We start from the raw sequence: 57,671 nt of genomic DNA, 5'->3' as shown, positions 1-57,671 counted from the left end.
TCGGCCTGACGCAGATCATCGCTCTGACGGTGCCGTTCCTGGTTGGCATTTATCCGCTGGTCATCGTATTCGTACTGCTGTCGCTGTTTGACCGCGTCATCGGCTGGCGCCGCAGCATCTACCGCGGGGCGATGAACTGCACGCTGGTCTTCGCCATCATCGATGGACTCAATGCTGCTGGCATCCAGATCCCGGGCCTCAACGAGCTGCTGACGGCTTACCTGCCGTTCTACACGATCACGATGGGCTGGGTAGTACCAGCACTCGTCGGTGCAGCTGCCGGACTGGTGTATTCCTTTTTTCAGGAAGAACCAGCAGAGGATGTTGCGTTAGCTCATAATTAAAGAATAGAAAGGGGCTGTGAAGACTTATTTCACAGCTCCTTTTATATTGCAGTTTGTAATTACCAGGAATTTATTCGTAGAATACCGCGCCGCCGGGCAGGGGAGTACCAACGCTTCACTTAGATGCTTTGCTAAAAATATTTTTTGCCTTTAACTAAGCATTGAAAAAGTTCCCAAACGCGCTGCGCTTGAACGGTGTGAATTTTTCAACGGAATGTGAAGGCAAAAAATATTTTCTTCACGCAAACCATCAATGTTACGCTTATGGTACTCCCCTGCCCGGCGGCTTCGTTTCAGCAATAGCCCGAATGAATCTTCAACCTGCTAATACGTTAGTGCGTATCATTCTGTGCCTAGGACAGTCGCTCCAGACAGAAAGAAGCACTACCCCGTTCGCCCCTATCATCCGTATGAGCAGGTTTGTACGAACCGTTTCTCTCGTAACAAGCACATCGCTGTAATTCGTAGCCTAATGCCGGAACAAAGCAGGCTTATCCAAACGTAGCAGAGGGCGGGGGCGGGTACACTTTCTTCGCAGCGGGAGCGATTTGCCCGAACGAAGTGAGGGATGGCCCGCAGCACGTACTTCCTAGAACGATTCGATGTATTGGCGTGCCGCTGGCCTGCCCGGCACATGTATCTAAGTACGTACTAAAGCAGCCGCGCGGGTCATTTAGCGGGAGCGGAGAAAAAGTGCACCCGCCCCCACCCAAGCTGAGCTGTAACGAGTTTATTTTAACCACGCACGGACAGTCAAACTGCAATTTGCCGATAAAGTGCAGGCCGATTTTGCTGGTTCTTTAGTGGGGGACGCGACATTTTGTGTTTTGTCCTGTATAATGGATAGCAAAGAAAGTAGATAAAGAATAGTCCAAGGAGCGATTCGATGACGGAAGAACTTTGTGCCTGCGGGCATCATCATGCGCATGGCGAAATGCATCATGAGCATCATGCGCATACGCCGGCAGAGCTGGCGGCTCTGCGCCGCAAGAAAGACCAGCTCAGCATGCTGCAGGGGAATATGCGCGAGATCCAGGCTTTGCACGACAAGATCGATGGGGCACTGGCCCGTGTTGACCGTGAGAATGTTGGCTTTATCCTGACACAGAAAAAGACACTCAAGGAGCTGAAGAAACTGGCGGCCACGGTGCTGGGGGGCGGCAAGGAGCCTATCTTCGCCACGCTGTATGCGGCCGAGAAAGACTACATCGACAACATCGAAGACATCATGCACCATGCGCAGATCCTCAAGCGCGCTGGTCAGGGCAATGTGACACCGGAAGTCATGGCCAATATGGAAAAGAGCCTCAAGGCAGCAGCCGAGCTTACGCAATGAACCGTGCCCTGCCATATGGCAAAAAAAGAGCTGAGAACAGGAAGCCTGTTCTCAGCTTTTCTATAGCAAAATTCATTTATAGTCAGGAAACCATCTGGGATAATTCCGTGCTTGGCATCATGTTGTCGGCAACGACCTGGCAGAAATGGCGCAATGCATCGGAATCCATTTCATCGTCATTGCCTGCAAGATAAGTCGAAATCCGCTGGCGGCAACGCTGCAGTGCATTGTCGATGGATTTGCTGTCGTGCCCGAGCTGCTGGCTGATGCGGTCATAGCTGCCGCCGCGCAGGCGGGCGATGAAGACTGCATAGGCATAGGGCGACAAAATCTGGCTGAGCACCTTGCGGCAGCTTTCATATTCCTCTTGGAGTATGAGGTCATGTGAGAGCGGCTGCGTGTTGGGGTCGATCAGAGTGTCGATCCAGCTGGTCTTTTCGTTGTCCTCAAAGACCGAAGCATTCAAGGATAATGCCTGGTTTAAGATGGCGTGCTTATAGCGGTTCGCCTTGTTGATGGCCGAAATGCATTCACAGCGGATGCAGCGGCTGGCAAAGGAGACGAACGATACGCCCCGGTCTGCCTGATAATCCTTGAGTGCCTTGTAGAGACCAATCCGTCCTTCCTGCAACAGGTCATCGTGCTCGGCCCAATTCATATACAGCGGACGGCAGATGTTGGTGACCAGATAGTCATACTCCGCTACTAGTTTGGAGCCTAGCTGCGGATCGCCGGTCTTCTGGTATTCCAGAATCAGATCTATTGCTTTATTCGTGTCCATAAATGATATCCCATTTCCTCCTTGTTGATAAATATTAGTGTAACATTACAGAAACTTAAAAGTCAATAGGACTAAAGACTGTATATTTTGGGGTTTTTGTGTCCGTTTTTCTAATTTACCAATCAATTTTTAATAACATAGCTGGAATATATTTTAGTTTGTTAGTTTATTAATTTATGCTATAATAACTGACGGGGTTTGATTGAGAATAATTGAGAATGATTGATTGGAGGACGAAATATGTTTTCACAATGGGATGATTGTGCAATCCGGACGAAAATCCAGCTGACATTTGCTGTGGTCATGCTGGTAGCGTGTATCATGGGTGGTATGGGGATATACAACTTGAATGCACTCGACAAGAAATCGACGGAGATAACGGAGAACTGGCTTATCATGACGGATGCGTCGCATCGCATGTATGAAGATTCGGCTAATATGCGATTCGATGCCTATAAATATACGCATGTGACTGATCCTGCCGTCATTGAAAAGGCCCGCAAGGATACATTGATGCATCAGGACAACATCCAGAAGGGGATTGCCATCTATGAGGCAGCCCTGGAGCGGGAGATGGCCGTGAATCCGGAGAAGGCCAAGGCCAACAAGGAGAAGTTTGACAAGCTCAAGCAGGAGCTCGACAAGAATTTTGCCATCAACAAGAAAATCCGTGCCGACTTTGAGGGCCAGAACAAAGAGGCAATGATGCAGGGCATCACGGTCGATGGCTTCAAACAGTATGATGTCATCGCCGGTGCGCTCGAAGAGTTCACCAAGCTCAACATCGACAGTGCCAACGAGGCCAATGCCGAGGCGGCAGCACTCTATCAGCGCGGGGCGACGGTCAGCATCATCCTGCTGGTTGTGGCCTTTGCCATGATCATCCTGTCCTCGCTTTATCTGAGCCGCAGCATCAGCCGCGGGGTCAAGGTACTGGAGGATATCTCAAGCAAGATGGGCGATGGCAACCTGCGCGAGCGGGCTCCCATCCTCACAGGGGATGAGCTGGGCAAGTTGGCTGGCCATTATAATTCGGTGATTGATAAGCTGGCCAAGATGGTCCGCAAAATCCAGCAGAGTGCGGATGAATCGGCGAATGCCGCAGAACTCCTGCGCACAGGCTCAGAGCAGTCGGCGCAGGCAGCGACGCAGATTGCTGAGTCGATCACCCGCGTCGCTGAGTCGGCGGCAGAGCAGAACCAGATGGCGGAAGCGACGAAGGCCACGGTCGGTGAGATCCGGCAGGAAATCAATCAGGTCAACGATGGCACCGATGCGGTGCTGGCACATGCTGACCATGCACAACGCAAGGCTGATGAAGGCATGGCGGCCATCAACAAAGCCGTGGAGCAGATGCGCCATATCGGCGTTTCGGTCAATGAATCGGCACAGGTCGTCGCTTCGCTGGGCGAACGCTCGCAGCAGATTGGACAGATTGTCGAGACGATCTCGGCGATTGCCGAGCAGACAAACCTGTTGGCACTCAATGCCGCCATCGAGGCTGCACGGGCTGGCGAGGCAGGCCGTGGGTTCTCGGTCGTGGCTGAGGAAGTGCGCAAGCTGGCCGAAAGCTCCAGTCAGGCCGTAACGGAAATCGCAGATCTCATCCATGGCATCCAGGCGGATACAGAGGAGGCCGTTGCCTCGATGCAGAACGGCACCCAGGAGACAAAATCCGGCGCGACCATCATGGATCAGGCTGGCAAGACCTTTGGGGAGATTGTCGCCCTGATGAAGGAGATGGATGGAGAAATCCGTTCGATGAGCGAGCGCATCCATATGGTAGCGGCTGGGATGGAAGGCATTGTGGCTACGGCTGACCGCCTCAGCGCAGCCAGCAATTCGGTATCGAGCGAGACGCAGACGGTATCGGCGGCCACCGAGGAGCAGTCGGCATCGGTAGAGGAGATTGCGTCGTCGGCACATAATCTGGCGACCGTATCGCAGGCGCTGCAGGAAGAGAGCAAGAGATTCCGCATTTAAATGAGAGCGGTAGATTGCAGGCTGATGAAGTGATAGAGAGGTCCGTTGACTCACGAAAGAGTCAGCGGACTTTTTCAATTGCAGTTTGCCTGTGAGTGCGTGCTTAAAATAAAATTGAAAGAGCTCAGCTTGGGTGGGGGCGGGTGCACTTTTTCTCCGCTCTCGCTAAATGACCCGCGCGGCTGCTTTAGTACGTACTTAGATACATGTGCCGGGCAGGCCAGCGGCACGCCAATACATCGAATCGTTCTAGGAAGTACGTGCTGCGGGCCATCCCTCACTGCGTTCGGGCAAATCGCTCCCGCTGCGAAGAAAGTGTACCCGCCCCCGCCCTCCGTTATGTTGGGATAATCCTGCGCTGTTCCGGCGATAGGTCACGAATTACATCGATGTGCTTGTTACGGGAGAAACGATTCGTACAATCTCAGACTTCCGTTACCAAAGGGGCGAACGGGGTAGTGCTTCTTTCTGTCTGGAGCGACTGTCCTGCGCAGCAGGACTGGGCCGTAAGCGCATAAGCTAGACTCCGATGTGTACGCCGCGACCTGGTGACGGGAGCAAGTAACTAAGTCCGCAGAACTAGGCATGCGGTCCATTTAGCGGAAACAGAAAAAGTACTACCCCGAAAGCCCCAAGCTGCGTACTAACGGGTTTCCTTCCCGTTCGCCCTGACAAACTGCCAGACAAACTGCAATTCATTATATTGTAGGAATCATACCTTGCTGTAATCGTATAATAAACTGAAAATTACTACTTTTATAAAACATATTGCATTATTTACAAAACACGCTATAATAATAGATAAAGAAATCGTTTTCTATTAGTTTGTGCGAAAAGAGCGGTTCCTGATGAAATTATTTTTTTTTGGAAATCCTAGAAAACGTTTACATTAACGGGGAGGAATTTTCTATGAGTGATTATCCAGTCATTACGATCAGCCGCCAATATGGTGCTGGTGGGCGTGAGCTGGCCGGTATCCTGGCAGAAAAGCTCGGGCTCAAGCTTTATGACCGGCAGATTGTCCATATCGCGGCGGCCAAGCTCGGTCTCGACGATCTTAGCGAGGAAGAGCTCTTGGAGATGGAGAACAAGGTCAAGCCGTTGTCGCTGAGCTTCATTCCCTTTCATTCCTTTGGCACGCATATGGGGGAGAGCAGCCAGGGAATGTTCATGTCTGAGTCGGCAGCCATCCGCAAGATTGCGAAGGATGGCCCTTGTATATTCCTGGGCCGCAGTGCGGATTATGCTCTGCGCAAATATGATAACGTTTTCTCTATTTTTGTCTGTGCTGATGATGCGTATCGTGAAGCACGCGGCAAGACGGTTTATGATGGCAAGTCGCTCAAGGAACTTGACCGTGAGGATGCGAAGCGGGCAAGATACTATAATTACTATACGGGACGTACCTGGGGCGAGGGAAAGAATTATGATATCGTTGTGAATACGAGCCATGATTCGCTGGAAGCTATTGCAGATGGCCTTATCGCCTATATCTGCAAGGTTAAGGGGATTCAGCAGTAATCGGTTGTTCGTTTTACTTTTTGTCAGAAAATATCAATGGGGGCTTTTGGTTATGTCAGAGAAAAAAAGCGCTGTATGGTCGCGTATCGCGTATGCCTGCGGTACCTTTGGCCACGATGTATTCTATGCCATGTTGGGCACGTATTTCATGATTTTCGTCACGAGCAATCTGTTCCGCTCCGATGATGCGACGCGTGATGCTTATATGATTGGTATTGTCACGACGATCATTCTCGTACTGCGTATTGCAGAGCTCTTTATCGATCCGTTCATCGGCAATATCATCGATAAGACGAAGACACGTTGGGGCCGCTTCAAGCCTTGGGTCATCGTTGGTGCCTTCGTTGCTGCTATCACGCTGGCCTTGCTGTTTACGGATATGGGTGGTCTGGCTGTCACGAATCCGACGCTCTATCTTGTTCTCTTTGCTATTGTCTATTTCATTATGGATGTATTCTATTCGGCCAAAGATGTCGCAATCTGGTCGATGATTCCGGCGCTGTCGTTTGACTCGCATGAGCGCGAAGTTACGGCGACGATTGCCCGTATCGGTTCGGTTTTCGGTGGCCAGCTCATCACGGTCATTGTTATGCCGGTGGTCCTTTTCTTCTCGTTGAATCAGAATGGCGGCGCGGGCGACCCGACGGGCTGGCTGGCGTTTGCCTGCATCGGTGGCGGCATTGCAACGCTCGGTGCTATTATCCTGGGCTTTGGTACCAAGGAACAGGAGTCGGCGCTGCGTGAGAATAAGACAGATACGTCAGCAAAAGATGTATTTAAGGTTCTGACGCAGAACGATCAGCTGCTTTGGATGGCAATTGCGTATCTCGTCTATGGTCTGGGCTCGAATATCGTCAACAATTTCAATCTGTATTATTTCATCTATGTCATTGGCGATGCTACGAAATTCTCGATCCTTGGTATCATCAATGTTGTCATTGGTCTGCTGGCCGTGGCTTTGTTCCCGGTTCTGACGACGAAGTTCAGCCGCCGCAAACTGTTCTTCTCTTCGATTATCATTATGGTAGCGGCTCTCGCTATTTATTTCATGGCAGGCACGAATGTCACGCTGGCACTCGTAGGTGCTGGTCTCTTCGCTTTGCCGCAGCCGCTTATCTTCCTCGTTGTCCTGATGACGATTACGGATTCGGTCGAGTATGGCCAGCTCAAGCTGGGGCATCGCGATGAAGCGGTCTGCCTCTGCGTGCGTCCGCTTATCGACAAGCTGGCTGGTGCAGTCACGAGCGGCATCATCGGCATGACGGCCATCTGGGTCGGCATGACTGGCAATGCTACGGCTGCTGATATCACAGCGCCGGATCTGCTCAAATTCCAGATCATCATGTTCGCAGCGCCCATCGTATTGCTGATTTTGGCAACGTTCATCTATCGGGCTAAGGTCACGCTGACGGAGAGCGAGCATGCGCGCATCGTCGAGGAACTCGAGGAGCGCTGGGAAGAGATCAATGTTTAAGTTTCCCCTGAGGAATCCCCTTGGATTCTGATTACCTATAACCTAAGTACAGAAAGAGACCCGAAAATGCGTTTGCTGTTTCGGGTCTCTTTCTATATAATGGAAGCAAGGAAGGGGGCAGGGTTATGGACCGGTTGGTCATGCATGTGGATATGGATGCTTTTTTTGCGTCGGTGGAACAGAACGACCATGAAGAGTATCGCGGCAAGCCGTTGATTGTTGGCGGCCTGGCGGGACGTGGCGTGGTATCGACCTGTTCCTATGAGGCGCGGCGGTTTGGCGTTCACTCAGCGATGCCGATGGTGCGTGCGCGGCAGCTATGCCCGCAGGGGATTTTCCTGGCGGGAAATTACCGGCGGTATGCGGAAGTGTCGGCCGCTATCTTTGCAATTTTTGCACGGTATTCGCCAGTCATTGAACCGTTGTCAATCGACGAGGCTTTTTTGGACCTTACAGGTATGGAATATATCATGGGCACACCGATTGCCTATGCGCGCAGGCTTAAAGCAGAAATCAGGGCGGAGACAGGCATTGTGGCTTCGGTTGGCATCGCGCCGAACAAGTTCCTGGCCAAATTAGCTTCAGATCTCGATAAGCCTGACGGACTGGTCATCATCACAGAGGAAAACGTGCGGCAGGTGCTCGATCCGCTGCCGGTCAGCCGCATCTGGGGCGTGGGCCGCAAGATGAATGCACAGCTCATGCAGATGGGCATCCGTACGATCGGGGAGCTTTATGGCACCAGCTATGAAAAACTTTGTCATCATCTTGGGGAGCATATGGCGCGCCATCTCTATGAACTGGCCCGCGGGCAGGACAAGCGCAGTGTTGCCCCGCGTGAGCGGGCTAAGTCTATCGGCAAGGAAGTCACCTTCACTGAGGATCTCCAGTGTGCGGAAGATGCAGAGCGCGTCTTGCTCGACCTTGCCTGCAAGGTGGGCTGGCGCTTGCGCAAGGCTGGCGAAAAGGCGCGGACTGTCCAGCTCAAGCTGCGGCTCTCGCAGGGATTCAAGACGTATACGCGCAGCCGCACGCTGACCGAGGCGACCTGCTACGATGAGGAGATCTACCATACGGCTTGCGCGCTTTTCCGTGAGCTGCGGATCTTCCGCGGTATCCGGCTGCTCGGCGTCAGTACGGCGGGCTTTGATGCGGGGGCCGAGCTCAACCTGTTCCATGATGAGGCCAAGAAGGAGAACCTCTATGCGGCCATAGACAAGATCCGTGCGAAGTTTGGCGAAGAGGGCATCACCAAGGCGCAGCTGCTGCGGAAAGATAAACGAAAATAATGGTTATAAGTATGATGTATAAGGAAGTGACAAAAATCATAAGCATTTTTGCTTGTTTTCGTGTATAATAATAGTAAGTAAAAGAATACCGACTCCGAGCGAAAATATCTAAGGCATGAGCAGATACGCTATGATATTGAGCCGGGGCCCCGGGGGAAACGCCGGGACCTTCCCCATTTTGAAAAGGAGTTCAATGCTGCAGCGCAGGTGGAGACTATCCTTTTCGTAGGGGATAGTCTTTTTTTGTTGGCCGGAACTGTATGTGTAAGGGATAGGAGCGTAAGCCGTATGAAGGAAATGAAAACCGTGGATGCCGTCGGACAGATTCTCTGCCATGATATCACGCAGATCATCAAAGGGGTGACGAAGGATGCCGTGTTCCGCAAGGGGCATGTGATCACCGAGGAGGATATCCCCGTGCTGCTGTCGGTGGGCAAGGACCATATCTATGTCTGGGAAAATGACGATACGGTCCTGCATGAAAACGATGCCGCTGAAATCCTGCGGCAGCTCTGCCAGAACGAATACATGACGGCGTCGGAGCCGAAGGAAGGCAAGATCGAGCTCACAGCGACGGTGGATGGCGTCTTCCAGGTTGACGAGTCAAGATTCGACGATGTCAATGAGCTCGACGATGTGACGATCGCGACCCTGCCCCAGAATATGCCGGTGAAGGCGGGCCAGAAGCTTGCTGGCATGCGCGTGATCCCGCTGGTCATCAAAAAGGACAAGATGGAACAGGTCCAAAAGGTGGCAGGGGATAAGCCTTTGCTGCGCCTGCGGCCGTATCAGAAGGATCTCAAGGTCGGGGTGGTGACGACGGGCACCGAGGTGTTCCTGGGACGCATCGAGGATACCTTCACGCCGGTCATCGCGGGCAAGTTGAAACCCTTTGGCTTAAAGATTGATGAGCACCGCATCACCGATGACGTGACGGAGCATACCCGGGATGCGATCCGTGAGCTGGCGGCGCTGGGCATGGATATGATCATCTGCACGGGCGGCATGAGTGTCGACCCCGATGACCGCACGCCGGCCGCTATCCGTGATGCTGGTGCTGAGATCATCACCTATGGGGCGCCGGTGCTTCCTGGCGCGATGTTCCTGCTGGGTTATCTGGAGCAGGAGGGCCGGACGATTCCGGTCATGGGCCTGCCAGGGTGTGTCATGTATGCCGCGCGCACGGTCTTTGACCTCATCCTGCCGCGTGTCATGACCGGCGAGCGGCTGACGCGCCGTGAAATCCGTCATTTCGGTATCGGCGGTCTCTGCATGAACTGCAAGACCTGTCATTTTCCGGTTTGTGGGTTCCAGCACTGAGGAGGGAGTACGATGCAGGATATTTCTTTGGAAAAAGCGGTTGCTATGCTGCTGGCCCAGGTCAGCAGAGTCCGTGAGGCTGAGGAGGTGCCATTGATGGCGGCGCTGGGACGCCGCTTGGCCGAGGATTACAGCGCCCCCTTTGACAATCCGCCCTTTGACCGGTCACCGCTTGATGGGTACACGTTTGCGTCAGAGGCGACAGCTGGTGTGGATAAAGAGCATCCTGTCAAGCTGACCATCATCGGTGAGGAGTGTGCCGGCCAGTATTTCGACCAGCCAGTGCCATTGGGAGCGGCGGTGCGCATCATGACAGGCGGGGCGATCCCTGCGGGCTGCGACTGCGTCGTGCGGCAGGAAGATGTGACGGCGGCTGGCGATACGCTCTATGTGCCGCAGGAGCTCCAACCGCATGAGAATTACTGCTTTGCTGGTGAGGATATCCGCAAAGGCACACTGCTGGCCAAGGCAGGGACGCGGCTCACGGCGGCGCATCTTGGCGCGCTGGCCAGCATGGGCCTGGCGACGGTCAAGGTCATCCGCAAGGTGCGCATCGCCATCGCCAGCACGGGCGATGAACTTTTGCAGCCGGGGCAGCCCTTGGCACCGGGCAAGATCTACAACAGCAACCTGTACAGTCTCGGCGGGCGGCTGCGTGAGCTGGGCTTTGAGCCGGAGGTGATCGGCATCCTGCCTGATGATGTCACGGCGGCTGCGGCTGAGATTGCCAAGTGGCAGGACAAGGTCGACCTGTTCCTGACAACTGGCGGAGTGTCGGTGGGCAAGAAGGATATCATGCATGGCGTGGTCGCCGAGATCGGGAAGCGGCTTTTCTGGCGTGTTTGCATGAAACCAGGCGGCCCCGCGATTGCCTATACCTTTGGCAAGACGCTCGGCATTGCGCTTTCGGGCAATCCTTTCGCTGCCTATGCGACCTTTGAGCTTCTGGCGCGGCCGGTGCTGGTGGAGCTGAGCGGTGAGGAGAAGCTGGCTGTGCGCCAGGCGCAGGCGGTGCTCACCGATGCCTTCCCCAAGGCCAGCAAGGGACGCCGCTTCATCCGCGCCTATTATGAGAATGGCAAGGTACGGCTGCCCCAGCAGCATGCTTCGGGAAGCCTGTTCTCCGTGGTGGGCTGCAATGCCTTTGTGTCGATCCCTGCGGGCACTGATCCGCTGCCGCCGGGGACGAAGGTCGACATCATTCTGCTGTGAATATGATTTTTGATTTGGGATGAGAGTATGATCGATCAGTATCAACGCAAAATCGAATATGTGCGCATCTCGCTGACAGACCGCTGCAATTTGCGCTGCCGTTATTGCATGCCTGCCGCTGGCATCGAGAAGCTGCGCCATGAGGATATCCTGACCTTTGCGGAAATCCTGCGCATCGTGCAGGCGCTGGCGGCGCTTGGCGTCCGCAAGGTGCGGCTGACAGGAGGCGAGCCGCTGGTGCGTCGCGGGATTGTCGAGCTGGTGCGCGCGATTCGCGCGGTGCCGGGCATTGAGCAGGTCGTGCTGACGACCAATGGGGTGCTGCTGGCGGAACTGGCCGAGCCGCTGGTGGCAGCGGGCTTGTCGGGGGTGAATATCAGCCTCGACACATTGCGCCCCGACGTCTTTGCGTCAATCACGCGGCGGCCGCTCTATCCGCAGGTAGAGGAGGGCATCGCGAAGCTCCGGGCCCTGGGGATGGAGAGTATCAAGTTCAACTGCGTGCCGATTGCGGGAGTCAATGAGGAAGAGATCCCTGCCTTAGTGGCCTTGGCCCGTGAGCAGGCTGTCAAGGTGCGGTTCATCGAGCTCATGCCGATTGGCTGTGCCTATGAGGTCGGCTATCAGGGGGTAGCGATGGCGAAGGTACGCAGCCTGATCGAGTGTGCCTACGGACCGCTGAAACCTGCGGGGCTGAAGGATGGGACTGTGAATGGCCCGGCGGTATACTACCGGCTCGCAGGCTTCAAGGGCGAGGTGGGGTTCATCGATGCGATGGAGCATAAATTCTGTGCTTCGTGCAATCGCGTGCGGCTGACGGCCGAGGGGTTCTTGAAGCTCTGCCTCAATGCGAAGACGGGGCTCGATATCCGCCAGCTGCTGCGCAGCGGCATCAGTGACGACAATCTGCGCCTGGCCGTCCAGCAGGCTATCTATCATAAACCCGAGGAACATTTTTTTGACGATGAACATAACGATGCCCGCGACAGCCGGGCTATGGTACAAGTAGGAGGCTAAAACATGGGAAAGATTCATGCGCTCTGTGTCAGTGAGAAGAAGGGAACGCTCAAGCATCCTGTCGCTGCTGTCCGGTTCGAGACGGAATGGGGCATCAAAGGCGATGCGCATGCGGGCCTCTGGCACCGTCAGGTGAGCTTCCTGGGCCTCAAGGAGATCGAGGATTTCCGCAAGCTCGGTGTCGATGTGAAGCTGGGTTCGTTCGGCGAGAATGTAGTCGCTGAGGGCTTCCGGTTCAAGGAACTGCCAGTTGGCACACGGCTGCGCGCTGGCGATGTGTGGTTTGAAATCACGCAGATCGGCAAGGAATGCCATAAGGGCTGTGCCATCCGCGAGCAGGTCGGCGACTGCATCATGCCGCGTGAAGGCGTTTTTGCGCGGGTGCTGCATGGCGGCGAGGTCAAGGAGGGCATGGAGCTTGAGCTCGTGCCAGCCGGCGAGAAGCTGCCGCTTGATGCGGCTATCATCACGGCCAGTGACAAGGGCAGCCGCGGCGAGCGCGCCGATAAGAGCGGCCCGAAGGTCAGGGAGATGCTGGAAGCCGCTGGCTATGTGGTGGCGGATATGGCGATTCTGCCTGACGAGCAGGCGGCACTCGAAGATAAGATGAAGGAATATGCTGCCCAGGGGATCGGCCTGATCGTCACGACGGGGGGCACGGGCTTTTCGCCGCGCGACATCACACCGGAGGCGACGCTGGCAGTATGTGAGCGGTTGGCACCGGGCATCCCCGAGGCTATGCGGGCTTTGTCCATGAAAGTTACGGCCCGCGCGATGCTGAGCCGTGCGCAGGCGGGGATCTGCCGGCGCAGTCTCATCGTGAATCTGCCGGGCAGCGTCAAAGCTATTGAGGAGTGCCTGGGCTTTATTCTGCCGCAGCTGCAGCATGGCATTGAAATCCTGCGCGGTGATGCGGGCGAATGCGGGCGGAAATGATATGGATATTTCAGAGATGAGTCTCTTGCTCATTGCGGGCGGCAAGAGCTCGCGGATGGGACAGGACAAGCGCTGGCTCGAATACGATGGCGCGTCCATGCTGGAGTGGCTGCTGCGCAAGGCGCAGCGGCAGGACTTTGCCTGCAAGTATCTATGCGTGGAGCGTGAGACAAAGGAGCTCCTGGCTTTGGCGCAGCAGTATGGTTTTCAGCTGCTGGCTGATGAGCAGGCAGGCATGGGGCCGCTGGAAGGTCTGCGCCGCGGGCTGTCAGCAATGCCTACGCAGTATGGGCTGGCGGTTTCCTGCGACATGCCCTTCTTTTCCTTTTCGGCAGTGAAGCCCTTGCTGGCTGGACTGGACGCAGCGTCTGGTTTGCAGGCTGTTCTGGCAGAGACTGATGACCGGCGGCAGCCGCTGGCGGCAATTTACCATCGGGATTGTGCTCCGCACTTTGCCAAGGCGCTTTCCACTGGCGAGCGGAAAATCGGTGCTGTGATTGAGAGGCTTTCCTGCCGTCTGGTTCCCGTGCCGCGCGTGAATTGTTTCTTCAATACCAATACACCGGCAGATATGCGGCTGGTGCGGGGGAGACTAGCCAACAGCCGGCGCGAGACGCCGCTGGTCACGGTCTCGGCTCCCGTGTCGAATACGGGCAAGACGACTTTCATCGAGCGGCTGATCCCGCGGTTGCGTGCGCGCGGCATCCGTGTCGGGGTCGTCAAGGGCGATTGCCATGGCTATCAGGTCGATGTCGCGGGCAAGGACAGCTGGCGCTTTGCGCGGGCTGGTGCCGATGCGGTCGCCGTCGTATCGCCGGCGGGATATTTCATCGAGCGGCGGACGGAAAAGCGGGCGTCGCTGCTCGCGGTGGCTGCAAAGCTTGAGGGAGTGGATCTCGTGCTGATCGAGAGCCGCAATCACGGAGCTATGCCCAAGCTGTCCCTGTGGCGGGGACTGGGAGAGCCTGTCATCGATGCGGAGACGGTGGCGCTGTTTTCTAGTGACCTGGCGGTGCAGGCAGCTGATGGAGCGGTGCATCGCTATGCCATCGACGATATGGCGCAGGCAGAGGAAATCGTATGCTTCCTTATGGGACGCGACTTCTGAGGGATTCGTCAGATAATTTATGCCGCTTGGTTCGGCAGGGAGACAAAGTGGACAGAATTTGTTAATGATAAGATTATTTTTATTTATAACCGGCCTATGGCCGGTTTTTTTGTCGTTTGCCAATGGACAAAAAGTCTGCTACCATGGCTATGGCGGCAGAGGATTTCATCTTGTTGTGACAAAAATCGTCGTCCAAAACAAGATGAAATGATAATCTGTTGCTCGTAGGAGACACAGCACATGGGGAGGCGTTTTTCATGCAGCCAAGAGAACAAGAACTCATCGACTTTCCCGTTGTCCGCTATGATTCGCAGCAGGGCAGGATTGTCGAGGACCACAAGTACACATCCATCGAGCGTTATCTTGATATCTATCTCAATGGCAGCTTGCTGACGACGGCATTCTGCTCGCCTGGCGACCTCCAGGACCTCGTGACGGGGATCTTGGCGCAGGGGGGCCATATCCGTACGGCTGCGGACATCAAGGTTCTCAGCATCGACGAGACGGCGTTTGCTGCCCATGTGGAGACCACGGCGGCTGCACAGGCATGGGCGGCCAAGGCGTCCGAGGACCCGCGCTATTATTCTGCCCGTGAGATCCTTGCCTGTGACCCTGCGCGCATCTTCGCGCGGCCGCGGGCGGTGAAGTTTGCCGCCCAGGACATCCTGGCCTGTGCGGACAAGCTGCTGTCGGAGCTGGCGGCCACCCATGAGAAGACCAATGGCGTGCATAGCGGCATCCTCTACGACCAGAGGCAGCAACGCATCCTCGTCTTCCGCGAAGACATCGGCCGCCACAATGTCTTTGACAAGCTCTATGGCTGGGCCTTGCGAGAGGAGATCGATCTTGCGGACAAGATCATCATCTTCAGCGGCCGCTGCTCGTCGGAGATGATGCTGAAGCTCGGCCGCATGGGCATCGGTGCGGTAGCCGCCAAGTCGGTGCCGACGACGCTGTCGCTGTGGCTGGCGAAGAAATTGGGGATTACGTTGGTGGCGCGGATGCGTCCGGGCAGCTTCTGCATCTATACGAATCCGGAACGGATTGTCGTGGCCGGTGAGCAGCTGGAAAAAGAAGCGTGAAAAAAACGAGATATTATTTTTGCATAGAATCATAAATATCACATATGGAGTTTTCATAGTTTTCTACTATAATGAATAGATTTCTTTTATGAGATATAGATGATTTTATAGATACAAGAAATGGTTTTAGGAGACTAAAGGAGGAAGTTTTGATGAATTTGAGCAGGCGTGACTTCTTGAAAGCCACAGGTCTCAGCGGTATCGGCCTTGCTATGGCCAGTCTGGGACTCGACATGCCGAAGGTCAAGGCTGCCGCGAAAGAATTCAAGCTCAAAGGGGCACGCGAGTTTACCTCGATCTGCCACTTCTGTGCTTGTGGTTGTGGCGTCATCGGCTACGTGAAGGATGATAAGCTCGTCCAACTCGAAGGCGCCGTTGACAGCCCGATCAACCGTGGTGCTCTTTGCAGCAAGGGACTGGGGTATGGACATATCCCGAACTCCCAGGAGCGTGCGAAGACGCCGCTGTACCGTGCACCGGGAAGCGATCACTGGGAGGAAATCAGCTGGGAGGAGGCCATCGACAAGGCCGCCCATGCCATGAAGGATGCGCGTGAGAAGGGCTGGAAGCAGACCGAGGAAATCGATGGCAAGACCTATGAGGTCCGCCGTACCGATGGCCTGTCGTTCATCGGCGGTTCCCAGATCAATAACGAGGAATGCTATCAGAATATCAAGATGGCCCGTGCACTGGGTGTTGTCTACATCGACAACCAGACCCGTGTCTGCCATGCCAATACGCCGCCGGCTCTGGGCGCAGCCTTTGGTCGCGGAGCAATGACGAATCCGTGGGCGGATATCAAGAATACGCACCTCATCTGGATTGAGGGGTCGAACCTGGCCGAGTGTCATCCGATGGGCCTCAAGAATGTCATGGCTGCCCGCGAGAAGAACGGCTCGAAAATCGTCCATGTCGATACGCGTTTCACGCGCACCTCGAAGATTGCTGATGAGTTCTTCCAGGTACGTCCGGGCACGGATATCGTCTTCATGGGCTACATCATCCATGAGATGCTCGAATCCGGCAAGTTCAACAAGGAGTATGTCCTGCAGAACACCAATGGTGCCTGCCTGCTCCGTGATGACTTCAAATTCGACGATGGTCTGTTCTCGGGCTACGACGCCGAGAAGAAAGCCTATACGAATACGGAGACCTGGGGGTACGCCCTCGGTGCCGATGGCAAGCCGCAGAAAGCCAAGAATCTCTTTGCGCCGAATACGGTCATGTCGCGCCTCAAGGAATTCTACAGCCGCTATACGCTTGAGATGGTGGAAAACATCACGGGCATGAAGGCTGAGGATGCCAAGCGCGCTGCTTCCATCTGGATTGAAAATGACAAGCCGGCCATCATCATGTATGCACTCGGCATGACGCAGCATACGGTCGGTGTACAGAATATCCGCTGCTTTACCATCATGCAGCTCTTGAAGGGCAATGTCGGTATCCCAGGCGCTGGCATCATCGCGATGCGCGGGCAGCCAAACGTACAGGCATCGACGGACTTTGGCATCGAGTTCAACATGCAGCCGGGCTATCTCGTACATCCGACGCATAAGACGCCGGACCTCAAGTCCTGGACCGAGGCTTATGGTACGTTCCGCCGCAAATGGTATGTCAATATGACGAAGGCTTGGTTCGGCGAGCATGCTACGCCGGAGAATGGCTATGGCTTCGATTATGGTGCTATCCGCAACGGCAATCATCCGGATTCCATCTATGCTATCTTTGAGGATGCCTGGAAGGGCACGATGCATGCGCTTTATCTCTGCGGCCAGAACCCGCAGATGACGAATGCGAACCTCACGATGGTCCATGACGGCCTCTGCAAGATGGATTCGCTTATCGTGCAGGATATCTTTGTTAACGAGACGGCGGAGTTCTGGAACCGCCCGGGCGACAATCCGAGCGAGATCCAGACGGAAGTCATCTTCCTGCCAGCCTGCTCCTATCTTGAGCGCGAGGGTACGATTACGAATTCGATGCGCCTGATCCAGTGGCGTATGCAGGGACCGAAACCGGTCGGCGATTCCAAGCCGGATTACCTGATCAACGATATGCTTTGGAAGCGTATCCGTGAACTCTACAAGGATTCTACGGAGAAGAAGGATGAACCGATCAAGTACATGTCCTGGAACTACTCGCAGGACAACTACATCGAAGATGTCATGAAGGAAATCAGTGGTTACAACGTAGCTACGGGGGAACTCGTAAACGGCATCGGCGAACTCAAGGACAATGGTGAGACGGCTTCGGGCATGTGGATTTATGCCGGCTACATCAGCCGCGAGGGCAACCGCACGAAACGCCGCGGCCAGGAAGATCCAGGCGATATCGGTATCTTCCCGCAGTTCGGCTGGGTATGGCCGGATAACATCCATATCCTCTACAACCGCGCTTCGTGCAATCCGGACGGCACGCCGAAGGATAAAGAGCATCCGCTTGTCTGGTGGGATGCGGCTGCTGGCAAATGGACGGGCTACGATGTGCCGGATGTCGGTAACCGCACGGCTGGCCCGGATACGCCGGACGGCCAGAAACCGTTCCGCATGAACGGCGAGGGCATTGGCCGTCTCTTTGCTGCCACCTATAAGGACAAGAACCCTGATGGCATGACGCGTGATGCGTCCTCGACGCCAGTCGATGGCCCGCTGCCGGAGTTCTACGAGCCGGTCGAAAGCCCGACACATAATGCACTGCATAAGAATGAGCTGGCGCAGTTCAACCCCTGTGTCAAATATCCGCGCGTTCCGGAAAAACAGCCGCTGGGCACGAAGGATAAATTCCCGTATGTGCTGACGAGTTCGGGCATTGCGGAGCACTGGTGCTCCGGTACGGTTACGCGCAACATCCCGTGGCTCAATGAGCTGGTCAAGGAACCGTTTGTCGAGATCAGCGAGCAGCTGGCCAAGAAACTCAGCATCAAAGAGGGCGACAAGGTAAAAGTAAGCTCGGCCCGTGGTGCTGTCGTGGTCAAAGCCATGGTCACGAAACGCGCGCAGCCGCTCACCGTCAACGGCGAAGAGACGCATATGGTCTGGATGCCGTACAGCTGGGGCTTCAAGGGCCTGGCAAAGGGACCTAGCACCAACTACCTGACCATCGATGCCCTCGATCCGAATACACAGGAGCAGGAATTCAAGGCCTGCCTGGTCAACATCGTGAAAGCATAATCTGTATGATATTAGGAGACTTTTATGAAAACCGCCAAGAAATCACCGATGGATGAATATCTGAAGAAACACCCTTTCCTCGCGGAAACGGCTAACTTGCAGCTTGCTATGGAGAAAATCCTTACAGGTGCAGTCTCGCCGGTTTCCTTTCCTGTAAAGGATGATATTGCAGAACTTGTCAAGGACGGCATGCCGCTTTTGCAGCAGCCGCAGCTGCAGCGTACGATGGTCAAAGTGGCCGCAGTATCGCTGGGCGATTGCCTCGAAGCACTCAAAGAGATAGAAGCGCCAGATATGATGAAAGCCGCCCTCAAGGCTTGGCAGAGCTGGACGGCGGAAGCTGAACTCACGGAGATCCAGCAGTTCTTCGACTATCTGCTGCGGCAGGAAGATGCAGAAATCCAGCAGTTTGCAGCGGACAACAAGCTCAATGAGGTGCTGGTTCGCACGCTGGGCTGGCAGCTGGTCGAAGTCTTGGTTCCCGCCGAGCTCAAAGACCCAGTTTTCTGGCAGGGGATCGGCTGGAAACGTAATTACTGCCCGGTCTGCGGGCGCCAGCCGGTGCTGGCGCAGCTGCGCAAGGAGCAGGAGGGCCGCGCCCGTGTGCTCGTCTGCGATGGCTGCCATACCGTCTGGCCCTATGCCCGCATTGGCTGTGTCTACTGCGGCAATGAGGATCTCAAGGAAATGCATATCTTAGAGCCTGAGGGCGAAGAAGCTATGCGCCTCGATGTCTGCGACAAATGCCATGCTTACCTCAAGACATATAATGAGGAAGGCGAGGAAGAAGTCTATTTGCGGGATTGGGCGACAATCCATCTTGATTTTCTCGGTGAGGAGAAAAGTCTCCAGAAAAAAGGAAGCGTAATGCTCGCCAATGCGTAAAACTGTGTATTTGCGAGTATGAAAGGAGAACTATAATGGCACAAGAAATCGCTATGCTGCATGATGTGGCACGCTGCAGCGCCTGCCGTGCCTGCATGGTCGCCTGCAAGCAGTGGCACGACCTGCCGGCCGATATGTCAACACCCTTTGAAGGGCAGTATCAGTCCCATAAAGAGCTGACGCCGACGACCTGGAACCTCATCCAGATGAACGAGCGCGTGGATTCTGCGGGCAAATTCCACTGGGATTTCTTCAAGCGCCAGTGCATGCACTGTGCGGATCCGGCCTGCGCCAAGGGCTGCCCCGAGGAAGCCATCGACAAGCTGCCCAATGGGGCTGTCGTCATCGATGAAGAAAAATGCGTGGGCTGCGGCTACTGCACCCATAACTGCCCCTTTGATGTACCGAAGGTCAACAAGGAGACCAACAAGTCCACGAAGTGTGACCTCTGCTTTGACCGCATCGCAGAAGGTATGGAGCCGGCCTGCTCAAAGACCTGCACGGCTGACGCAATCCGCTTCGGCACGAAGGAGGAAATGCTCAGGCGTGCCGAGGAGCGGGTGGCAATCCTGAAGCAGGAAGGCCATCAGGATGCCAATGTTTACAATCCACAAGGCGTGGGCGGCATCCATATGCTCTATGTACTGCCGGAAAAACCGTCGGTCTATAATCTGCCGGAAAATCCGCAGACGCCAGATTCCATCAATCTCTGGAAGGATGTCGTGCGTCCGCTCGGCAAGCTGGCCGGAGCTGGTGCCATCGTTGGCGTGCTCGGTATGGCAGCACTGAAAGGCATGACCAGCAAGAAGGAGGGGAAATAAGATGCTCGTAAATAAGAAATACATCAAGCGTCATAAGATGGGCTTTGTCTATTTTCACTGGATCAATGCCATCAGCTTCTTCCTGTTATTCCTGACGGCACTGCCGCTTTATACGGATACCTTCCGGTTCTTGTATGACATGTTCGGTGCCGCGACGCTGCAATACGCACATCGCGTCTTTGCCGTCATATTCATTGCTAATCCGATTATCGGCCTGGTAACGGCTCATGATGGCATCCGCCGTCTGGTCAAGGAAGTCCTGAGCTTTGGCCGCGATGATATCGTCTTCAACCAGAAGTTCCCGGCTGAGCTCATCGGCAAGGAACCCGAGGGCATCCCGCCCCAGAGCTTCTACAACGGCGGCGAGAAGATGAACATCTTGCTGCAGGCTGTCATCTGGGCGCTGCTCGTCATATCGGGCGCTGTGCTCTGGTTTGGCGAAGGGCTTGTTAGCCCGGCCATCCGTACTTGGATGATTCCCTTGCACAGCATCTGCGCTGGCTTTGGTTTTGCTGCTGCTATCGGTCATATTTATCTGGCGCTGGGCGTCAATCCCGATTCGATGCAGGGCATGTGCGATGGTACGGTCAAGGCCAGCTATGCGGCCAAACATCATGGCAAATGGATTGATGAACTCGTGGCTGAGGGAAAAGTCACGCGCGAAGAAATCAAGCAAGCCGTGAAAAACTAAAAAACAAAAGGAAACAGAAAATTCTCACACAGATGTGATAAAAGTCACACCTGTGTGAGAATTTTTTTGTTATACTATTGGCAGGTATAACTAACGAGAGACAGGGAAAGGGAGCGTGAAGGAATTGAATCAGCAAGAGACCATTGCATATTTGATTCAACGGCTTTTGGCACGGGTATTTGCCATTGTCGTTGGTGTAGTAGTTATCGTAGGGATAAGTTTGTACCTGTTTACAAGTTATGTTGCTGTGGTAAATGATGCCGGCGTTGTGCGCGGCGGTTCGCAGCGCATTGTCAAGCAGGTGCTGGCCGGGGCTGATGCCAGCCAGACAACGCAGAAAATCGAGGGACTGCTCAAGGATTTGGGCAGCCGGGTGCATCTGGGCAGTTTCCCTGGTAAGCGCGATGCGGCGGAAACCTATTGGCAAAACGAGGTGAAGCCGGCGATTGCCGAGTATGAGCAGACGAAGAACCCGGCCCATCTGCTCGAGGTCAGTGAAACGTATTTTGGCAAGACCAATGAGATGGTCGAGGCTGCGCAGACCTTGGTCGACGTGATGGCGGTACTGCTGTATGTACTGCTTGCGGGCTTCATTGCTGCGGTAGGTCTGGTCCTGCGCCGTGTCTATTATACGTTCCAGGAGCGCGTCGTGAATCCGCTGGCGGCGCTGGAAGACAGTGTCAATAAGCTGGCCAACGGCCATATGACGCAGAAGTTCAGCTATCCGCGTCAGGATGAAATCGGTGCGCTGTATGAGCTTTTGAACAAGATGCGCACGGCAATCCTCGGCTATGTGCAGGATATCGAGAAGAATCTCAATACGATGGCTGCTGGTGATCTCGTGACGACCACCGATATGAAGTATATTGGTGACTATGAGCCGATCCAGCGCAATATCAACCACATCCGCCAGACACTTTGTGCGGAAATGGAAAGCATGGGTGATATGGCTGAGCAGGTAGCGGTAAGCTCTGGTGAAGTATCGAAGGTTTCCCAGAGCCTTGCCGAAGGCGCAATGTCGCAGAATGAAAGTGTGCAGAATCTGCAGAACAAGATCCATGCGACAATGGCTGAGAATGCCAAAGTGGAATCCTTTGTCGAGCAGGCCCGCCAGTCAAGCCGCTTGACGAATGACAGCATCGAGATGAGCCGCCGCCAGATGGATAATGTCGTGGCTGCCATGCACGATATCAGCGCGGCTTCGGAGGAGATCCGCTCGATCCTTGGGACGCTCGATGAGATCACGGGGCAGACGTCGCTCTTGTCACTCAATGCTTCGATTGAGGCCGCTCGCGCTGGCGAGGCTGGCCGCGGCTTTGCCGTGGTCGCAGAGGAGGTACGCAAGCTGGCCGAACAGTCGGCACTCAGCACTCAGAACATCCAGATGCTCATCAACAAGGCCCTGGCAGCAATCGAGAGCGGCACGAAAGTCGTTGGTACGGCAGCTGATTCTCTGTCAGGGATTACCGAAAATACCGAAGCGGTCAATACGGTTATCGAACAATTGCAACGGCAGAGCCTTGAACAGCAGAAGATGATGGAGCAGGTGAACAACCTCTCCCGCGATATCCTCGGCGTTGTCACGGACAACTCGGCGGTTTCTGAGGAGTGTGCGGCATCGAGCAATGAATTGTCGACCTTCTCGGATTCGCTCAAGGACAGTGTTGGCAAATTCCGCACAAAATAAGCGATTTATGTAGAAATATGTAAAAAAATCCCCTGCGAAAGCAGGGGATTTCGTTTTGATAGCGAATATTATAAGTTACCAATAGAAGTACCATGAAGAAATTCAAATCGTTGATTTTTCCCAAAACTATTCAAGGAAGATAGTTGAATTATTATGAAGAAAGGAGGAAGAACGATGATTTGCAGAAAGTGTGGCAAGGTATTGGATGAGGGCGTAAGATTATGTCCCTTCTGTGCAGAACCGGCTGATGATAAGGAAGAACAGCCGGCAAGCGAAAAAGTGAAGCTCAAAGAGCTGGCGGCGGTGCCTGCTGATAAGGCCTGCCTGCTCCAGGAGCTGCAGCGGCTGCGTGAGTATTTCCTGCATAACCGTGGCAAATATGGTGTCATGGAAGATCTCTGGCTCATGCAGATGAAATGGCAGGCACCATCGCTTATGCATTGGATGCTGGGCGGCTGCCTGGCTACCGTGGTGGTGTATATGATGCTCTATGGTGCAGGTCTTATGCCGCAGGTCGGCTGGTCGTTGTTCTTCATCCTCTGGGGAATCGTTACTTGTGGCGGCTATATCCGTTCCGGGCGTGACTACGAGGCGCGCCGGCTGAAGTTCCGCCAGGATTTGCAGGTGGTGGAAAATGATGTACGCCAGTATTATAACAAGGCTGACTCCTGCTTCCTGCCGCTTGATTACTCTGATCCGCGGGTAATCGGTGAACTGATTGACGGCATCAAGGCCGGGACCATCCAATCGTTTCAAGATTATCGGATAAGCTGAAAATATCAAGGGAATTTACAGAGTTGCCAGCCATGATGTAAAGGGCCAGCGCCATGGCCGAGATTGAGGCCGGCCGTTAGGGCTCCCGTTAGATAGTCCTTGGCTGCCTGTACGGCCTGGGGCAGGCTGTATCCCTTGGCTAAGTGGGCTGCGATGGCCGCAGACAGGGTGCAGCCAGTGCCATGCGTGTTGGGATTGTCCACGCGTCGGCCGGGCAGCCATAAGGGGCCGTCAGCTGTATAGAGCAGATCATCGGCATCGGTTGGGCGATGACCGCCTTTGCATAGTACGTTGCAACCATAAGCCGCCTGGAGTTTCCGGGCGGCTGTTTCCATATCTGCCTTGTTCGCGATCGAAAGTCCGGTCAGCGCTTCGGTTTCCTTAAGGTTCGGGGTTATCAGCGTCGCTAGAGGGAATAATTGTTCCTTTAAGGCGGTAATCGCATCTGTGGACAATAGATGGGCACCGCTGGTGGCAATCATAACCGGGTCCACCACGATGTTTTTGGCTTGATAATGGCGGAGCCGGCCGGCAATCACAGCGATAAGGGGGGTGGAAAAGACCATGCCGGTTTTCACGGCGTCGGGGAAGATATCGTCAAAGATGCTGTCCAGCTGCGCGGACAGAAAATCTGGAGTAGAGGGGGATACACCAGCTACTCCGGTGGTGTTTTGGGCCGTCAGGGCGGTGATGGCGCTCATGCCGTAGACGCCGCAGGCCAACATGGTTTTCAGATCAGCCTGGATACCAGCGCCGCCGCTGGCATCGCTGCCGGCAATGGTCAAGGCAGTTTTGGTGAGGAGAGCGGAAAGACGCTGGCGGAGCCGGGTGGCTGCTGCTCGTATATCCGGGGCGGCAAAGATGGCGGAGATGACCGCAGCGCCGGATATGCTGCTATGCTGCAGCTTAGAGATATTTTTTTCATTTATACCGCCGATGGCCACTACGGGAATAGAGACGGCGGCACAGATCCGTTGCAGTTCGTTGTGGCTTATTTCGCTGGCATTAGCCTTGGAATCGGTGGGAAAGACGGCCCCCACGCCTAAGTAGTCGGCGCCGTCGTTTTCGGCTGCTAAGGCTTGGGCGGTGGTTTTGGCGGAAACGCCTAAAATCTTATTCGGGCCTAGCAGTGCGCGGGCTTCTTTTACCGCCATGTCCTGCTGGCCAATATGTACGCCGTCGGCATCACAGGCCAGAGCTATGCCGATATTGTCGTTGACGATAAAGGGGACGTTAAAAGCATGGCATAGTGCTTTGATTCTCTGGGCCTCCTGCAGGAAGCAGTCCGTGTCCAGATTTTTTTCGCGCAGCTGGATCATGGTAACACCGCCCAGCAGGGCTTCTTTTACCGCCTGGGCAAGGGGCTTATCGCCCAGCCAGCGCCGGTCAGTGATGGCATAGAGGGGCAGGGCCTTACGTAACGCACAGGCTTTGGTGATGTTGTTCTGGCAGAGACTTAGTGACATCGATATTCCTCCTTTGGGGCAACAAAAACAGGGACTATCCATTTCGGATAGTCCCTGTGAATCTTTTTGCATACTTTCCTACGTTGGCATTATCCAAATCAGGTGCGGTCGAAGTGCATAACTTCCTCTCAGCCTGTCTGCAGGCTCCCGTGTATCGTTTTGCCTCTACTTTACGCCGCGCGGGGATTTTTGTCAAGGCAGGCTTTTAGCCGACGACCCAGCTGACGAAGTAGATAACCAGCGGAATCGTGACACAGGCGATGCCGACGACGTCGATGATGACACCTGTGTGGATCATCTTAGTGATGGGGATATAGCCCGATGCATAGACAATGGCATTGGGCGGTGTCGATACTGGCAGCATGAAACCGAGTGATGCCGCCAGCGCAATGCCGACCGATACCGGAACCGGGCTAAGGCCAGCCGATACGGCTGCTGTGATGGCCAGTGGGCCAATCATGTTCGTAGCTGCTGTATGGCTCGTGAGCTCAGAGAGCAGCAAGGCCATGACGGAGAAGATTGCGACCATGCCAACCTGTGACGGAGCACCGCCCATCGAGCTGACGATGAGGTCACCGACCCACTGCGAAAGGCCGGTCTTGTACATCATGCCCCCCATGGCCAGACCACCGCCGAACAGGATCAGCGTGCCCCATTCGATACCTTCCATGGCCTCCTGCCATTTGAGTGTGAACTGGCGCTTTTCGAAGTTGACCGGCAGGACAAACAGGATAAGAGCACCGGCCATGGCAGCGACGGCTTCCGGGAACAGCCTGTTGTACATCTTGAGTGTCGGATCGGTGCTGCCAAGGGAAATCGAGAGGATGCCCGGCGTTACCCAGAGGGTAACGGCCACGATAAAGCAGAATAATGTGTTCTTCTGTGCGAGTGTCCAGCCGCCAAGCTCGGCAAGTTTGTTCTTGATGAAGGTATCCGCGCCATCGATGCGCTCGACATCAGCCGGGAACATGCGCGACAGTACGAAGGCCGCAATGACGAAATAGACGACCATCGCGATGAAGCCCCAGGTCATCCACTCAAAGAATGATATATGGATGTCACACATTTGGTCAAGGAAACCGAGCATGATGAGGTTCGGCGGTGTGCCGATAGGCGTCAATACGCCGCCAATCGAGCAAGAGTAGGCTGTCATCAGCATGAGGCCCGTAGCGTATTTGTATTCGTGCAGGTCGATCTCACGGCCATTGGCGGCAAACATCTCCTTGATGGAGGTCAAAAGGCCCAAGCAGATCGGGAACATCATGGCTGCCGTAGCCGTGTTGCTGACCCAGCCTGAGCAGAGCGCGGCGGCAAGGCCGACGGCCAGGAAGATACGCTTGGGGTTCGAGCCGACCCAGGAGCGCGAGAGCAGCCAATAGGCGAAGCGCTTGTCGAGGCCATGGGTCATCATGGCCTTGGCCAGGATGAATCCGCCCATGAACAGGAAGATCATCGGGTTCGCAAAGGCGGCAAACGCAGTGCCGACTGGCACGACGCCAGTCACGACCGCCAATGTCGGTCCGATGAGCGAGGTGACCGGAATGGGTACGGGCTCTGTGATCCACCATATAGCCACGAGTACCATGATTGCCAGCAGCTTATGGGCTGGTACGGTCAGTCCTGCAATCGGGGTCAGAAAGACCAAGAGTGCGAGGATGGGTCCGCCGAACAGGCCGATAGTCCGGCGCTTGCGGTCAAAGGCCTGCTCGGCCCGCTTGACGGCAAGTGCTTCTTTACTCATCTTGTCCAAGATACATGCGCCTCCTTTTATGATATGAAGCAATAGAATGATTTCCACAAATTGTTATTACAATTTATTATATTTCTATCATAAATAAAATTCAGTATTTTTTCAATAGCCCAGGCTGATTGGTTCGATTCTATTTAGGCATAGTATGAAAATTAAGATAATTATTCAGCAATAATGAAAATAAGCAGAGGGGCATAAAAAGAGGAAGCCCGTGAAGTGGGATTGTACTTCACGGGCTTCCTGGGAAGGGATGATAAAAAATTTGAGAAATGGGAAGCAAGAAGGGTGGGATTAAAACCTTCTTGTTTAGGGACGCCAATGAGATCGTACCCCTGGGGGATTACCAGGTATATCTCTCATCGACAAGTTTATTATAATCGGTCATTATGAAAAGAGTATGTAACTCAGGTTACGGAAAAGACAAAAAGTAAAAGTTTTTTCGCGTTCTCACGATTTTTTCAAGCCGCCTGTGCTAAAATAAGGATAGATTCCAAAAGAGATGAGGTGATTTCCTTGCGTTATACCAAGCGCTGGAAACGTTGCCTGACGGCTATGGTCCTGTCGGGTGTCATGATGGCTGGCACATGGCTCACGCCGTTGCCGAAGGCTGAGGCGGCAGATGCCTGGGCCATTGCCGCACAGGCTCTCGGGGTGCTCGGAGCTTATCAGTCGAGCCTGTCGAGTATCCTTGCGCTCGGCAATGATGCTCAGGCGCAGATCCAGAGCCAGCGGCAGGATATCCAGCAGAATGGCATCGACCCCAACCGCAACGATGTGCAGGTGGTCGACAGTGTCATGCGCCAGCTGGTGGAGCAGGGCGACTATGTATTGAAGGCCAATAGCCTGCCGTTCTGCTGGACGGTCAACAACAGCAGGGATTTCAATGCGGCCTGCTATCCCACGAACTATGTGAGCGTCAACAAGGCACTCGTGCGCGGCTTGAACCTGGAGCCCGATGAGCTCGCCGCAGTGTTGGCCCATGAGATGACGCATGGCATCGAGCAGCATAGCGCGCATAACTACGCCAAAGCCGTGGCTCAGTACTATGGCATGGCTTTCCTGAATATGGATACGGGCGTGGCAGATTGGAACAAGCTCAATGCGCTGGCCAATTATTCGATAGCCAAGAACGTGACCTTGCCGACGGAGTACGATGCCGATGCAGGCGGCTTCTATATCATGACGAGTGCCGGATTCAATCCGGGCGGCGGCGCAGCGGCCATGGCCCGCATGGCCCGCTATCTGACCTATGAGACGCAGAATGTCCTCGAATACCAGGACCCTGACCCGAAACTCAAGGAGCAGGAAAACTATAACGACCATCCCGATACGGATAAACGCGAGCAGAAGCTGGCACAGATGATGACCGATTATGGCTGCGGTCATGTGACGGTCAAAGACCGTAAGGACATCTATATCGATGGCGAAAAACTGTTGAGCGTTGATTGGGATGGTGATTATGATAATACTTTGGAAAATGCTTATTTCGTGGCTGGGGCGATTGCCAAGGCCTTTCATGACTATGATTCGCCAGCTGGCTGGAATTTCCGCGCAGATGGCGATGGCACGGTGACATGTCTGCCAGATACGCGTGTCAATCAGGCCCTGCAGAAATTCCTGCGCACGGAGCGTGCTGGTGCGCGCCTGCAGGCGCTCGTGACAACGGCCTATGACGGAGAGAAGACGAGCGGTGCCCGTACGAAGATGAAAGCTTCGGCACAGGCAAGACAACAGGTGCTGCAGAGTGAGCGCGAAGCAGTGCTGGCTGCTAGTGCCAAGTTTGTCAAGAAAATGCGGGAAAATGGTGATATGTATAGCGACTATGGGCAGGGCGAGCGTGCGTTGTTCCAGATGCGCCGCGTCTTTGCTGCGCATAATCCCGAGAATGAAGCGGAAAATCATGCGATCCGCGGCCGCGCCCGGGCCGTTGCCGGAGATTTTACAGCGGGACTTCAAGATTTAGACAAAGCCGTAACTATGGATAGCAAGAATGTCTATAACTATCTGAACCGGGCGGATGTCTATCATATGATGGGAAATACGGAGGCGTCACTGGCTGATTTAGCACAGGCTGAAGCTATCGATAAGGCGAATCCGTATGTCTGGTTTATGCGTGCGCAGATCTATGAGGAGCTTGGCCAGCAGGCTGATGCCCTGGCCAATTATCAGGAATTCTATCGGCTGCAGCCGAAGGCTTTCCGTGTGATTCCCGAAGAATATTTGCAGTCTGTCAGTGAAAAAGACTATAAGACAGTGCAAAAAGAAAAGGCAGATGCCAAAAAGAAATACGAACAACAATGGAATAAGGAACACAAAGACAAAAAAGCTGCGGAAAAGCATTCCGCAGCCAAGTCTTAAAGAATTTCGTTTATCTCGATGACCTCCACGCCGTTGGCGCGGAGGTTTTTTATTTCGTCCGCATTGCATTCCGTTCCGTTCCTGCCTGTAAGGAAGAGAGAGGACTACCATATTTAAAGAATTTGTCGAGACTAAGCACTATTCGTTCCATGAAGGTTTTGCTGACTGGCGGGACGCCGTCCGGGCAGCTTGTGCGCCACTTTTGGCTGATAGTACCATCGAAAAGGAATATCCGGAAATCATTATCGAGAAAGTCGAAGAGCTTGGGCCCTACATCGTTATCGCTCCGGATATCTGCATCCCGCATGCAGAGCGCGGGCGCGGCGTAAATGGCACGGCTATGTGTTTCATGAAGACGGAAAAGCCCGTAAGCTTCGATCCGGATGACCCGGAAAAAGATGCCCGCATCTTTGTGGTATTGGCAGCTACTGATGATGAAGTCCATTTGCCGCTTATCACTTCACGACGGGCAACTTCGGTGGCTGGCATGGCAACTTCGACTGGGATGCAGTCTGGCCATTCATCGGCGTCATCATGGAGAATCTGCAGTACGTCGGTGTAGCAGCGGTAGTCATCCTGCTGCTGGCTATTCCACAGATCCTCTACCAGCGCAACAAGGATACCTACTTCGTCATTGCCGAGGATTTTGACAAATATAAGGAAATCCTTGCTAAGAAACAGGGCGTGCCTGTCGATCAGGTCGTCATTGATTAACCGTAGACAATCTTTTTTATAACGATAAAGGAGTGCTTCAAAATGGCTAAATTGAAAGTTATCGCTGCATGTGCTTCGGGTATGACCGATGCGAAACTGGCGCGGCTCGATATGACCGATGGCGAGATTGACGCAGTGCGCGCTGCCATGCGCGCGACAGGGGGGCCCTTCCGCTCCATTTGCCTGAGCGGCCATCGCAAATTCCCGCTGGGATGCCCCGATAGGCAGAAACAGGACCGCAGCCTCGAAATCATGCAGAAGGCTATAGCCCTTGTGGCCAAGCTGAGAAATGCTATTCGCTGGCCATGCTACACTATCAAGGCAAGGACCATTTTCTCTGCGCAGCCGCAAGGGCGATCGGCTGCTGCTGGCCTTTACCTATGGGAAAGATGGCTATGAAGCTCAGGAGCTCGACCGTGGCCGCGGCGCAGCGAATGTGCTACACTATATCTATGAAGGCAAGGATATCATCATCGGCGCGAACCGCGAGACCAATGAAATCGCGCGCTACGAGCTGACGGAATGAACGGGGAGGAAATATAATGCTTGAAGAACTCAAACAAAAAGTCTATGAAGCCAATATGCTGCTGCCAAAGCATCATCTGATTACCTTTACCTGGGGCAATGTCTCAGGCATCGACCGTGAGAAAGGCCTGTTCGTCATCAAGCCGTCAGGCGTGGAGTACGATGTGCTGAAACCTGCGGATATGGTTGTCGTTGACCTTGAAGGCAACAAGGTCGAAGGGGAGCTCAATCCTTCCTCGGATACCGAGACCCATCGTATCTTTTATAAGGAATTTCCCCATATCGGCGGTGTCGTGCATACCCATTCGCGCTGGGCGACAATCTTTGCTCAGGCAGGACAGGGCGTGCGCGCCTATGGCACGACGCAGGGCGACTATTTCTATGGCGAGATTCCGTGCACCCGTGATATGACCGAGGAAGAAATCCAGGGCGAGTACGAGTATAATACCGGTGTTGTCGCGGTAGAACGCTTCAAGAAGTACGGCATCAATCCCGACTATGTGCCTGCTGTTCTCGTCAAGAATCACGGCCCGTTCTGCTGGGGAACGGACTGCATGAATGCCGTCCACAATGCCGTCGTGCTTGAAGAAGTCGCCATGATGGCCTTCCACACGCAAATGCTCACCGGCGACCGCGACCCCATGCCGCAGGCCCTGCTCGACAAGCACTTCCTGCGTAAGCACGGCCCGAATGCCTACTACGGACAAAGGAAGAAATAAAAAAGGGGTTGTGACAAAATGCTTTCGCATTTTGTCACAACCCCTTCAGTGCATGAGAAGAGTTGGTTAATTCTCTTCGGCACTGAGGCTGCCATGCGTATTAGAGTCTCTTATCCAGCCATTTGCAGATGTAGTAGCTGGTTACGCCTGCCAGGACAGAGACTATAAATGATTCGAACAAGTCTATGCCTCCTTTCTCTTTTTTCTGGGAGAAAGGTACACACGGCAACGATATTATAGCATAGCTTGACTTTTTGTGTAAAATTGATATACTAAAACCAGCTAAATGATTCGAATAAAGCTATGCGAAAAAACCGTAGGGAGTGGTTACCCTGCGGTTTTTTCTGTATGCGAATATTTTCAGCGCTCCATAATAGCCTCAACAGATTTTATACAGGCATTGCGGAAGCCGTTTTCCTCCAGTGCCGTGACGCCGCGGATGGTGGTGCCGGCTGGGGAGCAGACGTTATCCTTGAGTACGCCCGGGTGCTCGCCGGTGGCGAGCTGCAATTTAGCCGAGCCGAGAATCATCTGGGAAATCAGCCGATAGGCATCAGCGCGTTTCATGCCGTATTTTACTGCCGCATCGCCATAGGCCTCGATCATGAGGTCGACAAAAGCCGGGCCGCAGCCCGTGACCGTGCCGCCAATGCCCATAAGCGAACTCGGCAGTTCCTGGACAAGCCCGACGGCGGCAAAAAGCTGCATGATTTCGGCACGCTCGCCAGCGTCTAGCGAATTTGTTTCCTCAAACAATAGCACCCCCTCGCCAACCATGGCGGGGGTATTCGGCATGACGAATTGCAGGCGCGTTGCGGTCTTTAGATGCTGCTGATACTTGGCGTAATCCCAGCCGGCAGCAATCGAAATCAGCGCCTTGCCATCGAGCTTATTGCCGAGATCGGCAAGTACGGATTCGATCTGATACGGCTTGCAGGCCATGACGAGCGTATCAGCTGCGGCAGCAAGGTCAGCCAGCGTCGCGCACGGCGTAAAGCCGATGCGCGTGCTGTTCTTCTGCAGCTTCTCCTGATTCGGTGCAAAAGCAAAGACCTTCGCTTTATCGATAGCCCCTGCCTTGATAAAACCTTCAGCCAGCGCCTGCGCCATATTGCCCATGCCAATGAATCCAAGTGTTTGCATTGTGATATCCTCCTGTATACAGTTAAGTGTTTTACTGTGCAATACAATGGTTACAAATACATCGTATATTTTACACTATATTAAGTTCGTTTGAAAGAAAAAATAGGCATTTCGATTTTTAATGAATCGGAATGCCTATTTTTTTGTGTTTTTCTCGGCCACAGTATCGTATAAAATTTTCGGCACGTCCGTTACAGTTTCAATCTCCACATCCAATGCCATATGAGCGATATAGCGTTCCTGCATCCGCTTGGAGAGTTTGTCGAAACTCTGCAGCATCCGTCTGGCCAGTGGTGGTAGCGATGCTTCGTCGGACTGTTTCGTTTTGTGACCGACCAGTGCATCAAGCGATATGCCGTAGAAATCGGCCAGCTTTGTCAGCGTCTCGATGTCCGGTGAACGCTTGCAGGCCTCGTAGTTTGCATAGGTAGAACGGCTGACGCCAATCGCATCGGCAACCTGCTGTTGTTTCAAATCGTGCAATTCGCGCCATTCCAGCAGATGTTTATTGATATTCATCACGACCTTATTCAGAAATCTACCTACTATTATATGAAAACTTTTATGAAAAAAACGTTTTTGTGCCATAATGAAATGCAAAACGTTGACTTGATTCGTAATGAAACATATAATAAGAGTTGCAATGTGAAACATGATGTAAATATAGGAAACAAAATGCAACTTTTTATGCAGAGTACGAGGGGAAGAAAATAGTGTTTGAAGTAAAGCAGTCTGAAGAAATGGTAAATAAGACGTTTCGTTTACCAGCACCATTGCTGGAGGAGTTGGCTAAAGTAGCTGACCGTGAAAAGGTGTCGGTGAATAATCTGGTACGGCAGTGCTGTGAATACGCACTCAGTAATATGGAGGATAAGCGAAGAGCAGATTGATAGAGGGCTAAGAAATGGATTTTTTACAGCGTATTCGTGACAAGTTCAAATTAATATTGATTGATGCAATTATTTTTGCAATAGCGCCGATATTGGCTGTTATGCTACGGTTTGAAGGAACGCTGCCGGCTAGGGAGCTCGCATCCATACAGGGGTGTATTTTCTGGATGGTGCCTATCTGTTTGGTGATTTCGTATTTTTATGGGATGTACCATCGAATCTGGCATTATGCACGTATGCGGGATTTGGTAGCTCTTATCGGTGCGGTTTCTTTATCGCAGGCTTTGATTTTTATCATCGTTGTGCTGACAGGAACGTATATGCCGCGCAGTATCCCTATCATTACCTGGATATTGACACTGGGAGGGATTGGTGCTAGCCGCTTGATGTTCAAGGTCAATCTAGATCTTGTCACGGAATTGAAGGGAGACCGTAAAAATCTTCTGATTGTAGGGGCTGGTGATGCTGGTGCGATGTTAGTGCGGGAACTCGAGCAGAATAGTGCGGCGACTACCAACATTGTAGGGTTTATCGATGATGATGCGAAGAAGCAAAATGGTCGTTTGGCAGGTTTCCCCATATTGGGCACTGTAGATGAGCTGGCGTCTATCGTAAGGGTGAAGGCCGTCGACAGAATCGTTATTGCGATTCCGTCTGCGGATGGCGCTACGATTCGTCATATCGATAATGCTTGCCGCTCCACAGGGGCTCAAGTTTGTATCATGCCAGGTATCTACAGCATGGTCAATGGTGAGCTCGATATGGGGGAAATGCGGGAAATAAGCCTTGAAGACCTGCTGCGTCGTGATCCTATCAAGTTGGATTTTGAGAAAATCACCAACTATATAGCTGGCAAAACTGTCCTCATCACTGGTGCGGGTGGAAGTATTGGTTCAGAGATATCCCGTCAGATCAGTCGGGTAGGAGCCAAAGAAATAATTCTCTTGGGACGTGGGGAAAACAGCATTTATGAGATTCATCAAGAGTTGATACGGAAATTTCCTGAACAAAATTATCGTACGGTGATTGCCAATATCACAGATAGGGAGCGCATGGCAAGGATTTTTCAGCGCTTCAAGCCTCAGGTTGTGTTCCATGCAGCCGCTCACAAGCACGTTCCGTTGATGGAAATCCAGCCGGATGAGGCAATCCGCAACAATGTCTTTGGTACGCAGAATGTGGCAGAGCTGGCAGATCAGAATCATGCTGAGATTTTTGTGCTGATTTCTACCGATAAGGCAGTAAATCCGACCAGCGTTATGGGAGCAACGAAGCGTACAGCAGAACTAGTATTGCAGGAAATCAACCAGCACAGCAAGACGAAATTCGTAACGGTAAGATTTGGCAATGTACTAGGCAGCCGCGGCAGTGTGGTGCCACTCTTTGAAAAGCAGATTGCACAAGGTGGCCCGGTAACGGTCACCCACAAGGAAATGACCAGATACTTTATGACTATTCCCGAGGCGGTACAACTGGTCTTGCAGGCTGGTAGTCAGGCTGAAGGGGGAGAGGTATTTCTCTTTGATATGGGCGAACCCGTGAAGATTAAAGATATGGCAGAGGACCTTATAAGGCTGCACGGACTTACCCCAGGCAAAGATATCAATATCGTTTACACGGGGCTACGTCCAGGGGAAAAGCTTTATGAGGAACTATTAACCAGTGAAGAAGGTACGACTAGCACCAAGCATAAGAAAATCTTCAAGGCAAAGATTCAGCCGTTAGATGAAGAGGAGTTATCCGAAAGTCTGTGTGTTCTCCGAGAAACTACGGATAAGCAAGTAATTCTGGCTACCCTAAAACATATGATACCGACATATAAAAGCAAGCAATTACAAGAAAACTGAGGATGATAGCGATGGGATTGAAGTTAATGTATATAACCAATAACCCCCAGGTGGCGGTTATTGCACAAAAATATGGCGTAGATAGAGTTTGGGTGGATTTAGAAACCTTAGGCAAAGAAGAACGGCAAGGCCATATAGATTCGGTAAAATCTCATCATTCTATAGAAGATATAGAAAAAATTGTGCCATTTTTGAACAAATCGGAAATGCTGGTGCGTGTAAATCCGTTGAATGCTGGATCTGAAAAAGAAATCAATGCTGTGATTGCTGCAGGCGCAGATTTAATCATGCTTCCCATGTGGAAATCTGTAGAGGATGTGCAGAAGTTCCTGGACATAGTAAACAAAAGATGTAAAACGGTTCTTTTGCTGGAAACGAAAGAAGCTGTTGAATGCCTTGATGCTGTATTAGCGTTGGGCGGTATCGATGAAATCCATATTGGTCTGAATGATTTGCATTTGAGCTATAAACTTGACTTCATGTTTGAGTTATTGGCCAATGGAACTGTGGAGTCTATCTGTAAAAGAATAAGCAAATCTCAAATTCCCTATGGCTTTGGTGGTATTGCTCGCTTGGGGTGTGGCGAACTCCCCGCAGAGAAAATCATTCAAGAGCATTATAGGCTGGGATCGACACGAGCCATTTTGTCGCGAAGTTTTTGTAATGCTCAGCAATATTCCACGATAGAGGAAATAGATGATGTGTTTGCGCAAAATATGAAAATGCTAAGGGACTACGAGATGCAGCTTGATAAGCAATCACAGGAGGACTTTGAACGAAATCGTCAATCTGTGGTGAAAATTGTTCGCAGGATAACAGAGATGAAGGCAGGGGCTAAATAATGGAATTGACAGGAACAACACTTAGAAGACTAAGAAAAGAATATGGTGATGCATTTTATCTGCTGGATTCGGTAGCTTTTAAGAACAATTACCAGGAATTAAAAGCAGCTTTTTCATCTATTTATCCTAAGGTTAATATTGCTTATTCCTACAAGACAAATTATACGCCTAAGTTATGCAAAATTGTTGCTGATTATGCTGGATATGCAGAAGTTGTTTCGGAAATGGAACTGGAGTTAGCCTTGAAAATAGGCGTAGCACCGGAGAATATCATTTGGAATGGCCCTATAAAAAGCAGAGCACATTTAGAAAAGTACATAAAAATGGGAGTAGAGGTAAATATTGATTCCTGGTATGAAATGGAAGAAATTATCGCTATTGCTGCTCAAGTCCCGGATAAGAAATTACGTGTAGGTCTGCGGTGTAATTTCGATGTAGGTGACAAGGTACTTTCACGTTTTGGTTTTGATGCAGATAGTGATGAGTTTATAAGAGCCATAGAAGCGATAAAACAGATTGACAATCTGGAATTCGTTTCCTTGCAGTGTCATTTTGCCAAGCGGTCGCTTGAATATTGGCCGTCTAGAGCCAAAGGAATGCTTGCTATCATTGCTAAATATGAATTAAAGCCGCAGCGCATTGATATCGGTGGCGGATTATATGGCAAGATGGAAGATTCGCTGAAAGCACAGTTTGCAGGGAAAATACCATCATATCAAGACTATGCCAATGCTGTAGCTCCATTTTTCGCAGATTATTATCGAGAAAAAGATTGTAAGCCGGAATTAGTTATTGAACCTGGATCAGCACTGGTTGGCGATTGCATGAAATTTGTCGGCACAGTGAAAACCATTAAGAATATACGGGGGAAGAATATCGCTACAGTGCTAGGCAGTCAAAAGAATATCAGTATGGCAGGGGTTAATCCTCCTTTGGCAATTATATCGATGGGAGAGAATCAGACGCATTATAGCAATATGGATATTGTAGGCTTTACCTGCATAGAAGGAGATGTTCTATATCGGAATTATAATGGTGAGTTGGCTGTAGGAGATGCTGTAGTGATAAGCAATTGTGGGTCATATTCATTGGTTATGAAGCCACCATTCATCCTGCCGAATTTTCCAGTATTAGATATTACTAGTGAGTCACCGGAGGTTGTCAAGCGTGGCGAAACCTTTGATGATATATTTCATACGTTCAACTTTTAAGGGATGGTTATGCAGATACTAAATTTATGCTTGAAAAGGATACTCGATATTTTCATATCTGGACTGGCAATATTATTGCTGATACCTGTATGGATAGTGGTAGCTGTGGCCATAAAGTCAGATTCTGATGGGCCGGTACTCTTTAAGCAAGGACGCCGTACAAAGGATGGACGTATTTTCAATATGTATAAATACCGATCGATGGTGGTAAATGCAGAGAAAATGGGATCTGGCCTTTTTAACTATGAAAATGATCCGCGCGTTACCCGAATAGGCAGGAAACTGCGGAATAGCAGTATCGATGAGTTGCCGCAACTATTTAATATTTTTCTTGGCGATATGTCATTAGTTGGTCCAAGGCCTTGTGTTACATATGAACTGGGCGATTTTGACACACTAAACCGTAAATATAAACGGCGCTTTGTCATGAAGGCTGGTCTGACAGGGTTGGCTCAGGTAAAAGGCAGGAATGATATTTCTTGGGAAGAGAAAGTCGTCTATGACAATCAATATATAGATAATTTCAGAAAATATGGAGTCCTGTACGATTGCTGGCTGATGATAGCAACTGTATTGAAGGTCGTGAAGAGTCAGGATATCTACGAAAGTAAATGTGATGAGACATTGACTGATAGTGAAGCAGCTGCACGTGAGGAAGCAGAAATCATTCGTTTGGCGCATTTACCAGATGATGAAGGATGATATGTGGAGGCAGAGATATGAAAACGGATGTAGCGAACAGATATATATGGTTTAAGCAGGAAATACTGAATGTAAATGATGCCAAGATAAATGTCTTGGCACCGACCTCGCAGTTTGGCTTGAATGTGTTCGAGGGGATTCCATGTTACTGGAATGAAACACAGCAACAATTATATGCATTTAGGTTGGCTGACCATTATAAACGGTTGGCAAAATCTGCAAAGCTATTACAGCTGGATTGCAAATACACGAAAGAGGATTTTGAAAAGGCGCTAGTTGATGTGGTACGTGCCAATGAGTACACGGAAAATGTTTCTGTCCGGCAGACGTTGTTTGTGGATGGTTTCGGTTCGTGGGGAAGCGATGGTCCTGTGGAGATGTTTGTAGCACCGATTCCAAGAGGAAATACCAGTGCGGAATACAATAAACAGGGCCTCAATTGTTGTGTTGCCTCCTGGCGCAGAATCAGTGACAATACCTTATCTCCGCGGATAAAGTGTGGAGCTAACTATATCAATAGTCGGATGGGACAGAGAGAGGCCCTGCGGAATGGCTATGATACATGTATTTTTTTGAATGAGGCAGGAAAGGTTGCCGAGGGGCCAGGCTCGTGTTTATTCTTGGTAAAAGATGGACGTTTGATTACGCCGCAGTTAACGGATAGTGTACTCGAAAGCATCACTCGTGATACTGTTATAAAACTCGCAGAAGAGTTAGGCATTGAAGTACAAGAGCGCAGCGTGGACAGAACCGAATTGTATGCTAGTGATGAAGCATTCTTGTGCGGCTCTGCAATGGAGATAACTCCTATATTATCCATTGATAGATATAAGTATGAATACAGCGAGGAAAGCCTTACAAGTAAACTTTTAGCAAAGTATCGATCAGTTGTCTCGGGACGAGATAGTAAATATCAAGGCTGGCTTACGCCTATTTATAAATGAGAATGGAAGGTCGTAATACGTGAATATATGGATTATAGATCATTATTCTGTTCCCGTAAAATATTATCCACTTGCCCGACAGCGCAATTTTGCAAGATGTTTGCTGCAAAAAGGGCATGATGTAACGATTTTTTGTGCTAGCAGTGTGCATAATTCTTCTATAAATCTAATTGAAGATAATAGTTCCTATAAAGAATTATATGCCGATGGTATTCGTTATATAGCCATAAAGTGTACTAGCTATCATGGCAATGGCATAAAGCGAATATACAATATGCTGGAATTTGCCTATAAATTGCCTAAGGTCCTTAGAAAATATCAAGTGCCGCAGATTATTATTGCTACTTCTATGACGCAATTCGCTTGCGCACAGGGGATAAGATTTGCAAAAAGATATGGATGCAAGGTAATCGCGCAGATAACGGATTTATGGCCTGAAACACTAGTAGCATATGGATTGATGACTAAAAGAAATCCTGCTGTAGTTTTGTTGCGGTGGTTAGAAAAATGGACGTATAAAAACGCGGATAGAATAATCTTTTCGATGAAGGGCGCTTATGATTATATACGAGAACAAAAATGGCAAAAAGAGATTCCTGAATATAAGGTAATACATATCAATAATGGTGTGGATTTAGGCGAATTCCATTACAACAAAGATAACTACAGAAATGCTTTTGCAGAACTCGAAAATAAAAATGAATTCAAGGTAGTTTATACTGGCTCAATACGGCGAGTAAATAATGTCGGGAAGATATTAGACGTTGCTAAGCTGCTGATTGATAGAAATATAGTTTTTCTAATCTTTGGCAAGGGAGAAGAAATGGATGAGCTGATAGCTAGAGCAAAAGCGGAATCCATAAGTAATGTGAAATTTATGGGAGCTGTAGAGAAAAGGTTTATTCCAGATATCGTCAGTTGTGCAGATTTGAATTTTGCTCATAATAGTGGATCGGCTATTTTTAGGTACGGGATTAGTTTTAACAAGATATTCGATTATTTTGCGGCTGGGAAACCAATATTGACTGATTTTGATTGCAAGTACAATCCTGTTTTGGAGGAAAATGCCGGAGTAAATGTCAGCAGTGGCGATGCCAGAGAAATAGCTGATGCTATAGAAAGAATGGCGGCGCTTAGTGACGAGGAATACAGCAATTACTGCAACAATTCATTGCGAGCAGCTGAGAAGTATGATTTTAACCGCTTGACGAAGACGTTGGAAGACACAATTTTTGCTTGTGTTGAGGAACACTGACGAAAATACAGAGGGTAGGAGAAGGTAGCATGGATAAACAAAAACTGAAAGATAAAATCAAGAATCGCGAACTGACTTGTGGTGTGGTAGGCCTTGGCTATGTAGGTTTGCCGCTGGCTGTGGAAAAGGCTAAGGCTGGATTCAAGACGATCGGCTTTGACGTGCAGTCGGCTAAGGTGGATATGGTAAATGCTGGCAAGAACTATATTGGCGACGTGGTAGACAAAGATCTAGCTGAGCTGGTAAAGGCAGGTAAACTTACAGCTACGACAGATTTTTCATTTGTGAAGGATGTTGATTTCATTGCTATCTGTGTGCCTACCCCATTGGATGCGCATCAGCAGCCGGATATCAGCTATGTGAAGAGCAGTGCCGAAGCTATTGCCAAGCATCTGACCAAGGACACCATTGTAGTATTGGAATCCACTACCTATCCCGGCACCACAGAAGGACTGCTAAGACCCATTTTGGAAGATGGGTCCGGCCTCAAATGCGGTGAAGACTTCTATCTGGGCTTTTCTCCGGAACGTGTTGACCCAGGTAATCTGATTTACAAGACAAAGAACACGCCGAAGGTTGTCGGCGGTATCGGCAAAGATGCTACGGAAGTTATCGCCGATGTATATCGTCATATCCTGCAGAGCGATATTCATGAGGTTTCTTCTCCCGCCGTAGCCGAGATGGAGAAAATTCTCGAAAACACCTATCGTAATGTGAACATCGGTCTGGTTAACGAGCTTACCATGCTTTGTCACAAGATGGGAATCAGCATGTGGGAAGTCGTAGACGCTGCCAAAACAAAACCGTATGGATTCCAGGCATTTTATCCAGGTCCGGGACTTGGTGGTCACTGTATTCCGCTTGACCCGTACTACCTTAGCTGGAAGGCAAGAGAATATGGCTTCCATACCTCTATGATTGAGGCCTCTGGCATGATTAACGATAGAATGCCAGAATACACCGTGCTCCGTGCTGGCGAAATTCTCAATCGTTTTGGTAAGAGTATCAAAAATGCCAAGGTGTTGATTCTCGGTGTAGCCTACAAACAGGACATAGACGACTATCGTGAGAGCCCAGCATTAAACGTTATAGAAGAATTCAACAAACGTGGGGCAGAGGTTACGTTCTACGATCCTTGGGTGTCCAGCTACAAGTTCAAAGGCGAAGTGCACCATGGCGAAACGGAGCTTACGAAAGAACTGCTGGAGAATGCTGATATTGTAGTGGTAACCACTGCACATACAAATGTAGATTATGAATTCGTTCAGAAAAATGCCAAGGTGGTATTTGATACGAAAAATGCGATGAAATTTATAGATGAACGGAGTAAGATAGAGCTTCTTTAATAATGAAAGAAAAGATTTATGCAAATATTTTGAAGGTATTCATGGGAAGTGCTGGTGCGCAGGGATTATGGGTGCTTTCGATGTTGATTGTTTCTCGATTGTATACAGTGGAAGATTTAGGAATACAGCAGTTGTTCATTTCGGGGGCTAGCTTATTGGCTTCGATAGCAACTGGTAGGTATGAACTTGCTATTACATTGCCGCGTTATCGTTTTCAAGCTGCAAATTTATTAATATTCGCTGGCGCATTATCCGTATTTGGTTCTTTGTTAATATTTATAGGAATAATTGTGTTTAATGAGGAAATGATAGCCGCTTCAGGTTTAAAAAAATTGGATGTAATATTTATGCCATTATATGCTATTGAAATATGTTGGTATATGCTTAGCTATGCATGGTTGGTTCGAGAGGAGAAATATGCAATTGCATCAAAAGGATTAATATTATTTCCTACAGGATACTTGATTATGTGTATTGGATTAAGTGGTATAAAAATGCCATTATCATCACTGGTATTGTCTATCTTGTTGGCGCGTGGATTTGAAATATTGTATTATGCGCATCACATTATTAATGACCTACATCAATATAGTGGAAAGCTGTCATTAACCGGTATAGTGAAACTAGGAAATGAATATATTGATTTTCCAAAATATTTAATGTTAGGTGGATTTGTTGATACGGCTAAGAACCAGGTTATTCCTTTCCTTGTAGCTGCGTTTTGGGGAACAATAGCAACAGGTTATTATTCGTTAGCTACACAGTGTTTAGCTGCGCCTGCAGGACTGATAGCGAAGTCTGTAGGGGATGTTTTTCGCCAAGAAGCAAGCTCATTATATAGGAAATACCATGAATGTGAGATGCTTTATCGTAAAACCCTGCGGTGTTGCGCATTATATTCATGTATTATTTGTGGCCTTTTGTTTGTATTATCGCCTGTTATTATTCCTATCTTGTTTGGTAATCAATGGGAGGAAGCTGGGAGGTATATTCAGGTGTTGTTGCCAATGACGGCGTTGGGCTTAATATCTTCGCCGCTGAGTAATGTTTATATTATTGCAAGGCAGCAAAAGAAATATATTTACATACAATTTTTAGGATTTGTAAGTAGTGCTATAGGTATAGGCGTTAGTGGATATAGTGGCTTTGACATAGAAATAGCATTGATTGCATGGGGGATATTGTCTATAGGTGTTGGTTCTATAAGTATATATGGTGGGATTGTTGTATCTAGAGGTAGATGCTATTGAATGTTGTGTCGATGCTAATATACAAACTGGTTTTAGAAATGTAGGGGCATAAGTTTATATCGTATAAAGATGCTGTTTTAGAATTGGAAAGTAGAGAGGAAAGATGATAGAAACACCTTATGCAAATAGTATTTTTGAGCAACCCTGGTGGCTGGATATAGTGGCACCAGGATTTTGGTCGGAATCGGTTGTGAAAGAACATGGCAAGGTTATAGCGCGATTGCCATATTGCTATAATGGACATTCTATATTCATGCCGAAACTTACCCAGACATTAGGTCCATGGATGGTACCTAATCTCAGAGAGAAAATTAAAGGAAATTGTCAGCTTAGCAGGCAAAAAGAGATTATAAATTGTTTACTGGCACAATTACCTGCTTATAAAAGTTTTCAAATATGTATGGATAATAGAAATGACTATATTTTACCGTATAGATGGCATGGATTTCGCTATGAGCCTTCATTTTCGTATAGAATAACAAATTTGGAAAATCTTGATATTGTGTTTAGTAATTTTCATAAGCAAGTAAAGAAGAATATAAAAAAATGCGAAAAAACGTGTCGTGTTTCAGAGGAGGTCGATCCAGATATACTCATTAGTGTGATGAATAAGACTTATGAGCATCAAGGTCGAAATAATCCATTGTCCAATAAGTTAGTTCGGGATATTGTAGAAGTCGCTAATAAAAATAAGCGTGGACATATGTTTACGGCTAAAGATTTACAAGGGAATATTCAGGTGTCGGCGTTTATGATTTTTGATAATAATCGTGCATATGCATTGATGTCAGGAAGTGATCCTAAATATAGAGGATCAGGCAGTAAAAGTTTGATTTATTGGAGACAAATACAATTTGCGCAACAGTATACGCGTGAATTTGATTTTGAAGGTTCTAATATTGAAGGGATAGAAAATATTGTAAGGCAGTTTGGTGGGCAATATGTTGTGAATTACAATGTCGCAAAAAAAGGTATTATTGATGATTGCATTGATATGTTAAAGCCTAGAGTAAAAAGACTTATAGGATATAAAATTTGAGAGTAATAGCTTCGAGTGACTAGGGGGACAGAATGAGAGAAATTTGTAAAGTATGTCATATGACAAGTGCACATAGGCAGCTGGATGATAGGATTTACATAAAAGAATGTAGATCCTTAGCAAGTGCTGGATATAAAACATATATTGTTGCTATAGGTGAAAAAAACGATATAAGTAATGTGGAAATTATTGGTTGTGGATATTCGAATAATAGATTTGAGAGAATGACCAGTTTTTCGAAAAATGTATATTTAAAAGCTAAGGAATTGGCATGTGACGTTTACCATATTCATGATCCAGAACTCCTTCCCTATGGTGTAAAGTTGAAAAAAGCTGGGAAAAAGGTTATCTTTGATAGTCACGAAGATGTGCCAGCTCAGATAATGGACAAGGAATGGCTGCCAAGATCGCTTCGCTTTGTGATCTCTAAACTATATAAAATGTATGAAACTTATGCCGTAGGAAAATTTGATGCCGTGGTGGCGGCAACGCCACATATCGCAGAACAATTTCAAGGGCGATGTCAAAAGGTGGTTACGGTTAATAACTATCCTTGCTTAGATGATATAAAATTCCACGAAAAGTCTTTTGCTGAGCGGGAGTCTATTATCTGTTACGCTGGCGGAATCAGTGAAATGCGCGGGGAAAGGATAATGACGGAAGCTATGCAAGAGGTAGATGGTTTGCTCATTTTGGCCGGAGATAGTGAAAACGTGTCCCCTCCTCCGAGAACAAAATACGTAGGGCGAATAAGCAGGCAAGAGGTCAATGAACTTTATGGCCGTTCAAGGGCAGGATTCGTAATTTATCAGCCTGCAAAAAATCACTTTGAAGCTCAGCCAATCAAGTTGTTTGAGTTTATGGCCGCGGGACTTCCTATGGTGGCATCGGACTTTCCATTGTGGAAAAAGATTGTTGAAGAAAATAATTGTGGCATTTGCGTAAATCCTACCGATGTAGACGCTGTTCGAAAGGCATGTATTGAGCTTTTGAATAATCCAGAAAGAAGTCAGCAATTAGGCCGAAATGGCAGAAAAGCAGTGCTGGAAAAATATAATTGGGCTAACGAGGAAAAGAAATTGTTGGCATTATATAACTTTTTATAAAAAATCCCGCCATAGCTGGCGGGAAATGGTTTATTTTAACTTGTTGGCAAAGAATTCTTTTGCAGGCATGGAGCGGCCGTTTTTTCCATGATAAGACCTCCTTGCAGTTGTTTGCTTTAATTGTAACGCTTATGTAACGAAAATCAATAAGGTGTTTATTTACATAATAAGGGGCGATAGCGTGAAAATTTTAACAGTAGTGGGGGCAAGACCTCAGTTTATAAAAGCGGCAGTAGTGTCTCACGTGTTGCGGGGACGGCATCAAGAGGTGCTGGTGCATACAGGACAGCATTTTGACTACAATATGAGCCAGCAATTCTTTGACGAGCTGGATATCCCTGCTCCTGACTATAACTTAGGCGTCAGTGGTGGCAGTCATGGGGAAATGACGGGGCGGATGTTGATAGAAATTGAGAAGGTGCTGACTAAGGAACAGCCGGATTGGCTGTTGCTTTATGGTGATACAAATTCAACAATTGCGGCAGCATTGGCAGCGGCCAAGCTTCATATTCCCATCTGTCATGTGGAGGCGGGCACCCGCACCCATAGCCGCACGAATCCTGAGGAAATCAATCGTATCTGTACGGACCATGTTTCGGCTTTGCTGTTGGCCAGTACCGCTAGTGGCATGGAAGAGATGAAGCTTGAAGGGCTGGCTGACAGAGCTGATTTGGTTGGTGACCCCATGTATGATGCTTTCCTTGAATACAGCGGTCACAAGCAGTTAGGGGACCTCACCCTGCAACTGTTGGATGGCAGTACGGCAACTGTGCCGGACAGGTTTGTATATCTGACTTGTCATCGTGAGGAAAATACCAACCGTGACGAGGATTTGCGTGAGATTTTCAAGGCTATGGAACAGCTGGATTATCCGGTGATATATCCTGTTCATCCTCGTAACCATGACCGGGCTTTGCGTTTGCAGGAAGAAATGAAGCTGAATAATATTCTGTTAGCTCAGCCAGTAGGATATTTGGAAAGTGCCTGCCTGGTAAAAAATGCCCAGCTGGTGGTTACGGATTCCGGCGGTTTGCAGAGAGAGGCATTTTTTGCCAAGAAGAAGTGTGTGACCTTGCTGAATTTTGTGGTTTGGCCGGAAACCATGGTGGGGAATCGCAATGTACTGGCTAAGCCTGTGGCAGAGGATATTTTAGAAAAAATTGCGATACCGCAAGAAATAGATGAAAGCTACCAGCCTTTCGGTGATGGTCATGCGGCGCTAAAAATTGTTGAAGCAATGGAAAACGTACAGGGGGAGAAATAAATGAAGTATGCACTAATCGGTTGTGGCCGTATAGCTACCAATCATATAAAGGCGGCTGTGAATAATAAACTGGATATTGTGGCAGTTTGCGACATTGTGCCGGAGAAGATGGAAGAGCTGTTAGCGAAACATGAACTGGCACAGGATAGCAGCATTGCCCGCTTTACGGATTACAAGGAAATGCTTGCGGCAGTCAAGCCGGACTTTGTCAGCATTGCCACGGAATCTGGCAAGCATGCGGAGATTGCATTGTACTGCATCGATAACAGTATCCATGTGATCATCGAAAAGCCCATGGCCATGAGCATGGCTGATGCGGATGAAATTGTCCGTCGCAGCAAGGAAAAGAATGTCAAGGTGGCAGCCTCCCATCAGAATCGCTTCAATGTGGCGGTGCAGAAAATGCGGCAGGCTGTGGAAGGGGGACGTTTTGGCAAGCTGTCTCATGGCTCTATCCATGTTCGTTGGAACCGTAATCATGGCTATTACGACCAGGCCAAATGGCGTGGTACCTGGGCACAGGATGGCGGTGCTTTGATGAATCAGTGTATTCATGGCATTGACCTGTTTCGCTGGATGCTTGGCGGCGAAGTAGATACTATCTATGCTCAGACTCGTCAACAGTTCCATGATTATCTGGAATGTGAGGATTTGGGCATGGCGGTTGTTACCTTCAAGAATGGGGCTATCGGAACCATCGAAGGTACAACGAATGTCTACCCACAGAATCTGGAAGAAACGCTCTATCTCTTTGGCGAAACGGGTACAGTAAAACTCGGTGGCAAATCTACCAATAATATTGATGTATGGGATTTTGCTGATGAAACGGAAGCAGATAAGGCCAATAAGGGACTGGAAGAAGTGACTAGCAATGTCTATGGCAACGGTCATACCAGCCTGTTCGCGGATATGGTGGAGGCCATCCAGAATAACCGCGCTCCCTATGTAGATGCAGAAGCTGGCCGCAATGCGGTGGAGATGATTCTAGCTATCTATAAATCTGCTGCTACAGGACAGCCGGTAAAGTTGCCGCTGACTGATGTGGCTTCCACAGATTTTATGGGTAGATTTGGTAAGTGAGGAGATAATTATGGCACAGGAAAAAGAATATTTCGCTCATGAAACGGCGGTAGTAGATAATGGCGCTAAGATTGGCAAGGGGACACATATCTGGCATTTTTCTCATGTAATGGGCGGTGCGGAAATTGGCGAAGGATGCAACTTAGGCCAAAATGTCTTTGTGGCCAATGATGTGAAAATCGGCAACAAAGTAAAAATCCAGAATAATGTCAGCGTCTATGAGGGCGTGCAGCTGGAAGATTATGTCTTCTGCGGCCCTTCGATGGTTTTTACCAATGTGCGTACACCGCGTTGTGAATATCCCCGCAATACTTCAAAAGATTATGCGGATACCATTGTAAAACGTGGAGCCAGCATTGGTGCTAATGCTACCATTGTTTGCGGCACGACTTTGGGGAGAAATGCGTTCGTTGGAGCTGGTTCTACCGTAACCAAGGATGTGCCGGATTATGCCATGGTCTATGGCAATCCGGCCAGAATCAAAGGTTACATGTGTGCTTGCGGCGATACCATTGTGGATGCAAGTGCCAAAGAACTTCACTGTGATCGTTGTGGTGTGCATGTCAAATTGAATGAGAAATAAGAGGTGCAAAAGATGATTCCCTTTGTAGATATGGCGGCGCAGCAGGCTTCCATCAAAGATGAACTTGATAAGAGACTTTCGGATGTGTTGGCTTCGGGGAAATTCATTCTTGGCCCGGAAGTCAAGGAGCTAGAAGAAAAACTCGCGGCCTATACTGGAGCTAAATACTGCATTACCTGTGCCAGTGGTACGGATGCACTGCAAATTGCCTTGATGGCACTGAATATTGGGCTGGGAGATGAAGTCATTACCACGGCTTTCACTTATATTGCTACAGGAGAGGTCATTGCTCAGGTGGGGGCAACACCCGTATTTGTGGACATTGATCCAGTATCCTACAATATTGACCCGAAAAAAATCGAGGAAGCCATTACCGCGAAGACAAAGGCAATCATTCCGGTCAGTCTCTATGGCCAGTGTGCGGACTTTGATGAAATCAATGCTATTGCAGATAAGTATAATCTGGCAGTCATTGAGGATGGTGCTCAGAGCTTTGGTGCTACTTATAAAGGGAAGCATTCGTGTAACCTCAGCACCATTGGTTGCACGAGCTTCTTCCCGACTAAGCCACTTGGCTGCTACGGGGATGGTGGAGCTATTTTTACCAATGATGAAAATCTCGCCAAAGCAATGGATCAAATTCACCGTCATGGTCAGGACAGACGCTATCACCATATTCGTATGGGGTTGAACAGCCGCCTGGATACTATGCAGGCGGCTGTTCTGCTGGCGAAAATGACTAATTTCGACGAAGAAATCAAGCGCCGAGAAGCCATCGGCAAGCGCTATACGAGCCTGCTGAGGGATATTCCGGGAGTGAAAACGCCACAAATCAAGGATGGCAACACCTGTGTATATGCACAGTATACCATTGTGGTGGAGAATCGAGATGAACTGCAGGCGAAACTAAAGGAAAAGGGCATTCCCACGGCAGTTCACTATCCTATTCCACTTAATAAACAACCAATTTTTGCGAACATGAGTCATGTCGGTGAGATTCCTAATGCCGAATATGTGGCAGAACATGTCATCAGTTTGCCAATGAGTGCCTGGCTGAAGGATTCAGATATGAAATATATAGTTGATGTGATTAAGGAACGATTGATGTGAAGATTATAATATCTCATGATGTTGATCATATAAATGTAACTGAGCATATATTCAAAGATTTAATTTTAGAGAAAATGTTTCTAAGAAGTATGTTGGGAAAAATCATGGGAAGGATTTCTTGGAAAACATGTTTTCGTAGGATGTCTATGCTTTTTTACAAAAGGATGAATAGAATTGAAGAAGTTATGATGTATGATCATCAGAATAAGATCCCGTCTACATTTTTCTTTGGTATGTCAAATGGCTTAGGAATGTCTTATTCACGCCAAACGGCAGCAGAATATATAGTTAAGGTTGTTAACAATGGATTTGATGTTGGCGTGCATGGCATAGAATATATGTCTCAAGATAAAATATGTGATGAACATGACGCATTTAAAGAAGTAACAGGTATGACTTTATTTGGTGTTCGTAATCATTATGTGAGGTTTGATGATGAAACATTTTATAAAATGAATCGAGCTGGATATTTGTTTGATTCGACCTGGTTTAATAAGGAAAATATAGAATTGAAAAATCCCTATAAGATTGGGGATATGTGGGAGTTTCCACTGCATATTATGGATGTATATGTATGTGAAGAAGGTGGATTAGAAGATGGAATGGAAAAAACATATAAAATTATTGATGAAGCAGATGCTATGGGTATAAAGTACTTGACTATACTTTTCCACGACTACCAGTTTGATGATGTTTTTGCTCCAGATCTCAAATGTTGGTACATGAAAACTATTGAGTATTGTAAGCGTAATAAATATGAATTTATATCGTATCGAGATGCGATAAAAGAATTAGATGTAGAGAGTAAATTGTTATGATATCGCAGGTATATATGGTATAAAAGTGCAATTGGTGATTTTATATGAAGAGACTTTACGTGAATTGTATGTATAAAAAATATGCTGCGATATGTTTGCTGCTTATTGTATTTAGATTATTGGTGGATTACATATATATATCAATATGCTGGCCGGGGAATATCCCTATGGCTACTCATAGGTGGTGGATGGGGTGTCCGTATAATCTATGGTCATGGCTAGTGTTTATTCCTTCATTGTTTGTATACTGTTTGTTGTACAAACGAAGAATGTTTAGTTCAAAAATAATTGCATGTTTATACTTTTTAGCGTTTATTCCATATACTATATGTATAAAATATGGTTGGTTCGAAAATTCATATATATTCCTAGGAACGGTATTTTGGTATTTGATATTTGTTATCAGCATACTTAATGAAAACAGTTGCGTATTTTGTAATAATATGTTTGTTATTGATTTAGATGGGTGGAAGTTATCTAAGAAAATAATATATGCTATTGCATTGATATCTAGTTTTGTTACGATATATGTTTCCGGATATTATGGTGGCTTCAGGATGAATTTGAATTATGTTATGGCAAATATTTATGAGCTAAGAGCTGAAGCTGGAATGTATGATATCCCGAATATTGTAAAATATGTATATTCTAATTCGTTGTTGATAAATCCATTTATGATGGCATATGGATACTTAAGAGAGAAATATCCAATGTGTTTGTGGTTTGCTTTTATGGCGTTGTTAAATTTTGGGGTTGATGCTAGTAAATCGGCTTTGTTCTTTCCTTGCTTATTTATTATTTTTTCGTTTGTTTATAAAAAACAAAAAATCGATTATACGATACTGTTACTTTTTTTTTTATGTTGATACCTGTTTTTTCGTACATTGAATATGAATATCATTATACTGCTGGGGTAGCAGGCTTTGGTATTCGTAGATTGATGTTTGAAGAAAATCTTATTTATAAATTTTATTACAATTTTTTTACATCGAATCCTCCGGATTTTTTTCGTAGGAGTATATTTCATTTGATAGGATATGAGTCTCCATATGCAAATGTGAACTTAGAGCAAACTATAGCTTGGGTATCAGAGGGGACGCACTCGGATATGAATAGTGGGTTGATAGGCGATGCGGTTGCAAATTTTGGTAGCTGTTGGATGATTGGCTATCCAGTACTTTTTGGAATATTAATGTTGTTTATGAATGTAATTGTCGGTAAGGTAGATGAAGCTTTGACTTTGTGCGGCGCTTTTTATGTTGCGTTTTATCTTGTTTCATCATTTATGACAACGTTGTTGTTTACAAAAGGTGTGTTGACATTATTGATTTTATTATATTGTTCTGGCAACGAAAGAAATGAAATAGATAATACTCAGTGAGGTGGCTGGAATTTATAGAATATTATATTGCAGGAAAATACGATTTGGAAAGTGTGAAAAATTAATTGTGAGGTGATGATAGTTTGTTGTTTAACTCCTGGATATTTATTTTACTTTACTTGCCAGTGGTGTTCTTGACTTATTTTTATTTAGGTAAGAGACACTTGGTAAAGTTGGCTCGGTGGTGGCTGGTATTTGCTTCGGTGTGTTTTTATGGTTATTGGGATATAGATTATGTGCCATTGTTACTTTCATCTATTGGTTGGAATTATGCGTTTGGGAAGTTGCTCCAAAGAGGTGCGTATGGCAAGGCTTTACTAGCGTTGGGAATTAGCGGTAATATAGCCCTTTTAGGGTATTATAAGTACGCTGGTTTTTTTATAGAAATATATAATACTGTTGGTGGTTTTGCTTATGATGTTCCGCAGATTATTCTGCCCTTGGGGATATCGTTTTTTACTTTTACACAAACTGCGTATTTGATTGATGTACATCGTGGCGAGACTAAGAGACGTGAGGGGGGGACGTTGAGCGCATATATGCTCTTTGTTACGATCTTTCCCCATCTTATCGCTGGGCCGATTATTAATTATCGTGATATGATGCCGCAGTTTTTTCGCTTGCGAAATTATGTTTTGAACTACCGCAATCTAGCGTTAGGGATAGCGTTATTTTCTATGGGGCTTTTTAAAAAGGTTTGTCTAGCGGACAAATTGAGCCCTTGGGTAGCGGCAGTATTTAGTAATGCTGATAGTGTAGGTTTTATTGAAGCCTGGGTGGGAGCTATAGCCTATACGTATCAGCTTTATTTTGATTTTTCTGGTTATAGTGAAATGGCTATTGGTTTAGGTTTGATGTTTAACTTGCATTTTCCTGCCAATTTCAATTCGCCTTATAAGGCTCATTCTATTATAGATTTCTGGCGGCGATGGCATATGACATTGGGGAGTTGGGTCAAAAATTATCTGTATATTCCCTTAGGCGGAAATCGTCAAGGTGAACTTAAGAAAATGCGGAATCTCTTTGTATCTATGGTGCTCATTGGTTTTTGGCACGGTGCCGGTTGGACTTTTATATTGTGGGGCGCATTACATGGATTCTTTTTAATGGTTAATCATATTTGGAGGCGAGCTGGGATATCTTTGCCGAACCTTTTGTGTTGGGGATTGACATTTATATGTGTTGTTATTTGCTGGGTGTTTTTCAGGGCAGAAACGTTAGCTCAGGGATGGCTGATTGTTACTGCTATGTTTAGCACTGATGCAGGTGGTTGGCATATAGCAGAAAAATCTAGAACTGTATTTAAATATTTACTAGTAATGTCATTGTTGTTAGCCTTTATGCCAAATCCGCAGCAGTTACTAACAAGATTTCAGCCTAATAAAAGATGGTGGTGTCTAGTGGCAGGCTTATTATTGTGGGCCTTGCTGCATTTCAGTCAGTATAGCGAGTTTTTATATTTTCAGTTTTAGGGAGAAGTCAATATGGGATACAAGACTTGGTGTACTAGTATTATCGGTGTAGTAATATTTATCTTGATAGGGCTGTTTGCAGCATTATATATCATTGATCCCATTGGTATGTGGGGAACGCCTGTTTATGCAGGGTTAAATAATTATAAGGAAAAACAAAGTGTTTTTTTGGATGTTTATAAGCCGTTTGAATTGAGGAGATACAAGCCGGATAATATTTACATAGGTACTAGCAGGGTATATGTGGGCTGGTATGCAGAAGAGAATGCTTACAACCTAGGAGCTAGCAGCTTGTCCTTACCGGATATGAAGGCTTATTTACATTATGCCTATAGTCAGCATTTGCCGCAAAAGGTATATATTGGGTTGGATTTATTTCAGTTTTCGAAAAGCTCTATGACAGAGAAACGGGAGGGTTTTTCGGTTGAGAGATTGCAGAATTTGGAAAGAGGCGGGCTAAAGGCTGTAGATGAGGCATTTACCGTTAATATGGGAATGTGGGAACAATTGAAGCCGACGGTAAAGGCAAGTTGTAACCATAAAGAAGATTCGCCTGTTTTTGTACGTGGTTACTGTGTTCAGCGTGGTGATTCTACTAAAGTGGAGAATAATGGATATTACGATTATCTCCATAGTTTTTACAAAACTTATACAGATTTTTCATTTGATCCAGCGGCTTTAACTTGTTTGCAGGATATACTATCTGAGGCTAGGGCTAATGGTGTGGAAGTTATTCTCTTCTTTAATCCTATCGCTGTTGACTTGCAGGCAATGCAGAACATATGTGGTGTGTCAGATGATTATGAAAAAATAAAACGAGAAGTGGCGCGTATGCATCCGGTATATGATTTTGCTTGGTGCAGTCCGTTGACTTTAGATAGAGAGGATAACTGGATTGACGGTTCTCATTATCATAGGCGGACAGGAGAGAAGTTAAAGTCAGTTATTAATAATCAGATGGATGAGAGTATATGTAAAATCTTGACGGTAGATAGTGTTGATGAGGCTTTAAAGGCAGAACGAGAAAAATATCAGGTGTGGGAAGGTAAAAATGAGAAATATATAGCTGAGTTGACGTTATTAGCACCAGAAAAGATTAAAGAAGGAAGCCTGGTTGAATTTTTAGGATTCTAAGCTATAAAAGCGAAAGAAGTCGTGGAGACTTTTAATCGTGTAGCGAATGTTACAGCCAGGCTTATGACGCTCCGCTATAATGGGAGTTGTTGAGAGATGAACCATATGGTTTGTGTATTATGATTCCGATTGCTTTGCAAAAACAGACACAGACGCCACCTTCATGCGGATGAAAGAAGATGCCATGAAAAACGGCCAGCTAAAACCTGCCTATAACATACAGTACGGCACGGATTCCGAATTCGTTACCTGGGCCACGGTAGGATGAGTTTTTGCCGATTCCTAACCCGTGGCAATAAAAATGTCCTTGTGGAAACGATACTGCTGGCTATGGCTTATAATATTCAAAAGCTGCATTACAAAATACAGGCAGAAAAGCTTAACCGGCACTTAATCCCTGTGGATAACGCTGCTTAAAAAATCAAAGAACGCAAGAACCAAAGACGATTTTCAGACCGTCTGGTGTCTTACGCTCAAAATTTCTGTATTTTGCTCTAAAAATAAGGTATCGTCACCCTGAAAAAGCCCTTGGGGTCATCACTCCCAAGGGCTTTTTCTATGGCCAACATATGTCCATATCTAAATACTATATTCATAGTAGCATCATCATATCTATTCGTCAATATAGCTATTTCGTAACAAATCAATAAGAAGAGTGTTTATCGTTCCATGATGGCCTCAACAGATTTTACACAGGCATTGCGGAAGCCGTTTTCTTCCAGTGCCGTGACGCCGCGGATGGTAGTGCCGGCTGGGGAGCAGACGTTATCCTTGAGTACGCCCGGGTGCTCACCGGTGGAGAGCTGTAATTTAGCCGAGCCGAGAATCATCTGGGAAATCAGCCGATAGGCGTCGGCGCGTTTCATGCCGTATTTTACCGCAGCATCGCCATAGGCCTCGATCATGAGGTCGACGAAAGCCGGGCCGCAGCCCGTGACCGTGCCGCCAATGCCCATAAGCGAGCTTGGCAGTTCCTGGACAAGCCCGACGGCAGCGAAAAGCTTCATGATTTCAGCCCGTTCTTCGGTGTTCAGCGAATTTGTCTCCTCAAACAGCAGCACCCCCTCGCCGACCATTGCCGGGGTATTCGGCATGACGAACTGCAGGCGTGTTGCGGTCTTTAGATGCTGCTGATATTTGGCGTAATCCCAGCCGGCAGCAATCGAAATCAGCGCCTTGCCATCGAGCTTATTGCCGAGATCGGCAAGTACGGATTCGATCTGATACGGCTTGCAGGCCATGACGAGCGTATCAGCTGCGGCAGCAAGGTCAGCCAGCGTCGCGCACGGCGTAAAGCCGATGCGCTCGCTGTTCTTCTGCAGCTTCTCCTGATTCGGTGCAAAAGCAAAGACCTTCGCTTTATCGATAGCCCCTGCCTTGATAAAACCTTCAGCCAGCGCCTGCGCCATATTGCCCATGCCGATAAAACCGAGTTTATTCATAGATATATCCTCCTGTGTGGATGAATGTTTTTGAGGCTATTTATTTTTCGAGCAGCAGACCGACGCGTTTCTTGGCTTTGGTCAGTGTCTTGCGGGCGATGTAGGTGGCGCGTTCGGCACCTTCGCGCATTTTTTCTTCGAGGTAGGGGCGGTCGTTCATGAGTTCTGCGTATTTTTCGCGGATGGGTTTGAGCTCATCGGCTACGCACTGGCCGACGACGGCTTTGAAGTCGCCATAGCCCTTGCCGTCGAATTCGGCTTCGATTTCGTCCATGGTCTTGCCCGTGATGGCCGAGTAGATGGTCATGAGGTTGCTGACGCCTGGCTTGTCTTCGCGGAAGCAGACTTTTGCTTCGCTGTCGGTGACGGCGCTCTTGAATTTCTTGAGGATGGTTTTTTCATCGTCGAGAATCGAGATGGTAGCCTTCGGATTGGTATCGGATTTGCTCATCTTGCTCGTCGGGTCCTGCAGGCTCATGACGCGTGCGCCTGCTTTCGGGAAGTAGCCCTCGGGCAGTTTGAAGATTTCGCCATAGGTGTGGTTGAAGCGCGTGGCGATGTCGCGCGTGAATTCGAGGTGCTGGGTCTGGTCGGCACCGACTGGTACATAGTCAGCCTGGTAGAGCAGGATGTCGCCAGCCATCAGGGCCGGGTAGGTGAAGAGACCCGCATTGATGTTGTCGGGGTGTTTGGAGGACTTGTCTTTGAACTGCGTCATGCGTGACAGTTCGCCGAACTGGGAGACGCAGTTCATGAGCCAGCCCATCTCTGCGTGGCATTTGTTGTGGCTCTGGACAAAGACGAGGCTCTTGTCCGGATCGATGCCGCAGGCCAGCAGCAGCGCGAATGCCTGCAGCGTCTGCTGGCGGCGCTTGGCCGGATCGATATGGACGGTCAGCGAGTGCAGGTCGGCGATGAAGTAGTAGCACTGGTATTCTTCCTGCATCTTGCCCCAGTTGCGGACAGCGCCGAGGTAGTTGCCGAGCGTGAATTCGCCCGTCGGCTGGATGCCTGATAGGATGATTTTCTTGGTTTCCTGTGTCTGTTCCATATAGATACACTCCTCTTCTTGCGCCGGAGCACTAAAAAGTCCCCGACAGTCAATACTGCCAGGGACGAAATCTTTCGCGGTGCCACCCTGATTCATGGCAACATTGCCATGCGCTTGATGGAGCACAACCATGCTCCTGGCAACTTACGCGTGCCAGACGTCGCAGCCTACTGAGCTCATGCCGTTCGGTGCGCCCTCTGCGACCCATTTGCCCGCTCGTTTTTCATCCGGCTCCCAGCTCCCCGGACTCTCTGTGCAAGCGTGACGGACGTTATCCTCGCTTCAACGGTTTACATACTATGCCTACTATAGCACCGATGCGCGGCTACTGTCAAGGTGACGGAGCAGCAAAATGAAGATGAAAATATTGGACATTTGTGCTACACTAGAAGAAATGATTTACAACTAAGGATAAAGGAGCGAGGGTATGTACCGATTGACCGCAAAACTCATCATCTACCGCAAGATTGATAAGGACAGTATCTTGTTCCGGCTCGCGGACATTTGCCGCCGGTTCCAGAGTGGCAGCTATGACGCGGAGGAGCTGTCGGGCGAAGTCTTGGATGAGATTTCGCGTCTTCTCGATGTGGCAACGCGCTACGGGTTTGATGGCAATCTCTGGCATAATTATCTGGCCTTCCTGCTGGCGACGACAGAGACGCCTTTCACGCTGGTCTGTGAGAAGAAGGGGGCCAGCGATGGCAGCGTGCAGAAATTCGCCCGTAGCGATTTTGAGGTGTTCCGCCAGCTGCTTACCTATGATTTCGGCCCGTTGGAGCAGGCACTGGGGCTTAGCTGCTTCAGTGTCATCGAGGATTATCGGGCGGTAGAGAAGAAGGAGCAGATCTACAACAAGAGCGTCAGCGAAAAGGTGCGGGAGCTCAGCGCGGCTATCGAGCGGGCTGAGGATAGTTTCGATATGTACCAGATCGTCACCTCGTTCTATGAGCGCTATGGCGTGGGCATGTTCGGGCTCAATAAGGCGTTTCGCGTATCGCCGGATATCGAGGTCACGGGTCGGCTGCTCGAATCGATTACGACGACCGGCGATATGCGGCTTGACGATCTCGTGGGCTATGAGAGCCAGAAAAAGCGGCTGCAGGATAATACCGAGGCCTTCGTGGCCGGCCGCAAGGCCAACAACGTCCTGCTCTATGGCGATGCCGGTACGGGCAAGTCCACCAGCATCAAGGCTATCCTCAACCAGTATTACGATCAAGGCCTGCGCATGATCGAGGTCTACAAGCATGAGTTCAAGTATCTGCAGCGCATCATCGCGCAGATCAAGAACCGCAACTATAAATTCATCATTTATATGGATGATCTGTCCTTTGAGGAGTTCGAGATCGAGTATAAATATCTCAAGGCGGTCATCGAGGGCGGCCTCGAGGTCAAGCCTGACAATGTGCTGATCTATGCGACGAGCAACCGCCGCCACCTGATCCGTGAGACGTGGAACGACCGCCCCGATTCGGTGGATCCCGATATGCATCAGACCGATACGGTGCAGGAGAAGCTGTCGTTGTCGGCGCGCTTCGGCCTGTCTATAGGCTTCTTCAGCCCGAGCCGTCAGGAGTATTACGATATCATCCGGGTATTGGCCCGCCGCCATCCAGAGATTACGTTGAGCGACGAGGAGCTCAAGGCCGGTGCGGTCAAATGGGAGATGTCGCATAGTGGCGTATCAGGGCGCATCGCCCAGCAGTATATCAATTCCCTGCTGAGTGGCAAATGAGCGAAGAATTTGTGGAATAAGCAGCCCCGCTGATTTATGAAAAAAATCAGCGGGGCTTTTGGT

Annotated in this window: 51 protein-coding genes and 2 riboswitches (1 of these 53 running past the window's edge); of the genes, 44 read left to right on the top strand and 7 right to left on the bottom strand. The window is 49.2% G+C overall.

Annotated elements, in window-relative coordinates:
* Window positions 1–344, top strand: partial view of a branched-chain amino acid transport system II carrier protein gene (gene brnQ / locus FZ041_RS06300; RefSeq protein ID WP_149188962.1) — the end only. 1,003 nt of this gene lie to the left of the window's left edge; only the last 344 of its 1,347 coding nucleotides appear in the window; its start codon lies off the left edge, out of view; the stop codon is at window positions 342–344.
* Between the two features lie 886 nt (window positions 345–1,230).
* Window positions 1,231–1,680, top strand: coding sequence for a hypothetical protein (locus tag FZ041_RS06295; protein ID WP_149188961.1), 450 nt, complete (start codon window positions 1,231–1,233; stop codon window positions 1,678–1,680).
* An 82-nt stretch (window positions 1,681–1,762) separates the two neighbouring features.
* On the opposite strand, the gene FZ041_RS06290 is transcribed toward FZ041_RS06295, so the two are convergent.
* Entirely contained in the window at window positions 1,763–2,461 is a 699-nt protein-coding gene (locus FZ041_RS06290; RefSeq protein WP_075445874.1) for a sigma-70 family RNA polymerase sigma factor, read from the bottom strand.
* A gap of 240 nt (window positions 2,462–2,701) precedes the next feature.
* Between FZ041_RS06290 and FZ041_RS06285 the strand changes: the two genes are divergently transcribed.
* The 16 genes from FZ041_RS06285 to FZ041_RS06210 all read left to right on the top strand — a co-directional run bounded on the left by FZ041_RS06285 (window position 2,702) and on the right by FZ041_RS06210 (window position 23,431).
* Complete coding sequence (locus tag FZ041_RS06285; protein WP_149188960.1) at window positions 2,702–4,444, top strand: methyl-accepting chemotaxis protein; 1,743 nt, start codon at window positions 2,702–2,704, stop codon at window positions 4,442–4,444.
* A gap of 909 nt (window positions 4,445–5,353) precedes the next feature.
* Entirely contained in the window at window positions 5,354–5,965 is a 612-nt protein-coding gene (locus FZ041_RS06280; protein WP_149188959.1) for a cytidylate kinase-like family protein, read from the top strand.
* 52 nt (window positions 5,966–6,017) lie between these two features.
* Complete coding sequence (locus FZ041_RS06275; RefSeq protein WP_075444252.1) at window positions 6,018–7,439, top strand: glycoside-pentoside-hexuronide (GPH):cation symporter; 1,422 nt, start codon at window positions 6,018–6,020, stop codon at window positions 7,437–7,439.
* 125 nt (window positions 7,440–7,564) lie between these two features.
* Window positions 7,565–8,728: a DNA polymerase IV gene (locus FZ041_RS06270; RefSeq protein ID WP_149188958.1), complete on the top strand. Its 1,164-nt coding sequence runs from the start codon at window positions 7,565–7,567 to the stop codon at window positions 8,726–8,728.
* Between the two features lie 80 nt (window positions 8,729–8,808).
* A riboswitch (molybdenum cofactor riboswitch) is annotated at window positions 8,809–8,933 on the top strand.
* 83 nt (window positions 8,934–9,016) lie between these two features.
* Window positions 9,017–10,048 carry a molybdopterin-binding protein gene (locus FZ041_RS06265; protein ID WP_149188957.1) on the top strand — a complete coding sequence of 344 codons (1,032 nt, stop codon included), beginning with the start codon at window positions 9,017–9,019 and terminating at the stop codon, window positions 10,046–10,048.
* A 12-nt stretch (window positions 10,049–10,060) separates the two neighbouring features.
* The gene (locus tag FZ041_RS06260) at window positions 10,061–11,260 is read left to right on the top strand and encodes a molybdopterin molybdotransferase MoeA (protein ID WP_149188956.1); all 1,200 of its coding nucleotides are present in this window, start codon (window positions 10,061–10,063) and stop codon (window positions 11,258–11,260) included.
* Between the two features lie 27 nt (window positions 11,261–11,287).
* Window positions 11,288–12,277 carry a GTP 3',8-cyclase MoaA gene (gene moaA / locus FZ041_RS06255; protein WP_149188955.1) on the top strand — a complete coding sequence of 330 codons (990 nt, stop codon included), beginning with the start codon at window positions 11,288–11,290 and terminating at the stop codon, window positions 12,275–12,277.
* A 3-nt stretch (window positions 12,278–12,280) separates the two neighbouring features.
* Window positions 12,281–13,213, top strand: coding sequence for an MOSC domain-containing protein (locus tag FZ041_RS06250; protein ID WP_149188954.1), 933 nt, complete (start codon window positions 12,281–12,283; stop codon window positions 13,211–13,213).
* 1 nt (window position 13,214) lies between these two features.
* Entirely contained in the window at window positions 13,215–14,321 is a 1,107-nt protein-coding gene (gene mobB / locus FZ041_RS06245; RefSeq protein ID WP_149188953.1) for a molybdopterin-guanine dinucleotide biosynthesis protein B, read from the top strand.
* Window positions 14,322–14,578: 257 nt separating this feature from the next.
* On the top strand, window positions 14,579–15,403 hold the full coding sequence (locus tag FZ041_RS06240; RefSeq protein ID WP_149188952.1) for a formate dehydrogenase accessory sulfurtransferase FdhD: 825 nt from the start codon (window positions 14,579–14,581) through the stop codon (window positions 15,401–15,403).
* 152 nt (window positions 15,404–15,555) lie between these two features.
* Window positions 15,556–18,573: a formate dehydrogenase-N subunit alpha gene (gene fdnG / locus FZ041_RS06235; protein ID WP_149188951.1), complete on the top strand. Its 3,018-nt coding sequence runs from the start codon at window positions 15,556–15,558 to the stop codon at window positions 18,571–18,573.
* A gap of 24 nt (window positions 18,574–18,597) precedes the next feature.
* The gene (locus FZ041_RS06230; RefSeq protein WP_149188950.1) at window positions 18,598–19,458 is read left to right on the top strand and encodes a formate dehydrogenase accessory protein FdhE; all 861 of its coding nucleotides are present in this window, start codon (window positions 18,598–18,600) and stop codon (window positions 19,456–19,458) included.
* A gap of 35 nt (window positions 19,459–19,493) precedes the next feature.
* Window positions 19,494–20,279 (top strand): 4Fe-4S dicluster domain-containing protein, encoded by a 786-nt coding sequence (locus tag FZ041_RS06225; protein WP_149188949.1) that lies wholly within the window; start codon window positions 19,494–19,496, stop codon window positions 20,277–20,279.
* 1 nt (window position 20,280) lies between these two features.
* A complete protein-coding gene (locus FZ041_RS06220; protein ID WP_149188948.1) occupies window positions 20,281–20,970 on the top strand; it encodes a formate dehydrogenase subunit gamma in 690 nt (229 codons plus the stop codon).
* Between the two features lie 124 nt (window positions 20,971–21,094).
* Window positions 21,095–22,657, top strand: coding sequence for a methyl-accepting chemotaxis protein (locus tag FZ041_RS06215; protein WP_187626326.1), 1,563 nt, complete (start codon window positions 21,095–21,097; stop codon window positions 22,655–22,657).
* Between the two features lie 174 nt (window positions 22,658–22,831).
* On the top strand, window positions 22,832–23,431 hold the full coding sequence (locus FZ041_RS06210) for a hypothetical protein (RefSeq protein WP_149188947.1): 600 nt from the start codon (window positions 22,832–22,834) through the stop codon (window positions 23,429–23,431).
* A 5-nt stretch (window positions 23,432–23,436) separates the two neighbouring features.
* Here FZ041_RS06210 and thiD read toward each other — a convergent pair whose 3' ends face one another.
* Window positions 23,437–24,897, bottom strand: a complete 1,461-nt coding sequence (gene thiD, locus FZ041_RS14960; protein ID WP_149188946.1) for a bifunctional hydroxymethylpyrimidine kinase/phosphomethylpyrimidine kinase — start codon at window positions 24,895–24,897, stop codon at window positions 23,437–23,439.
* A 57-nt stretch (window positions 24,898–24,954) separates the two neighbouring features.
* A riboswitch (TPP riboswitch) is annotated at window positions 24,955–25,058 on the bottom strand.
* Window positions 25,059–25,102: 44 nt separating this feature from the next.
* Window positions 25,103–26,638 carry an SLC13 family permease gene (locus FZ041_RS06200; RefSeq protein ID WP_187626328.1) on the bottom strand — a complete coding sequence of 512 codons (1,536 nt, stop codon included), beginning with the start codon at window positions 26,636–26,638 and terminating at the stop codon, window positions 25,103–25,105.
* A 513-nt stretch (window positions 26,639–27,151) separates the two neighbouring features.
* Here FZ041_RS06200 and FZ041_RS06195 point away from each other — a divergent pair.
* The 5 genes from FZ041_RS06195 to FZ041_RS06170 all read left to right on the top strand — a co-directional run bounded on the left by FZ041_RS06195 (window position 27,152) and on the right by FZ041_RS06170 (window position 30,963).
* On the top strand, window positions 27,152–29,005 hold the full coding sequence (locus FZ041_RS06195) for a M48 family metalloprotease (RefSeq protein ID WP_439653964.1): 1,854 nt from the start codon (window positions 27,152–27,154) through the stop codon (window positions 29,003–29,005).
* Between the two features lie 109 nt (window positions 29,006–29,114).
* Window positions 29,115–29,567, top strand: a complete 453-nt coding sequence (locus FZ041_RS06190) for a PTS sugar transporter subunit IIA (RefSeq protein ID WP_149188944.1) — start codon at window positions 29,115–29,117, stop codon at window positions 29,565–29,567.
* Window positions 29,540–29,719: a hypothetical protein gene (locus FZ041_RS06185; protein ID WP_173372972.1), complete on the top strand. Its 180-nt coding sequence runs from the start codon at window positions 29,540–29,542 to the stop codon at window positions 29,717–29,719. Before FZ041_RS06190 ends, FZ041_RS06185 begins: the two co-directional genes overlap by 28 nt.
* 42 nt (window positions 29,720–29,761) lie before the next feature.
* On the top strand, window positions 29,762–30,118 hold the full coding sequence (locus FZ041_RS06180; RefSeq protein WP_149188943.1) for a hypothetical protein: 357 nt from the start codon (window positions 29,762–29,764) through the stop codon (window positions 30,116–30,118).
* Between the two features lie 143 nt (window positions 30,119–30,261).
* The gene (locus tag FZ041_RS06170) at window positions 30,262–30,963 is read left to right on the top strand and encodes an L-ribulose-5-phosphate 4-epimerase (protein ID WP_149188942.1); all 702 of its coding nucleotides are present in this window, start codon (window positions 30,262–30,264) and stop codon (window positions 30,961–30,963) included.
* Between the two features lie 360 nt (window positions 30,964–31,323).
* Here FZ041_RS06170 and proC (FZ041_RS06160) read toward each other — a convergent pair whose 3' ends face one another.
* Entirely contained in the window at window positions 31,324–32,106 is a 783-nt protein-coding gene (proC, locus tag FZ041_RS06160) for a pyrroline-5-carboxylate reductase (protein WP_149188941.1), read from the bottom strand.
* A 135-nt stretch (window positions 32,107–32,241) separates the two neighbouring features.
* Window positions 32,242–32,625 (bottom strand): helix-turn-helix domain-containing protein, encoded by a 384-nt coding sequence (locus FZ041_RS14440; RefSeq protein WP_187626325.1) that lies wholly within the window; start codon window positions 32,623–32,625, stop codon window positions 32,242–32,244.
* Window positions 32,626–32,819: 194 nt separating this feature from the next.
* Between FZ041_RS14440 and FZ041_RS14435 the strand changes: the two genes are divergently transcribed.
* The 20 genes from FZ041_RS14435 (at window position 32,820) to FZ041_RS06060 (ending at window position 53,380) form a co-directional block, all read left to right on the top strand.
* Complete coding sequence (locus FZ041_RS14435) at window positions 32,820–32,996, top strand: hypothetical protein (protein WP_187626324.1); 177 nt, start codon at window positions 32,820–32,822, stop codon at window positions 32,994–32,996.
* Window positions 32,997–33,010: 14 nt separating this feature from the next.
* Window positions 33,011–34,843 (top strand): polysaccharide biosynthesis protein, encoded by a 1,833-nt coding sequence (locus tag FZ041_RS06150; protein ID WP_149188939.1) that lies wholly within the window; start codon window positions 33,011–33,013, stop codon window positions 34,841–34,843.
* A gap of 11 nt (window positions 34,844–34,854) precedes the next feature.
* Window positions 34,855–35,685 carry an aldolase/citrate lyase family protein gene (locus FZ041_RS06145; RefSeq protein ID WP_149188938.1) on the top strand — a complete coding sequence of 277 codons (831 nt, stop codon included), beginning with the start codon at window positions 34,855–34,857 and terminating at the stop codon, window positions 35,683–35,685.
* Window positions 35,685–36,896 carry an alanine racemase gene (locus FZ041_RS06140; RefSeq protein WP_149188937.1) on the top strand — a complete coding sequence of 404 codons (1,212 nt, stop codon included), beginning with the start codon at window positions 35,685–35,687 and terminating at the stop codon, window positions 36,894–36,896. Before FZ041_RS06145 ends, FZ041_RS06140 begins: the two co-directional genes overlap by 1 nt.
* A gap of 9 nt (window positions 36,897–36,905) precedes the next feature.
* A complete protein-coding gene (locus FZ041_RS06135; protein ID WP_149188936.1) occupies window positions 36,906–37,598 on the top strand; it encodes a sugar transferase in 693 nt (230 codons plus the stop codon).
* Window positions 37,599–37,615: 17 nt separating this feature from the next.
* Entirely contained in the window at window positions 37,616–38,542 is a 927-nt protein-coding gene (locus FZ041_RS06130) for a branched-chain amino acid transaminase (protein ID WP_149188935.1), read from the top strand.
* Window positions 38,543–38,561: 19 nt separating this feature from the next.
* Complete coding sequence (locus tag FZ041_RS06125; RefSeq protein WP_149188934.1) at window positions 38,562–39,797, top strand: glycosyltransferase family 4 protein; 1,236 nt, start codon at window positions 38,562–38,564, stop codon at window positions 39,795–39,797.
* Between the two features lie 29 nt (window positions 39,798–39,826).
* A complete protein-coding gene (locus tag FZ041_RS06120) occupies window positions 39,827–41,143 on the top strand; it encodes a nucleotide sugar dehydrogenase (RefSeq protein ID WP_149188933.1) in 1,317 nt (438 codons plus the stop codon).
* 2 nt (window positions 41,144–41,145) lie between these two features.
* A complete protein-coding gene (locus FZ041_RS06115; RefSeq protein ID WP_149188932.1) occupies window positions 41,146–42,393 on the top strand; it encodes a lipopolysaccharide biosynthesis protein in 1,248 nt (415 codons plus the stop codon).
* Between the two features lie 103 nt (window positions 42,394–42,496).
* Window positions 42,497–43,432: a GNAT family N-acetyltransferase gene (locus FZ041_RS06110; protein WP_149188931.1), complete on the top strand. Its 936-nt coding sequence runs from the start codon at window positions 42,497–42,499 to the stop codon at window positions 43,430–43,432.
* A gap of 32 nt (window positions 43,433–43,464) precedes the next feature.
* Complete coding sequence (locus FZ041_RS06105) at window positions 43,465–44,538, top strand: glycosyltransferase family 4 protein (protein ID WP_149188930.1); 1,074 nt, start codon at window positions 43,465–43,467, stop codon at window positions 44,536–44,538.
* A 181-nt stretch (window positions 44,539–44,719) separates the two neighbouring features.
* Complete coding sequence (wecB, locus tag FZ041_RS06100) at window positions 44,720–45,802, top strand: non-hydrolyzing UDP-N-acetylglucosamine 2-epimerase (protein WP_149188929.1); 1,083 nt, start codon at window positions 44,720–44,722, stop codon at window positions 45,800–45,802.
* Window positions 45,803–46,882 carry a Gfo/Idh/MocA family protein gene (locus tag FZ041_RS06095; RefSeq protein ID WP_149188928.1) on the top strand — a complete coding sequence of 360 codons (1,080 nt, stop codon included), beginning with the start codon at window positions 45,803–45,805 and terminating at the stop codon, window positions 46,880–46,882.
* Between the two features lie 10 nt (window positions 46,883–46,892).
* Window positions 46,893–47,465 carry an acyltransferase gene (locus FZ041_RS06090; protein ID WP_149188927.1) on the top strand — a complete coding sequence of 191 codons (573 nt, stop codon included), beginning with the start codon at window positions 46,893–46,895 and terminating at the stop codon, window positions 47,463–47,465.
* Window positions 47,466–47,477: 12 nt separating this feature from the next.
* Window positions 47,478–48,575: a DegT/DnrJ/EryC1/StrS family aminotransferase gene (locus FZ041_RS06085; protein ID WP_187626323.1), complete on the top strand. Its 1,098-nt coding sequence runs from the start codon at window positions 47,478–47,480 to the stop codon at window positions 48,573–48,575.
* Window positions 48,572–49,393 (top strand): polysaccharide deacetylase family protein, encoded by an 822-nt coding sequence (locus FZ041_RS06080; protein ID WP_149188926.1) that lies wholly within the window; start codon window positions 48,572–48,574, stop codon window positions 49,391–49,393. Before FZ041_RS06085 ends, FZ041_RS06080 begins: the two co-directional genes overlap by 4 nt.
* A gap of 557 nt (window positions 49,394–49,950) precedes the next feature.
* Window positions 49,951–50,259 carry a hypothetical protein gene (locus tag FZ041_RS06075; RefSeq protein ID WP_149188925.1) on the top strand — a complete coding sequence of 103 codons (309 nt, stop codon included), beginning with the start codon at window positions 49,951–49,953 and terminating at the stop codon, window positions 50,257–50,259.
* 161 nt (window positions 50,260–50,420) lie between these two features.
* Window positions 50,421–50,774 carry a hypothetical protein gene (locus tag FZ041_RS06070; protein ID WP_149188924.1) on the top strand — a complete coding sequence of 118 codons (354 nt, stop codon included), beginning with the start codon at window positions 50,421–50,423 and terminating at the stop codon, window positions 50,772–50,774.
* Window positions 50,775–50,857: 83 nt separating this feature from the next.
* Complete coding sequence (locus FZ041_RS06065; RefSeq protein WP_149188923.1) at window positions 50,858–52,246, top strand: MBOAT family O-acyltransferase; 1,389 nt, start codon at window positions 50,858–50,860, stop codon at window positions 52,244–52,246.
* A gap of 12 nt (window positions 52,247–52,258) precedes the next feature.
* Window positions 52,259–53,380: a hypothetical protein gene (locus FZ041_RS06060; RefSeq protein WP_149188922.1), complete on the top strand. Its 1,122-nt coding sequence runs from the start codon at window positions 52,259–52,261 to the stop codon at window positions 53,378–53,380.
* Between the two features lie 659 nt (window positions 53,381–54,039).
* On the opposite strand, the gene proC (FZ041_RS06055) is transcribed toward FZ041_RS06060, so the two are convergent.
* Together proC (FZ041_RS06055) and trpS are read right to left on the bottom strand one after the other, a co-directional pair.
* Entirely contained in the window at window positions 54,040–54,822 is a 783-nt protein-coding gene (gene proC / locus FZ041_RS06055; protein WP_149188921.1) for a pyrroline-5-carboxylate reductase, read from the bottom strand.
* A 40-nt stretch (window positions 54,823–54,862) separates the two neighbouring features.
* Window positions 54,863–55,873: a tryptophan--tRNA ligase gene (trpS, locus tag FZ041_RS06050; RefSeq protein ID WP_149188920.1), complete on the bottom strand. Its 1,011-nt coding sequence runs from the start codon at window positions 55,871–55,873 to the stop codon at window positions 54,863–54,865.
* A gap of 427 nt (window positions 55,874–56,300) precedes the next feature.
* Here trpS and FZ041_RS06045 point away from each other — a divergent pair, with 427 nt between their 5' ends.
* Complete coding sequence (locus tag FZ041_RS06045; RefSeq protein ID WP_149188919.1) at window positions 56,301–57,608, top strand: ATP-binding protein; 1,308 nt, start codon at window positions 56,301–56,303, stop codon at window positions 57,606–57,608.
* Window positions 57,609–57,671: the final 63 nt, after the last annotated feature.

The organism is Pseudoselenomonas caprae, assembly GCF_008271345.1.
Lineage (GTDB): Bacteria > Bacillota > Negativicutes > Selenomonadales > Selenomonadaceae > Selenomonas_A > Selenomonas_A caprae.
This window is presented reverse-complemented; position numbering and strand designations above follow the sequence as displayed.

Bases quoted from the DNA above. Each gene is read 5' to 3' on its own strand.
- FZ041_RS06295 (WP_149188961.1), top strand. From the start codon at position 1,231: ATGACGGAAGAACTTTGTGCCTGCGGGCATCATCATGCGCATGGCGAA.
- FZ041_RS06265 (WP_149188957.1), top strand. From the start codon at position 9,017: ATGAAGGAAATGAAAACCGTGGATGCCGTCGGACAGATTCTCTGCCAT.
- FZ041_RS06170 (WP_149188942.1), top strand. From the start codon at position 30,262: ATGCTTGAAGAACTCAAACAAAAAGTCTATGAAGCCAATATGCTGCTG.
- FZ041_RS06180 (WP_149188943.1), top strand. From the start codon at position 29,762: ATGGCTAAATTGAAAGTTATCGCTGCATGTGCTTCGGGTATGACCGAT.
- FZ041_RS06145 (WP_149188938.1), top strand. From the start codon at position 34,855: ATGGGATTGAAGTTAATGTATATAACCAATAACCCCCAGGTGGCGGTT.
- FZ041_RS06220 (WP_149188948.1), top strand. From the start codon at position 20,281: ATGCTCGTAAATAAGAAATACATCAAGCGTCATAAGATGGGCTTTGTC.
- trpS (WP_149188920.1), bottom strand. From the start codon at position 55,873: ATGGAACAGACACAGGAAACCAAGAAAATCATCCTATCAGGCATCCAG.
- FZ041_RS06185 (WP_173372972.1), top strand. From the start codon at position 29,540: ATGGAGAATCTGCAGTACGTCGGTGTAGCAGCGGTAGTCATCCTGCTG.
- FZ041_RS06290 (WP_075445874.1), bottom strand. From the start codon at position 2,461: ATGGACACGAATAAAGCAATAGATCTGATTCTGGAATACCAGAAGACC.
- FZ041_RS06095 (WP_149188928.1), top strand. From the start codon at position 45,803: ATGAAGTATGCACTAATCGGTTGTGGCCGTATAGCTACCAATCATATA.
- FZ041_RS06285 (WP_149188960.1), top strand. From the start codon at position 2,702: ATGTTTTCACAATGGGATGATTGTGCAATCCGGACGAAAATCCAGCTG.
- FZ041_RS06085 (WP_187626323.1), top strand. From the start codon at position 47,478: ATGATTCCCTTTGTAGATATGGCGGCGCAGCAGGCTTCCATCAAAGAT.
- FZ041_RS06260 (WP_149188956.1), top strand. From the start codon at position 10,061: ATGCAGGATATTTCTTTGGAAAAAGCGGTTGCTATGCTGCTGGCCCAG.
- FZ041_RS06225 (WP_149188949.1), top strand. From the start codon at position 19,494: ATGGCACAAGAAATCGCTATGCTGCATGATGTGGCACGCTGCAGCGCC.
- FZ041_RS06115 (WP_149188932.1), top strand. From the start codon at position 41,146: ATGAAAGAAAAGATTTATGCAAATATTTTGAAGGTATTCATGGGAAGT.
- FZ041_RS06150 (WP_149188939.1), top strand. From the start codon at position 33,011: ATGGATTTTTTACAGCGTATTCGTGACAAGTTCAAATTAATATTGATT.
- FZ041_RS06250 (WP_149188954.1), top strand. From the start codon at position 12,281: ATGGGAAAGATTCATGCGCTCTGTGTCAGTGAGAAGAAGGGAACGCTC.
- proC (WP_149188921.1), bottom strand. From the start codon at position 54,822: ATGAATAAACTCGGTTTTATCGGCATGGGCAATATGGCGCAGGCGCTG.
- FZ041_RS14440 (WP_187626325.1), bottom strand. From the start codon at position 32,625: ATGAATATCAATAAACATCTGCTGGAATGGCGCGAATTGCACGATTTG.
- mobB (WP_149188953.1), top strand. From the start codon at position 13,215: ATGGATATTTCAGAGATGAGTCTCTTGCTCATTGCGGGCGGCAAGAGC.
- FZ041_RS06270 (WP_149188958.1), top strand. From the start codon at position 7,565: ATGGACCGGTTGGTCATGCATGTGGATATGGATGCTTTTTTTGCGTCG.
- proC (WP_149188941.1), bottom strand. From the start codon at position 32,106: ATGCAAACACTTGGATTCATTGGCATGGGCAATATGGCGCAGGCGCTG.
- FZ041_RS06200 (WP_187626328.1), bottom strand. From the start codon at position 26,638: ATGAGTAAAGAAGCACTTGCCGTCAAGCGGGCCGAGCAGGCCTTTGAC.
- FZ041_RS06075 (WP_149188925.1), top strand. From the start codon at position 49,951: ATGAATTTGAATTATGTTATGGCAAATATTTATGAGCTAAGAGCTGAA.
- moaA (WP_149188955.1), top strand. From the start codon at position 11,288: ATGATCGATCAGTATCAACGCAAAATCGAATATGTGCGCATCTCGCTG.
- thiD (WP_149188946.1), bottom strand. From the start codon at position 24,897: ATGTCACTAAGTCTCTGCCAGAACAACATCACCAAAGCCTGTGCGTTA.
- FZ041_RS06210 (WP_149188947.1), top strand. From the start codon at position 22,832: ATGATTTGCAGAAAGTGTGGCAAGGTATTGGATGAGGGCGTAAGATTA.
- FZ041_RS06105 (WP_149188930.1), top strand. From the start codon at position 43,465: ATGAGAGAAATTTGTAAAGTATGTCATATGACAAGTGCACATAGGCAG.
- FZ041_RS06045 (WP_149188919.1), top strand. From the start codon at position 56,301: ATGTACCGATTGACCGCAAAACTCATCATCTACCGCAAGATTGATAAG.
- FZ041_RS06240 (WP_149188952.1), top strand. From the start codon at position 14,579: ATGCAGCCAAGAGAACAAGAACTCATCGACTTTCCCGTTGTCCGCTAT.
- FZ041_RS06280 (WP_149188959.1), top strand. From the start codon at position 5,354: ATGAGTGATTATCCAGTCATTACGATCAGCCGCCAATATGGTGCTGGT.
- FZ041_RS06110 (WP_149188931.1), top strand. From the start codon at position 42,497: ATGATAGAAACACCTTATGCAAATAGTATTTTTGAGCAACCCTGGTGG.
- FZ041_RS06060 (WP_149188922.1), top strand. From the start codon at position 52,259: ATGGGATACAAGACTTGGTGTACTAGTATTATCGGTGTAGTAATATTT.
- FZ041_RS06140 (WP_149188937.1), top strand. From the start codon at position 35,685: ATGGAATTGACAGGAACAACACTTAGAAGACTAAGAAAAGAATATGGT.
- FZ041_RS06120 (WP_149188933.1), top strand. From the start codon at position 39,827: ATGGATAAACAAAAACTGAAAGATAAAATCAAGAATCGCGAACTGACT.
- FZ041_RS06275 (WP_075444252.1), top strand. From the start codon at position 6,018: ATGTCAGAGAAAAAAAGCGCTGTATGGTCGCGTATCGCGTATGCCTGC.
- FZ041_RS06130 (WP_149188935.1), top strand. From the start codon at position 37,616: ATGAAAACGGATGTAGCGAACAGATATATATGGTTTAAGCAGGAAATA.
- fdnG (WP_149188951.1), top strand. From the start codon at position 15,556: ATGAATTTGAGCAGGCGTGACTTCTTGAAAGCCACAGGTCTCAGCGGT.
- FZ041_RS06090 (WP_149188927.1), top strand. From the start codon at position 46,893: ATGGCACAGGAAAAAGAATATTTCGCTCATGAAACGGCGGTAGTAGAT.
- FZ041_RS06135 (WP_149188936.1), top strand. From the start codon at position 36,906: ATGCAGATACTAAATTTATGCTTGAAAAGGATACTCGATATTTTCATA.
- FZ041_RS06230 (WP_149188950.1), top strand. From the start codon at position 18,598: ATGAAAACCGCCAAGAAATCACCGATGGATGAATATCTGAAGAAACAC.